Source organism: Psychrobacillus sp. OK028 (assembly GCF_900103605.1).
Classification (GTDB): Bacteria; Bacillota; Bacilli; order Bacillales_A; family Planococcaceae; genus Psychrobacillus.
In genome coordinates this window covers 1-57671 of record NZ_FNHY01000005.1, presented here as the reverse complement: position 1 = coordinate 57671, position 57671 = coordinate 1, and the positions used below count along the sequence as shown (strand labels likewise).

Annotated in this window: 59 protein-coding genes and 7 tRNA genes (1 of these 66 running past the window's edge); 55 read left to right on the top strand and 11 right to left on the bottom strand. The window is 37.9% G+C overall.

Translation table 11 applies throughout. The annotated features are described in order from the left end of the window. The 5 genes from murB to BLR36_RS09920 all read left to right on the top strand — a co-directional run. Window positions 1–340, top strand: the 3' portion of a protein-coding gene (murB, locus tag BLR36_RS09940) for a UDP-N-acetylmuramate dehydrogenase (protein WP_093061592.1). It extends 578 nt beyond the left edge of the window; 340 of the gene's 918 nt are visible here — the last part of the coding sequence; the start codon falls outside the window, past its left edge; its stop codon occupies window positions 338–340. Window positions 341–544: 204 nt separating this feature from the next. Beyond that, window positions 545–2902, top strand: a complete 2358-nt coding sequence (locus BLR36_RS09935; RefSeq protein WP_093061591.1) for a penicillin acylase family protein — start codon at window positions 545–547, stop codon at window positions 2900–2902. Between the two features lie 930 nt (window positions 2903–3832). Continuing rightward, window positions 3833–4219 carry an ArsR/SmtB family transcription factor gene (locus BLR36_RS09930; protein ID WP_371326714.1) on the top strand — a complete coding sequence of 129 codons (387 nt, stop codon included), beginning with the start codon at window positions 3833–3835 and terminating at the stop codon, window positions 4217–4219. After that, window positions 4203–6299, top strand: coding sequence for a heavy metal translocating P-type ATPase (locus BLR36_RS09925; protein WP_093061590.1), 2097 nt, complete (start codon window positions 4203–4205; stop codon window positions 6297–6299). Before BLR36_RS09930 ends, BLR36_RS09925 begins: the two co-directional genes overlap by 17 nt. A 19-nt stretch (window positions 6300–6318) precedes the next feature. Beyond that, complete coding sequence (locus tag BLR36_RS09920; protein ID WP_093061589.1) at window positions 6319–7428, top strand: GNAT family N-acetyltransferase; 1110 nt, start codon at window positions 6319–6321, stop codon at window positions 7426–7428. Window positions 7429–7487: 59 nt separating this feature from the next. On the opposite strand, the gene BLR36_RS18580 is transcribed toward BLR36_RS09920, so the two are convergent. Then, a complete protein-coding gene (locus tag BLR36_RS18580) occupies window positions 7488–7643 on the bottom strand; it encodes a lmo0937 family membrane protein (RefSeq protein WP_139185083.1) in 156 nt (51 codons plus the stop codon). A gap of 107 nt (window positions 7644–7750) precedes the next feature. Here BLR36_RS18580 and BLR36_RS09915 point away from each other — a divergent pair, with 107 nt between their 5' ends. From BLR36_RS09915 to BLR36_RS09890, 6 genes are all read left to right on the top strand, one after another. After that, a complete protein-coding gene (locus BLR36_RS09915) occupies window positions 7751–8029 on the top strand; it encodes a late competence development ComFB family protein (protein WP_371326713.1) in 279 nt (92 codons plus the stop codon). Window positions 8030–8149: 120 nt separating this feature from the next. Beyond that, window positions 8150–8569 (top strand): transcriptional regulator MntR, encoded by a 420-nt coding sequence (mntR, locus tag BLR36_RS09910; RefSeq protein WP_093061588.1) that lies wholly within the window; start codon window positions 8150–8152, stop codon window positions 8567–8569. Window positions 8570–8775: 206 nt separating this feature from the next. Beyond that, window positions 8776–9636, top strand: coding sequence for a CvfB family protein (locus tag BLR36_RS09905; protein WP_093061587.1), 861 nt, complete (start codon window positions 8776–8778; stop codon window positions 9634–9636). A gap of 91 nt (window positions 9637–9727) precedes the next feature. Further along, window positions 9728–10642 (top strand): DUF1002 domain-containing protein, encoded by a 915-nt coding sequence (locus BLR36_RS09900; RefSeq protein WP_093061586.1) that lies wholly within the window; start codon window positions 9728–9730, stop codon window positions 10640–10642. 66 nt (window positions 10643–10708) lie between these two features. Then, entirely contained in the window at window positions 10709–10990 is a 282-nt protein-coding gene (locus BLR36_RS09895; RefSeq protein ID WP_093061585.1) for a GNAT family N-acetyltransferase, read from the top strand. A gap of 340 nt (window positions 10991–11330) precedes the next feature. After that, a complete protein-coding gene (locus tag BLR36_RS09890; RefSeq protein ID WP_175454037.1) occupies window positions 11331–11804 on the top strand; it encodes a DUF4064 domain-containing protein in 474 nt (157 codons plus the stop codon). Between the two features lie 118 nt (window positions 11805–11922). Here BLR36_RS09890 and BLR36_RS09885 read toward each other — a convergent pair whose 3' ends face one another. After that, a complete protein-coding gene (locus BLR36_RS09885) occupies window positions 11923–12414 on the bottom strand; it encodes a GNAT family N-acetyltransferase (protein WP_093061583.1) in 492 nt (163 codons plus the stop codon). A 242-nt stretch (window positions 12415–12656) separates the two neighbouring features. Here BLR36_RS09885 and BLR36_RS09880 point away from each other — a divergent pair, with 242 nt between their 5' ends. Then, window positions 12657–12995: a hypothetical protein gene (locus BLR36_RS09880; protein ID WP_254771368.1), complete on the top strand. Its 339-nt coding sequence runs from the start codon at window positions 12657–12659 to the stop codon at window positions 12993–12995. Window positions 12996–13036: 41 nt separating this feature from the next. On the opposite strand, the gene BLR36_RS09875 is transcribed toward BLR36_RS09880, so the two are convergent. Beyond that, a complete protein-coding gene (locus BLR36_RS09875; RefSeq protein ID WP_093061581.1) occupies window positions 13037–14167 on the bottom strand; it encodes an MFS transporter in 1131 nt (376 codons plus the stop codon). A 126-nt stretch (window positions 14168–14293) separates the two neighbouring features. On the opposite strand from BLR36_RS09875, the gene BLR36_RS09870 reads away from it, so the two are divergent. From BLR36_RS09870 to BLR36_RS09850, 5 genes are all read left to right on the top strand, one after another. Then, window positions 14294–15187: a diacylglycerol/lipid kinase family protein gene (locus BLR36_RS09870; RefSeq protein ID WP_254771379.1), complete on the top strand. Its 894-nt coding sequence runs from the start codon at window positions 14294–14296 to the stop codon at window positions 15185–15187. Between the two features lie 97 nt (window positions 15188–15284). Next, on the top strand, window positions 15285–16076 hold the full coding sequence (locus BLR36_RS09865) for an AraC family transcriptional regulator (protein WP_093061579.1): 792 nt from the start codon (window positions 15285–15287) through the stop codon (window positions 16074–16076). Window positions 16077–16155: 79 nt separating this feature from the next. Further along, window positions 16156–16923, top strand: coding sequence for a membrane protein insertase YidC (gene yidC / locus BLR36_RS09860; protein WP_093061807.1), 768 nt, complete (start codon window positions 16156–16158; stop codon window positions 16921–16923). A 93-nt stretch (window positions 16924–17016) separates the two neighbouring features. After that, window positions 17017–17262 carry a hypothetical protein gene (locus tag BLR36_RS09855; protein WP_093061578.1) on the top strand — a complete coding sequence of 82 codons (246 nt, stop codon included), beginning with the start codon at window positions 17017–17019 and terminating at the stop codon, window positions 17260–17262. 173 nt (window positions 17263–17435) lie between these two features. Further along, window positions 17436–18278, top strand: a complete 843-nt coding sequence (locus tag BLR36_RS09850; protein WP_093061577.1) for a M15 family metallopeptidase — start codon at window positions 17436–17438, stop codon at window positions 18276–18278. Window positions 18279–18826: 548 nt separating this feature from the next. On the opposite strand, the gene cls is transcribed toward BLR36_RS09850, so the two are convergent. After that, entirely contained in the window at window positions 18827–20281 is a 1455-nt protein-coding gene (gene cls, locus BLR36_RS09845; protein WP_093061576.1) for a cardiolipin synthase, read from the bottom strand. A 165-nt stretch (window positions 20282–20446) separates the two neighbouring features. Between cls and BLR36_RS09840 the strand changes: the two genes are divergently transcribed. From BLR36_RS09840 to BLR36_RS09820, 5 genes are all read left to right on the top strand, one after another. After that, a complete protein-coding gene (locus BLR36_RS09840) occupies window positions 20447–21841 on the top strand; it encodes an L-cystine transporter (RefSeq protein ID WP_093061575.1) in 1395 nt (464 codons plus the stop codon). Between the two features lie 520 nt (window positions 21842–22361). After that, the gene (locus BLR36_RS09835) at window positions 22362–23291 is read left to right on the top strand and encodes an ABC transporter ATP-binding protein (RefSeq protein WP_093061574.1); all 930 of its coding nucleotides are present in this window, start codon (window positions 22362–22364) and stop codon (window positions 23289–23291) included. Window positions 23292–23307: 16 nt separating this feature from the next. Further along, complete coding sequence (locus BLR36_RS09830; RefSeq protein ID WP_093061573.1) at window positions 23308–24582, top strand: ABC transporter permease; 1275 nt, start codon at window positions 23308–23310, stop codon at window positions 24580–24582. Beyond that, window positions 24579–25688 (top strand): ABC transporter permease, encoded by a 1110-nt coding sequence (locus tag BLR36_RS09825; protein WP_093061572.1) that lies wholly within the window; start codon window positions 24579–24581, stop codon window positions 25686–25688. The genes BLR36_RS09830 and BLR36_RS09825 overlap by 4 nt, the downstream gene beginning before the upstream one ends. A gap of 15 nt (window positions 25689–25703) precedes the next feature. After that, window positions 25704–27263: a GNAT family N-acetyltransferase gene (locus BLR36_RS09820; protein ID WP_093061571.1), complete on the top strand. Its 1560-nt coding sequence runs from the start codon at window positions 25704–25706 to the stop codon at window positions 27261–27263. Window positions 27264–27508: 245 nt separating this feature from the next. On the opposite strand, the gene BLR36_RS09815 is transcribed toward BLR36_RS09820, so the two are convergent. Genes BLR36_RS09815 through BLR36_RS09805 form a run of 3 tightly spaced genes read right to left on the bottom strand, consistent with a single transcriptional unit; the run spans window position 27509 to window position 30203 of the window. Continuing rightward, window positions 27509–28072 (bottom strand): hypothetical protein, encoded by a 564-nt coding sequence (locus BLR36_RS09815; protein WP_093061570.1) that lies wholly within the window; start codon window positions 28070–28072, stop codon window positions 27509–27511. Then, window positions 28069–28962: a hypothetical protein gene (locus BLR36_RS09810; protein WP_093061569.1), complete on the bottom strand. Its 894-nt coding sequence runs from the start codon at window positions 28960–28962 to the stop codon at window positions 28069–28071. Before BLR36_RS09810 ends, BLR36_RS09815 begins: the two co-directional genes overlap by 4 nt. Window positions 28963–28973: 11 nt before the next feature. Beyond that, window positions 28974–30203: a helix-turn-helix domain-containing protein gene (locus tag BLR36_RS09805; RefSeq protein ID WP_093061568.1), complete on the bottom strand. Its 1230-nt coding sequence runs from the start codon at window positions 30201–30203 to the stop codon at window positions 28974–28976. A gap of 127 nt (window positions 30204–30330) precedes the next feature. Between BLR36_RS09805 and BLR36_RS09800 the strand changes: the two genes are divergently transcribed. Continuing rightward, a complete protein-coding gene (locus tag BLR36_RS09800) occupies window positions 30331–31626 on the top strand; it encodes an MFS transporter (protein WP_093061567.1) in 1296 nt (431 codons plus the stop codon). Between the two features lie 518 nt (window positions 31627–32144). Here BLR36_RS09800 and BLR36_RS09795 read toward each other — a convergent pair. Together BLR36_RS09795 and BLR36_RS09790 are read right to left on the bottom strand one after the other, a co-directional pair. Beyond that, window positions 32145–33308, bottom strand: a complete 1164-nt coding sequence (locus BLR36_RS09795) for an MFS transporter (protein ID WP_093061566.1) — start codon at window positions 33306–33308, stop codon at window positions 32145–32147. A 180-nt stretch (window positions 33309–33488) separates the two neighbouring features. Next, window positions 33489–33902 (bottom strand): CBS domain-containing protein, encoded by a 414-nt coding sequence (locus tag BLR36_RS09790; RefSeq protein WP_093061565.1) that lies wholly within the window; start codon window positions 33900–33902, stop codon window positions 33489–33491. A gap of 174 nt (window positions 33903–34076) precedes the next feature. Between BLR36_RS09790 and BLR36_RS18815 the strand changes: the two genes are divergently transcribed. Then, window positions 34077–34214 carry an Lmo0850 family protein gene (locus BLR36_RS18815; protein WP_175454036.1) on the top strand — a complete coding sequence of 46 codons (138 nt, stop codon included), beginning with the start codon at window positions 34077–34079 and terminating at the stop codon, window positions 34212–34214. Window positions 34215–34667: 453 nt separating this feature from the next. Here the strand turns inward: BLR36_RS18815 and BLR36_RS09785 are convergent, their stop codons facing one another. Next, window positions 34668–35849, bottom strand: coding sequence for an FtsW/RodA/SpoVE family cell cycle protein (locus BLR36_RS09785; protein ID WP_093061564.1), 1182 nt, complete (start codon window positions 35847–35849; stop codon window positions 34668–34670). A gap of 154 nt (window positions 35850–36003) precedes the next feature. On the opposite strand from BLR36_RS09785, the gene BLR36_RS09780 reads away from it, so the two are divergent. From BLR36_RS09780 to BLR36_RS09740, 9 genes are all read left to right on the top strand, one after another. Next, window positions 36004–36747, top strand: a complete 744-nt coding sequence (locus BLR36_RS09780) for a hypothetical protein (RefSeq protein WP_254771367.1) — start codon at window positions 36004–36006, stop codon at window positions 36745–36747. Window positions 36748–36807: 60 nt separating this feature from the next. Next, entirely contained in the window at window positions 36808–37143 is a 336-nt protein-coding gene (gene sugE, locus BLR36_RS09775) for a quaternary ammonium compound efflux SMR transporter SugE (RefSeq protein WP_093061563.1), read from the top strand. Then, a complete protein-coding gene (locus BLR36_RS09770; RefSeq protein ID WP_093061562.1) occupies window positions 37143–37457 on the top strand; it encodes a DMT family transporter in 315 nt (104 codons plus the stop codon). Before sugE ends, BLR36_RS09770 begins: the two co-directional genes overlap by 1 nt. A gap of 66 nt (window positions 37458–37523) precedes the next feature. After that, window positions 37524–38606, top strand: a complete 1083-nt coding sequence (locus BLR36_RS09765; protein ID WP_093061561.1) for a D-alanine--D-alanine ligase — start codon at window positions 37524–37526, stop codon at window positions 38604–38606. A gap of 5 nt (window positions 38607–38611) precedes the next feature. Beyond that, on the top strand, window positions 38612–39982 hold the full coding sequence (gene murF, locus BLR36_RS09760) for a UDP-N-acetylmuramoyl-tripeptide--D-alanyl-D-alanine ligase (RefSeq protein ID WP_093061560.1): 1371 nt from the start codon (window positions 38612–38614) through the stop codon (window positions 39980–39982). An 18-nt stretch (window positions 39983–40000) separates the two neighbouring features. Further along, the gene (locus BLR36_RS09755; protein WP_093061559.1) at window positions 40001–40720 is read left to right on the top strand and encodes an alpha/beta hydrolase; all 720 of its coding nucleotides are present in this window, start codon (window positions 40001–40003) and stop codon (window positions 40718–40720) included. Between the two features lie 334 nt (window positions 40721–41054). Beyond that, on the top strand, window positions 41055–42605 hold the full coding sequence (locus tag BLR36_RS09750; protein WP_093061558.1) for a degradosome RNA helicase CshA: 1551 nt from the start codon (window positions 41055–41057) through the stop codon (window positions 42603–42605). A gap of 191 nt (window positions 42606–42796) precedes the next feature. Continuing rightward, complete coding sequence (locus tag BLR36_RS09745; protein WP_093061557.1) at window positions 42797–43276, top strand: PH domain-containing protein; 480 nt, start codon at window positions 42797–42799, stop codon at window positions 43274–43276. Continuing rightward, entirely contained in the window at window positions 43269–44777 is a 1509-nt protein-coding gene (locus BLR36_RS09740; RefSeq protein ID WP_093061805.1) for a PH domain-containing protein, read from the top strand. The genes BLR36_RS09745 and BLR36_RS09740 overlap by 8 nt, the downstream gene beginning before the upstream one ends. 70 nt (window positions 44778–44847) lie before the next feature. Here the strand turns inward: BLR36_RS09740 and BLR36_RS09735 are convergent, their stop codons facing one another. Beyond that, the gene (locus BLR36_RS09735; RefSeq protein WP_093061556.1) at window positions 44848–45474 is read right to left on the bottom strand and encodes a rhomboid family intramembrane serine protease; all 627 of its coding nucleotides are present in this window, start codon (window positions 45472–45474) and stop codon (window positions 44848–44850) included. A 68-nt stretch (window positions 45475–45542) separates the two neighbouring features. On the opposite strand from BLR36_RS09735, the gene acpS reads away from it, so the two are divergent. The 22 genes from acpS to BLR36_RS09625 all read left to right on the top strand — a co-directional run bounded on the left by acpS (window position 45543) and on the right by BLR36_RS09625 (window position 57463). Further along, on the top strand, window positions 45543–45896 hold the full coding sequence (gene acpS, locus BLR36_RS09730; RefSeq protein WP_093061555.1) for a holo-ACP synthase: 354 nt from the start codon (window positions 45543–45545) through the stop codon (window positions 45894–45896). A 58-nt stretch (window positions 45897–45954) separates the two neighbouring features. After that, on the top strand, window positions 45955–46980 hold the full coding sequence (locus BLR36_RS09725; protein WP_093061554.1) for a LolA family protein: 1026 nt from the start codon (window positions 45955–45957) through the stop codon (window positions 46978–46980). A gap of 66 nt (window positions 46981–47046) precedes the next feature. Further along, window positions 47047–48153, top strand: a complete 1107-nt coding sequence (gene alr, locus BLR36_RS09720) for an alanine racemase (RefSeq protein WP_093061553.1) — start codon at window positions 47047–47049, stop codon at window positions 48151–48153. A gap of 85 nt (window positions 48154–48238) precedes the next feature. Next, on the top strand, window positions 48239–48568 hold the full coding sequence (locus BLR36_RS09715) for a transcriptional regulator (RefSeq protein WP_175454035.1): 330 nt from the start codon (window positions 48239–48241) through the stop codon (window positions 48566–48568). 4 nt (window positions 48569–48572) lie between these two features. Beyond that, entirely contained in the window at window positions 48573–48923 is a 351-nt protein-coding gene (locus BLR36_RS09710; protein ID WP_093061552.1) for a type II toxin-antitoxin system PemK/MazF family toxin, read from the top strand. A gap of 159 nt (window positions 48924–49082) precedes the next feature. Then, window positions 49083–49910 carry an STAS domain-containing protein gene (locus BLR36_RS09705; RefSeq protein WP_093061804.1) on the top strand — a complete coding sequence of 276 codons (828 nt, stop codon included), beginning with the start codon at window positions 49083–49085 and terminating at the stop codon, window positions 49908–49910. After that, on the top strand, window positions 49910–50272 hold the full coding sequence (locus BLR36_RS09700) for an STAS domain-containing protein (RefSeq protein WP_093061551.1): 363 nt from the start codon (window positions 49910–49912) through the stop codon (window positions 50270–50272). Before BLR36_RS09705 ends, BLR36_RS09700 begins: the two co-directional genes overlap by 1 nt. 6 nt (window positions 50273–50278) lie before the next feature. After that, window positions 50279–50680 (top strand): anti-sigma regulatory factor, encoded by a 402-nt coding sequence (locus BLR36_RS09695; RefSeq protein ID WP_093061550.1) that lies wholly within the window; start codon window positions 50279–50281, stop codon window positions 50678–50680. Between the two features lie 16 nt (window positions 50681–50696). Next, window positions 50697–51695: a PP2C family protein-serine/threonine phosphatase gene (locus BLR36_RS09690; protein WP_093061549.1), complete on the top strand. Its 999-nt coding sequence runs from the start codon at window positions 50697–50699 to the stop codon at window positions 51693–51695. A 75-nt stretch (window positions 51696–51770) separates the two neighbouring features. Then, window positions 51771–52118: an anti-sigma factor antagonist gene (locus BLR36_RS09685; protein WP_093061548.1), complete on the top strand. Its 348-nt coding sequence runs from the start codon at window positions 51771–51773 to the stop codon at window positions 52116–52118. After that, entirely contained in the window at window positions 52105–52575 is a 471-nt protein-coding gene (gene rsbW, locus BLR36_RS09680; protein WP_093061547.1) for an anti-sigma B factor RsbW, read from the top strand. Before BLR36_RS09685 ends, rsbW begins: the two co-directional genes overlap by 14 nt. Next, the gene (gene sigB, locus BLR36_RS09675; RefSeq protein ID WP_093061546.1) at window positions 52553–53338 is read left to right on the top strand and encodes an RNA polymerase sigma factor SigB; all 786 of its coding nucleotides are present in this window, start codon (window positions 52553–52555) and stop codon (window positions 53336–53338) included. Before rsbW ends, sigB begins: the two co-directional genes overlap by 23 nt. Beyond that, the gene (locus BLR36_RS09670) at window positions 53335–53931 is read left to right on the top strand and encodes a PP2C family serine/threonine-protein phosphatase (protein WP_254771366.1); all 597 of its coding nucleotides are present in this window, start codon (window positions 53335–53337) and stop codon (window positions 53929–53931) included. The genes sigB and BLR36_RS09670 overlap by 4 nt, the downstream gene beginning before the upstream one ends. A gap of 87 nt (window positions 53932–54018) precedes the next feature. Beyond that, window positions 54019–56184 (top strand): Tex family protein, encoded by a 2166-nt coding sequence (locus BLR36_RS09665; protein WP_093061545.1) that lies wholly within the window; start codon window positions 54019–54021, stop codon window positions 56182–56184. 65 nt (window positions 56185–56249) lie between these two features. Continuing rightward, window positions 56250–56720: a SprT family protein gene (locus tag BLR36_RS09660; RefSeq protein WP_093061544.1), complete on the top strand. Its 471-nt coding sequence runs from the start codon at window positions 56250–56252 to the stop codon at window positions 56718–56720. Between the two features lie 79 nt (window positions 56721–56799). Continuing rightward, window positions 56800–56874, top strand: a tRNA-Asn gene (locus BLR36_RS09655). 4 nt (window positions 56875–56878) lie between these two features. Then, window positions 56879–56950: transfer RNA gene (locus tag BLR36_RS09650), tRNA-Glu, on the top strand. Window positions 56951–56979: 29 nt separating this feature from the next. Further along, window positions 56980–57055: transfer RNA gene (locus BLR36_RS09645), tRNA-Asp, on the top strand. A gap of 3 nt (window positions 57056–57058) precedes the next feature. After that, window positions 57059–57133: transfer RNA gene (locus BLR36_RS09640), tRNA-Gln, on the top strand. Between the two features lie 5 nt (window positions 57134–57138). Then, window positions 57139–57211: transfer RNA gene (locus tag BLR36_RS09635), tRNA-Lys, on the top strand. Between the two features lie 64 nt (window positions 57212–57275). Continuing rightward, a tRNA-Leu gene (locus BLR36_RS09630) sits at window positions 57276–57362 on the top strand. A 27-nt stretch (window positions 57363–57389) separates the two neighbouring features. Next, window positions 57390–57463 (top strand) — tRNA-Gly (locus BLR36_RS09625). Window positions 57464–57671: the final 208 nt, after the last annotated feature.

Below are 57671 nucleotides of genomic sequence, written 5' to 3'. Positions count from 1 at the left end.
ATTGGAAAAAGGAAACCAAGAAGAGATTGATGCAAAAATTGCAGATCTTACTTACCAAAGAGAGTCGAAGCAACCATTAGAATACCCTTCTGCAGGTAGTGTATTCAAACGACCACCAGGATATTTTGCTGGAAAGCTCATCCAAGATAGTGGCTTGCAGGGGAAAGGCTTTGGTGGTGCAGAGGTTTCTACGAAGCATGCCGGCTTTATCGTCAATAAAAATAATGCAACTGCAACCGATTATATTAGTACTATTGAAATGGTGAAAGCAGCAGTAAAAGAAAACTTCGGGGTCGAGCTAGAGCTAGAAGTGAAAATTGTTGGCGAAAATATAGATTAATACAAGACCAGACTCATGAATATACTTATTCATGGGTCTTTTTTTATTGTTTAGTAAATTATAAAGTCTTTTGGCATATGGATAACTTTCTACAAGTGAACCTCCATCCAGACTACAGCGCCTAGCCCCTTTAGTCGCTTCAGACGCGGAAGGTAGAAATCTAATAATGTCGAATACCGTAAAGGAGCAAAGGAGGTAAGGGATATGAGAAGAGTGTGGAAAATAACTGCCTGGATCCTAGGAGTAATTGGGATCCTAATAGTTATTGTTGTGGTGGGATTAAACATGTATTTGTCTAGCACGAAACCCATTATTGATGGTGAACTGGCAATGGACGTATTAGACTCGGACGTAAAAGTGGTACGTGACGCTGTTGGGGTTCCACATATTACTGCACAATCTGATGCGGACCTTTACCGAGCGCAGGGTTTTGTACAAGCTCAGGATAGACTTTTTCAAATGGACTTGGCAAGAAGGCAGGCGAGCGGACGTTTGGCAGAAGTGGTCGGAGAAGCAGCAGTCGATACGGATAAGTTTTTCTTAACTTTTAGTTTACGTGCAGCTGCCGATAAATCCTATGCTGGATATAGCGATGAAGCTAAGCAAGTATTAAAGTGGTATGCAGAAGGGGTTAATGATTTTATTGATTATGCAAAAGAAGAAAATAAGCTGAGTTATGAATTTAAGTTATTAGGCTATGAGCCAGACGAGTGGACACCATCCGACTCCTTAGCAATCGGAAAGTATATGGCGTATGACTTAGGTGGAAACTGGTCATCACTTGCTATTAGACATTGGGCATTAAACGAATTAGAGGAAGAAAAGGCGAAGGAGCTTTTTATAACGTATCCTGAAAATTCCAAATCGATTATAGAGGCTAATATTAATAAGCCCGTAAATATAGCTGGTTACTTTGACGCGTCGATTTTGCCGAATGAATTTAACGGAAGTAATAACTGGGTAGTGAGTGGAGAAAAAACTGCTAGTGGACTTCCTTTGCTAGCAGATGATCCGCATTTAGGGTTAAGTACTCCATCCATCTGGTACCAAATGCACTTAGAGTCACCCGAGCAAAATGTGAGTGGAGTTATATTTGCTGGTATTCCCGGTATCATACTTGGTCATAACGAAGAGGTTGCTTGGGGTGTAACAAATGTAGGGCCAGATGTACAGGATCTATATATTGAAACGCCTAATCCGGATGACCGTACACAATTCCTTTATGAAGGGAAATGGGAGCAGGCGGAAGTTCGTCATTCATCTATTAAAGTAAAAGAACAGGATGATATACCTTTTGAAGTAGTAGTGACGAGACATGGTCCTATTATTTCAGATGTCTTGTTCAAGGACGAGGAAGCATCAGCATTGTTTTCCATGCAATGGACGGCATTGGAGCCGACTCTTGAATTACAGGCCATATTGAAGATGAATAAGTCATCTAGCTGGGATGAGTTTGAAACCGCGTTGGAGGACTTTCATGCACCTGCACAAAATTTTGTGTTTGCTGCCAAGGATGGAACAATTGCGTACAAAGCAAACGGTAGATTACCATTGAGAAAGAGAGGCGATGGTCAATTGCCTGTGCCTGGAGACTCTGCCGACTATGGCTGGGAAGGTTATGTCCCTTTTAATGAGCTTCCCATTGTCGTGAATCCAAAGGAAGGTTTTATTGCAACTGCAAACAACGAAGTAGTGGATGATTCCTATCCATATCATATTACGGATTTCTGGGCCCAATCATATCGATATGAAAGAATAGCGGAAGTACTAGAGAGTAAATCAGATTTCACAAAAGAAGATATGATGAATTTACAAATGGATCAAACTAATTTATATGCAAAAGAGTTTTTAGCTAAAATGCTTGAATCGGTCGAAAAACTAGATGCAGAGAATGACTATAAAGAAATTCTTACTATGTTAAAGCAGTGGGACCAAATCGATGATAAAGACCAAGTAGCTCCGCTCGTATTTCATAAATGGATGAAGGAGCTCCCTCAGACATTGCTACAGAAAGAAATGCCGAAGGATGTATATGCGATGCTACCTGGTAAAGGTAATATTTCCGATCAATTACTTAGGAAAGGCTACAATAGCGAACAAAGTGCTTGGCTAGAATCATATGGTGGTATAGACAAATGGGTCTATGATTCATTCGTGCAGGCAACGGATGAAATAACGAAGGAGTTTGGTTCGAATGAAAAGAAATGGAAATGGGGAGATTACCACCAGCTAACATTTGATCATCCGCTTGGCGGGGCTTCTCCCATTTTAGCTTATCTGCTAAATCCAGATCCAGTGCCAATCGGAGGATCTAATATTACGGTTCAAGCAGCTGGATTTGGTGAAAATGGAAAAGTAGATCACGGGGCATCCTGGAGATTTGTTGCAGATTTAGCTAATCTAAACGAGGCTTTTCATATCGTAGGACCCGGACAAAGCGGACACATGAAATCCAAGTGGTACCATAGTCAAGTAGATGATTGGGCAGAAGGGAACTATCATACCACTGTCATAGATGGGGACATTAAAGAAGGTCATGAATTAATATTAAAAGCAAACTAATAAGAGGCAGCCGAAGATTATGATCTTCGGCTGCTTTTTAAGAAGAAAGTATATAAAAATGTACCGTGTACACTGAGTTGATGGAATGAAAGGAAAGAATAATACTACTGATTTTCCGTTTCAGGTGGACGCTTTCCGTGGGCACGGCTTCAATCTCCTCGTCACTACGAAAACATATGCTCCTGCGGTTACTCGTCGCAAAGACATTGGTCAAACAAGGATTGACCAATGTCTTTCCTGCGGGGCTTTCAGCTCGCGCTGTTCCCACTGGAGTCGCCACCTTACACTTCAATCAATTAAGTGAGTAGTACTCAACTATAAGATATTGCATAGCCTATAGCTTAGATGATAAGAGTAGTCAAAGTTAATGTAGGGATAAAATCGTCTTTTAAATTAGGGATACTATTCTGTAAGGAAGGATTAAGAAAGTAGTATTTCTTTTACACTAGTGGAAATAAAGAGAAATAGTTAGTGTTCACTAAATAAAGAAGCGAAGTAGCGAACGAAATTGTATCTTCGAGAGCTTCCTCTATGAATAAGAAAGTATCTTTTCTCTAGTTACCCAAAAATGCATTAACCTCTTTCTAGAAGTTGTAGGAGGGCGACGGACAGGCAAACGCCATAAGATTATCGGAAAAAGGGATATTGGTTGTGAGGAACGTCACAACCAATATGCCAAAAAATTCACTCGGTAATCATATAGCAAAACGTCGGTCCAAAGCCCTTCGAAAACGATAAAAACAGGTTTTTACCACCAAGGACCGGGCGTTTTTTTTGCCTGGTTTTTCCTATTGAAAAATCATTTGTTAAGCAAATAAATAAAAAAGCATTAATAATCATTCAAACGCCTATTTGAATAAGTTGCATTTTAAATATTCCGAACATATAATGAAAATAACAATCAAACAATCATTTGAATGAGGTGAAGCTATGCAAGCGAAGGATATGTGTGAAGTAAGATGTGAAGTAACAAAGGCAAATGAGGATGTAGTACTTTCTGTAAAGAAGCAAATGCCAGAACTAGAAACGGCTGCTCAAATTTTCAAAGCTCTAGCAGATGAAACAAGACTAAAAATAGCTTATGCATTAACGATAGAGGAAGAGCTTTGCGTTTGTGATGTTGGAGAAATTATAGGTTCATCTACAGCGACGGCATCCCATCATTTACGATTTTTACGTGATTTATCTCTGGCCAAATCACGACGCAAGGGAAAACTAGTATATTATTCGTTAGCGGACCATCATGTAAATGCGTTAGTAAAACTCGCATATGAACATGCGATAGAAGAGGGTGCAAAGGATGGAGAAGGCAGTTAAGCAAGAATATCGATTAGAGAATCTTTCATGTGCCAGCTGTGCTATGAAATTCGAAAATAATATTAAAAGTCTTCCAGAGGTAGAGGACGCGATAGTTAATTTTGGTGCATCTAAAGTATCCGTCATAGGAAAAGCAACAGTAGAGGATATCGAGAAAGCTGGAGCATTCGATGGCATAAAGGTGACAACTGTTAAACAACGTCAACAAGAAACTGTTCCTTTTTTAAAACGAAAAGAAAATGTCTTAACGGTTATTTCGTTTGTTTTTTTAGTAATCGGCATTATCGCATCATTCTCATACGAGGAATCACACCCACTTGCTATAGGGTTGTTCATCATCTCTATAGTTGTGGGAGGCTTTGACTTATTTAGAGGAGGACTAGTCAATTTATCTCGTTTTTATTTCGATATGAAGACGCTTATGACTATCGCAATTATTGGTGCGGCGATTATTGGAGAATGGCGTGAAGGTGCCGTAGTGGTGTTTTTATTCGCCGTGAGTGAAGCGTTAGAAGCATACTCGATGAATAAAGCGCGGCAATCGATCAGTCAATTAATGGATATTGCCCCACCTACCGCAACAATACGTAAAAATGGAAAGTTGTTAGAAGTTGATACAGATTTTATACAAATAAATGATGTGCTGATTGTAAAACCGGGACAAAAAATTGCGATGGATGGAGTTGTATTAAAAGGAACCTCAGCAGTCAATCAGGCACCAATTACCGGTGAGTCAGTGCCAGTCATGAAGTACATTGATGATGAAGTATTTGCAGGAACGTTAAACGAAGAGGGGTCACTTGAAGTGAAAGTGACGAAGCGAGTGGAAGACACAACAATAGCGAAAATCATCCATCTTGTGGAAGAGGCACAGGCGGAAAAAGCCCCATCTCAAAAGTTTGTAGATAAGTTTGCGAAGTATTATACACCTGCCATCATTATTATTGCGATATTCGTAGCGATTTTGCCTCCATTATTCGGAGCAGATTGGCAAACTTGGATATACCAAGGACTTGCGGTTTTAGTAGTAGGCTGCCCATGTGCATTAGTAGTCTCAACTCCGGTAGCTATTGTGACAGCGATTGGAAATGCAGCGAAACAGGGGGTATTGATCAAAGGTGGCATCCACTTAGAGGAAATTGGTCGACTTCAAGCAATTGCATTTGACAAAACAGGTACTCTAACAAAGGGATATCCTGAGGTTACACATGTTGAGGCTATTGCACCGAATGAGTTTCTTCAAAAAGTAATGTCTATCGAAACTTATTCTCAGCATCCCCTAGCGCAAGCTATTGTTAAATATGGTGCAAAACAACATATTCAGCGTGAAGAAATAGAGCAATTCCAATCTGTTACTGGAAAAGGAGCAGAGGGAGTGGTGGATGGAGCGAAATGGGCAGTCGGAAGCGTTAGTTGGATTTCTTCTATAAGCACTGTTTCGTTGGAAGTGCTTACTAAAATAGAACAACTCCAAACAGAAGGAAATACAGTCATGCTTGCGTCAGCAGATGGTGTATATCAAGGATTTATAGCAGTAGCAGATCTAATACGTCCAACAAGTAAAAACGTGCTAGAAAAGCTGAAAAAAGCAGGAATTCAGCATACAGTCATGCTAACGGGAGATGACAGCCGTACAGCAAACGCCATCGCAGAGAAGCTTGGAATGACGGATGTTGAAGCGGGGTTAATGCCCGAACAAAAGCTTTCTGCTATAAAGTTCTTAAAAGATAAGTACAGAACGGTTGCAATGGTTGGAGATGGTGTCAATGATTCTCCAGCGCTTGCTGCAGCTACTGTAGGTATTGCAATGGGAGGAGCAGGAACCGATGCAGCACTGGAAACAGCAGACGTAGCTTTAATGGGAGATGACCTAGAAAAACTGCCTTATACAATCCGATTAAGTCGAAAAGCATTGCATATTATCAAAGAAAATATTATGTTTGCATTAGGATTAAAAATAATTGCACTGCTTCTTATTATTCCAGGGTGGTTAACTTTATGGATTGCCATCTTTGCAGATATGGGGGCTACATTATTAGTAGTGTTAAATTCATTGCGACTTATAAAGATAAATAAATAGCACGTACGGAGGCGAGAAAATGAAGCTTACGGAATGGACAATGGAAGAACAAGAACAGCTGATCCACTTTATGACGACAAATAGTTGGCCGTATCATGGAAACTCACACCCGGCAAGGGAGCTAATAGAAAAAACGATTGAAGAGGGTGGATATCAATCGGATGAAGTCAAAACCTTTTGGATTGAAAATGAAGCAAATGAAAAAGTTGGATTCGTTAAAATTTATGATTTACAAGATGAGATTCCCCTATTTGACTTACGAATTGCTGATCATGCAAGAGGCAACGGCTATGGACCAAATGCATTAAAGCTCGTTGCTGAGTATGTGTTTCAACTCCCAGAAGCGAAGAATCGTTTAGAAGGTCATACAAGACAGGATAATTTTGCGATGAGAAAAACGTTTGAGCGAGCTGGATTTGTAAAGGAAGCTCAGCTACGACAAGCTTGGTTTTCACCTAAAGAGGACTCCTACTATGATGCCGTAACATATGGGCTGACGAGAGAGGATTTCTTAAAAGGGACTGCCACCCCAGTGAAATGGGATGAAGATTTCCATAAACCTTTCCCAGTTAAAGAAGAGCTATCTTTTCCTGAGGAATTTTACACAGAGCGTTTGTTGATACGTGCACCAAAAGTAGAGGATGCTGAGGAAATTTGGAAAGCGGTAAACAATTCAGATGCTGCGCTGAAAGAATGGATGCCATGGGCGCAAAAAAAGCAATCATTAGAGCAGATCACCACTAACATACGCCAAGCGGTTGCAGATTTTATAACTAGGAAGGATTTACGACTTCAGCTGTATTTAAGAGACACGGGTGAATTTGTAGGTGCTTCGGGTTTACATCGAATAGACTGGGATGTTCGTAAGTTTGAAATTGGCTATTGGATTGATAGTAAGTTTGAAGGTAAAGGTTTAATGACGGAAGCCTGTGAGCGAATTACCCAATTTGCATTTGAGGAACTACATGCTAATCGAGTTGAAATACGCTGTGATAGTGAAAATGTTCGAAGCCGATCTGTTGCGGAAAGAGTCGGATATACATTGGAAGGCGTGCTACTCAAAGATTCCTTATCTGCGGACGGGAAAAAGTTGAGAGATACATGCATATACGCTAAAATTAGACAATAACAAGCGATAGTTTAATAGTGTATATAAAAAAGGTGTTGCCGATTTGGCAACACCTTTCCTTACAGTGATCGTTTTCCGCTGATTAATTGGATGACAAAAACAATTACTGCAATAACTAATAGAGTGTGAATAAGTCCTCCACCAATCTTCAGTACTAAACCAAGTAACCAAAGTACGATTAATACGACGATAATTCCCCATAAAATTCTACCCATTTAATATCAACCTCTCTTTTTTTTATTTACTAAGTCTGTTGATATTAAAAAGTTACCCTTTTGGGTATATTATTAAACATGTTCCCATTTACTTATACTTGAAAGGAGTGTTGCCATTGCTTACGAATGTGATGCAAGAAATTGTTCAAAGCCTTGTCAGAGTTATGATGCGGGGAACTGAATACCAAACCTTTTGTAAATGTGAACAATGCGAACGAGATATTATGGCGTTAAGTTTAAATACGTTACCTGCTCATTATGTTACAACCGAAAAAGGAAGAATCGCCGTTTTCGAGCGTTTAAATACTGCAGAAAACTTAGAATGGATTAACAAAAGAATTATCCACTCTATTTATGTTGTGGGTAAATACCCACATCGTAACTAAAACCTTGTCTTTATAGATAAGGTTTTTCTATGTAACAAATTATCGGAAATAATAACTAAAATTGTGATAGGATCTTCATTGTAGTAAAATATATAGAGCAGAGATGAGGGGAAGATATATATGCCAACACCAAGCATGGAAGACCATATCGAACAAATTTATTTGTTAATTGAGCAGAAAGGGTATGCTCGTGTGTCTGATATTGCAGAAGCATTGTCTGTATTACCATCTTCCGTAACAAAAATGGTTCAAAAACTAGATAAAGATGGCTTTTTAATATATGAAAAGTATCGGGGTCTTACGCTTACCGCAAAAGGGATGAAACTTGGTAAGCGATTAGTGAAAAGACATGATCTTTTGGAAGATTTCTTACGGATCATTGGTGTAAAGGAAGAGAATATTTACAATGATGTAGAAGGAATTGAACATCACTTAAGCTGGAACTCTATCGATCGTATTGCTGATTTAGTATTATTTTTAGATGAGAATCCAACATTACAAGCAAAGCTTTTAGAAATTCAAGAACAGGACAGTGAATAAACACTATAGAAGTTTTTGACCAGACTAATGCAATATACATACAACCTTAGAGAAGGTTATTAAGCTAGTTTTGAAAGCGGATATTCATCGCACACATCCATTTACACCTATTGTTTATGGCGCTGATGAATCGGTTATAGGGAAGTAGTACAATTTGTGAATAGCAATTTTCAAAACCATATTTGGTCAGAAGGAGAGCGGTAATTTTGATAGGAACAGCATCAGGAGAAATAGTAAAATTACGAGTGAAGGAACAACAGGGATCGAAGTGGATTTTAACATACGATGGGATGGAAGTTCCGTTAAACGCATCCGAAGCGCCGGAGGACTTGGAGGTTGGTGGCACAATTCAAGCCTTCTTGTTTGTGGACAGACGTGGAAATTTATCTGCTACAACCCAGCTACCTTCTATTCAAAAAGGCACATATGGATGGGCTCGCGTCATTAAAGTTGCTGATAGAGAAGGTGTTTTTGTCGATATTGGTACGTCCAAGGAAGTTCAAGTAAAAGAAGATGACCTACCGAAGCTAAAAGAATTATGGCCGGCTGTGGGGGACCATTTGTATATGACACTCCGTACCGATAAAGAAGGGGAGTTATTCGGCCGCTTAGCAACGGAGGATCGTGTTGAAGAGCTATATATAGATGCACCAACGACTTTGTTCAATCAGAATCTTCAAGCTCGTGCGTACCGTTTACTTCCGGTTGGTACGTTTTTGTTAAGTGTTCCAGAAAATTACCGGATTTTTGTGCATGAGTCAGAACGACTAAATGAACCAAGGCTGGGAGAAGATCTAACGGTTCGAGTAATCGACGTGAAAGAGGATGGATCATTGAATGGTTCCCTACTACCACGAAGACATGAACGTTTAGGAGACGATGCTGAATCTATATTCCGCTATTTAAACGATGTCGGAGGGAAGATGCCCTTTACAGACAAGTCATCTCCTGACGAAATTCAAGAAATGTTTAGCATGAGTAAAGCGGCATTCAAACGCGCTCTAGGAAAGCTAATGAAAGACAAAAAAATTGTCCAAGAAGATGGTTGGACTCAATTGAAAATGTAATTTACTTGGAGTGAAAAGAATCGATTAATCGGAACTTTTTACTCCTATTTTCGTATTATTGAGAGAATGAAATGGAAAGGGGTAAAAGAGTATGAAAAAATTATTATTACCATTCATCACAGCGATGTTGTTACTAGGTATGGTCATTGGACCGACTTACTCACTAGCCGATTCAGACGGCTCCACGGAAGAAGTCGTAAACGAAAAATTTGGTGCACCTATCGTTGTATATGGGGGAAACTTAACAGCTGAACAAAAAGCCAGCGTTAAAAAAAGCTTGAAAATAACGGATAAATCAGATGTTCAGGAAATAGAAGTAACTGGAAAAGACTTAGCGACATATTTACAGGACGGAGATGCATCTGCAAGAATGTTCTCCTCTGCTAAAATTACACGAAAAGATGCTGGTAAGGGGCTTGTGATAAGCATTGTGACGCCAGATGATATTACAGAAGTAACCTCTGAAATGTATGCAAATGCCATGCTAACAGCGGGGATTCAGGACGCAGTTGTAGAAATTGCTGCACCCAAGCCTGTAACTGGTCATTCTGCGCTTGTGGGAATATACAAAGCGTATGAGGTAACAGGAGAAACACTAGACCCAGAACGCACAGATGTAGCGAATGATGAATTATCTATTGCTACCAATTTAGCAAAAGATGCAGGCATTGATGAAGCAAAGGTAAGTGAATTGCTAACAGAAATTAAAAAGCAAATTGCCGAACAAAATCCAGTTTCACGAGAAGAAGTGGAGAAAATTGTTTCTGAGCAATTAGCCAATTTAAATATTGAGCTTTCTGAAAAAGATCGTCAGCTGCTAATCGATTTAATGGACCGTATTCGTCAATTAGATATCGACTTCAGCCAGTGGTCAGATCAACTGAATGACTTAAGTAAAACGATTGAAGACAAAATCGGTAAAATTGTCGACAATGAAGGATTTTGGGCTGGTGTCAAAAATTTCTTTAACAATTTAATCGATTCGATTCGTTCTATCTTCAACTAGTGAGGGAACCCTTCATTGTCAATCATTCGGAAGATGTGATAAAATTCAGAAAAGGAGTGGTGAAAGATGGAGTTTCAATATAAAGAATTAGGAAACGATGTATATGCCTATCAATATATTCAAGATGGGGAACGACTTGGTGAAATTACATGGACATTACTGGGAGACGTAATGGTGATGGATCACACATATGTTTCTGATAAATTGAGAGGTCAAGGAATTGCTAAGAAATTGCTTGATAATGCCGCTTCTTATGCGAGAGACAAGAACTTGAAAATGGAGCCGGTTTGCTCGTATGTCGTATCAGCGTTTTCCAAATATGATGAATATAATGATGTAAAAGCATAAAAACCTATTGCGAATAAACAAAAAGGCAATCCGCTTCTATATAGAAAAGGATTGCCTTTTTAAGTGGAACGTATTATATTTGCGTAAAAAATACTAAAATTCCTGTTAATGCTGATGCACCTGCCAACGTATAAAGGAAATCTGATTGACTAAAAATTAATTTTTTTTCCATGAAACTCATCCTCTCATATTCTAGTTGATAGTTTAATATTACCCATGTTCAAAAAGTTTTAAACAGGTTTTAAACTATTTTATGGAGGGCACTTTAAAAATATACGAAACTTTTTCTAATAATTATCGTAGAATAAAAGGAGTATATAAAAGGAGAGGACTGAATTCTATGTCGCGTACAGGAGAAATAGTTTTAGGTGTTATTAGTGCAATTATGACATTACTTAGTATTATTTTAGTGTCGATCTTAGTGGTAAGTGGGAGCAGCTTGATGCAAGACGAAGCGTTTATAAGCGAATTCGAGAATATGATGATCACTGATCCGAACGTAACGGAAGCAGATTTGCAATTTGTAAATGATAATAAGGATGTAGCTATCGATGCATTTAACGTATTTGGTTGGGTGTTTATCATTATTCTTATAATTAGCTTAATCCTAAATATTATTGGTATCGTATCTGTTTCTAAAAATAAAAACCCGAAACTAGCAGGAATTATGTTTATTTTGGCGGGATTATTTGCAGGTATTATTTCGATAACATCCATTCTATTATACGTCGCTGCAATCATGTGCTTTGTACGTAAACCACCAGTTCAACTACAAGAACAAGAGGAATACTATACGACGGAGAAGACGCTTTAATTAACAAAGAACTTGAAAAATAGAGGAAATTAATCTGTCCCTGTGACGAGCTTTGCGCAGGAGGAAGAGGAATTCTACTCTACAGAGAAATCATTATAGTTAACAAAAACACCGGTCATCAAATGACCGGTGTTTTTAATAAGTATACGTACTTAGCAGTAGATAATGGATGTCCTTCAAAATATTCATCAAATTCTTCTAAGCATTCGAAGCCAAAGTTTTCATAAAAAAGACGAGCATTATCATTTTTGCTTTCTACGTAAACAAATAACTGGCGACCTGCTGGCATTTCGTTCAATCCGGCTAGTAAGAGTTGTTTGCCGTATCCAAGTTGTTTATATTCAGGTAATACATAGATTGCCGTAAGTTCTGCGTCTCCATCCTCGTCCACATAGGTAAAGTTGGCAAAACCAATAGGTTTCCCTTCATACTCAGCGACTAAGAAAATAGTTTTTTCTATTCTTTTCACAAGCATCATTGGGGAATAAGCCTTTTCTAAAAAAAGCGTTTGTATGTCATTAGGTATAATATTTTTGTAAGTATCGTTCCAACTGACCTTTGCGATCTGTTGAATTATCGAAATGTCATCTAACGTGGTCGCCCTAATCATTTGAACTCACCTCTAAATTCTTTTTGTAATCATAACAAAAATAACTGTAACCTTCTACAAATATATACAATTAAAATCAATTAGAAATCAAAATGTAATATAAAAATGGTAAACAAATGTGATAATCGGTAATAATAGTGATAAACTGTCCAAAGCACTTGAAAGAGGATTTTTCTTGTAAAGGTGTGAACCTATTAATTATGGGGTATGTATACTATATATAAAATTTGGAGGTAATGATAATGGCAAAAAACAAATCACTTTTATTAGCTGGATTAGCAGCAGGGGCATATGCGTATTTTAGTAAAAAAGAGAATCGTGATAAAGCAATCGTAGCTTTCAATAATACAAAATCTAAGGTGAATGCTTATATAGACTCACAAAAGCATCAAAAATCTGAATTTACCGCAGCGGGACATCCAGATCCCCACGATATTCAAGATAATAAAATGGTGGATGAAGGGGCTATGACAAGCGTCCAGTACTACAACGAGGAAGTCCAGGACAATTCTAAGAAATCTTCTAATGACACGAAAGAGACAGATAAAAAACCGAATGTTAACGAACAAATAACTTTATAATGATTTAAAAACAGGAATGGGTCAATAGACACATTCCTGTCTTATTGTTTCCTCCAAACAAGTGCCAAGATAGAGACAATCAACAAAATAACTCCTGTCAACGTAAAGCCGCCTGTTGCAGTTAGTTCAAGAAATCCCGTGATACTAGAACCTACCACAACACCAATAGAGAAGAACGCATAAAAATAGCCATAAGCCTTTCCGCGGAAGGACTGTTCGCTTGAATCGATTAAGAGTGTGTTAATAGAAGGGAATAGAAAAGCAAATCCTATTCCATATAACCCCATCCAGACGTAAAGTAAGCTCAGTGAATAGGTTTGGCCAAGCAATAACATACTAATTCCCATAAGACACATCCCAAAAGTAAATGTGTAAACGGGTTTCACGCGGTCAAATATTCGATTAATCGGCAGTATAAACACCAAAATAGCTACAAAACCAAACATACTTAGCAGCAATCCACTTGTTTTAGAATCAAAACCAAGGTGTAATACCTTTAATGGCAGCATATAAGCTAATACCCCTTGTGAAAACATTAAGAAAAACGCACCTGCAAATGACTTAATAATTCCGCTGCGTTGGAATATAGAGCGAACGGAGTGAGGAGAGGAAACTACCTTATCCTTTCTGTCAATTGCAATTTTTCTTAACAAAACAAGTGCTAGAATACTTAATACAAGCATAATGGAGCCAGTTAGACCTAACACAAACACCTCACTTTTTTTACTAGCGAGAATTCCACTTGTTGCTGGACCTGCGATTGCCGCAAGTCCAACAAATGCACCAGATAGTGCAACACCTTTCCCTCGTTTATCCTTTGAAGTTTTATTGGCTGAATAGGTAAATGCTGCAGGCACAATTAGTCCCGCAACTAAGCCGTGTAAAAACCGAATAACTAATAATTCTATGGGATCGTTGACAAATTGATATAGGAATAATGAAAAGCTCGTTGTAAACAAGCCGATGATTAAAATATAAAAGGGTCCTTTTCTATCCGTTAAGAATCCAGAGATAACATTACCGAAAGTGTTGGAAAGTGAATACATCCCAACGGCTAATCCAGTTATAAAAGGAGTAGCCCCCAATGATTCCGCAAAGGGGCTCATTATAGGTAGTTGGGAGAATAAATCAAAGAACGAGAAAAAAATAATAATATATATGAAAAAGTGCAACTCTGCTCCTCATTTCTATCGTAATCATTACTCATAGTTTACCATTTATTCTAAACCTAGGTTTTAAAAAGATTGATAAAGGGAATTTGAAACAAAAAAATGCTAGGAGGAAGTCCTGTGAAAGCAATGTTCATCTACAATCCGTCTTCTGGTAAAGCAGACGCAGATCAGTATAAAGAAATAACTATTAATGTATTAGAAGGATTGGGATATAAAGTCATTATTAAAGAGACGGAAAAACAAAATGATGCCACCGTATTTGCTAAACAGGCCTGTGAAGAGAAAGTAGACTTTTTACTTGCAATGGGTGGTGATGGGACGATTAATGAAGTTGTAAATGGTCTTGCAGAGCAGCCATATCAACCATTATTCTCTTTTATTCCACTAGGTACTGTAAATGACTTTGCACGTGCATTAGGAATTCCATTGGAGCCTGAGCTTGCCATTGAAGCGTTGAAAATGAACCATACAAAAATGGTGGATATTGGACAAATAGGCGATAAGTATTTCATGAATATAGTAGCTATAGGTGAAATAGCAAGTCGTGTAGCCGAGACAACGGTTGAACAAAAAACAAAAATGGGCTCCCTTGCATACCTGTTAGAAGGGGCTAAGGCTATTATTTCTAGTGAAGAAATAGAGATGACCATTACGCATGATCAGGGCGTTTGGAAGGGTACGCCTATTCTTATACTCGTAGCATTAACTAACTCAGTGGGTGGCTTTGAGAAAATGGTAAATTCCGCTGAAGTCAACGATGGGAAGTTGCATATCTATATTATTAAACAGGCTGGGCTGGCTGCCATAGCTCGAATGGGTGCAAAAATATTATTTGGAAACTTAGAAAAGGATGATGGAGTTGAATTGATTGAATCAACTAAAGTATTAATCGAATCACAAGCTCCATTATATTGTAATGTAGATGGGGACGAAGGAGATTGTACCCCATTAGAAATAAAAGTGCTTCCTCAACATGTAAAAATGCTTATTCCTAAAAAAGTTGATACAAAACAGTTGTAAAAAACGAAAATTTCCAGGATAATGGATTAAGTTAATACAACATACCTAATTAGGTTAATGGATATTTGGACCTATTAGGAGGGAAAAAGAGGGACATATGAAGACTGTAGAAAAGCGATTTTTAGAGAATTTTTCCAAAGTGTATAATAGAGAAATAGCTGTGACAACAAAAGTAGAAGGCCTAGACTCCTTTATAGAATTGGAAGAACAGCTATTTCAAAAAATGTTTTCTTTTGAAATAGACGAAGCCAAAGAAATTTTAAGAAGCATGATTGATTTAATAATTGCAAGAACACGTAAGAATATGATTTTAAACGTTAAGTATTACTATATACAACTATCAGCTGTCATGGGAAGAAAGTTAAATGAAAGTCAAGTGCCTATTGATAAAATTAGAGCTTTTAATATTGCATGTTTAGAAACAATTGAGACAAAAATGAGTGATGCACAATTTTTACTATGCGCAGATGAGCTAGTAGAGTTTTTTGTGATGGTCATTACCGAAAGGAAGAAACCATCATTCGGACATCAAACGGTTAACAAAGTAATTCTTTATATTAATGATGAAATAGAGACAAATCTAACAGTAGAGGATATTGCTAAACACTTTAATATTAGTACTAGTCATCTTTCTCGTATCTTTAGAGAACATACAGGAGTAACTCTTGTAGAATACTTAAATGTTCGTAAAGTAGAAGAATGCCAATATTTTTTAAGAAATACAAACAAGCCGATATCCGATATTTCGAGTAGCTTCCATTTTTGCAATCAAAGCTATTTCACTCGCATATTCAAAAAGTATACAGGACTTACACCGAAGCAATATCGAGATAACCAAGAACATCCAAGTTTTAAATATAACTTTCCTAATGAACAACAATCTGTTTAATTATTTTAGGTTAAATTTGATAAATAGCTTCATAGTAAGGTATACTTCTTTATAGTTTGAAGAGTGAAGGTGAATGGTTATGAAAAAGAAGATTAGTTTATTTTCTATTCTTGTATTTGCAGCATTATTGCTTAGTGGATGTTCTGGAGTAGAAAACAAAGAAGGTACTTTTTATAATATTTTTGTTCGACCTTTTGAATTTCTTATACATTTCTTTGGAGAAATGTTCAATGGTAGTTACGGATTAGCGATTATCGCGATTACCGTACTTATTCGACTTCTTCTTATGCCCTTGATGCTTAAAAATTATAAAAATCAACAAGGCATGAAAGAAAAAATGGATAAGCTTAAACCAGAAATGGATGATATCCAAAAGAGATTAAAAGAAACAAAAGATAAAGAACAGCAAATGGCTCTACAACAAGAGATGATGGGATTGTATCGTAAGCATGGAGTGAATCCACTAAACATGGGTTGCCTTCCGATGATTATTCAGATGCCTATTGTTATGGGATTGTATTTTGCCATTCTTTATTCGGCTGAAATCAAAGCACATCCATTTTTATGGTTTAACTTAGGTACTCCAGATATTGCTATGACACTGATTGCTGGAGCAGTTTATTTCATACAAGCAAAGGTTTCGTTATGGACAGTACCTGAGCAGCAGAAGCAACAAATGAAAATGATGATTTATATTTCGCCTATTATGATTATGTTCATTTCCTTTAGTTCTATGGCTGCACTGCCAGTCTATTGGGCCGTTGGTGGACTATTACTGATATTCCAAACATACTTAGGGCGTAAATTCTACTCTAATCATCCAGAAAAAGCAGAGAAATCTGTATAAAACAAAAACGAAGCGCTTGTTGCTTCGTTTTTTTCTTGAGTGTCCAGACCTCCAAAGCATAGGGGTCGTGTTTTTCGTAGGAGGTGTAAATACATGAATAAAAATTGGATTTTTGGTTTGTTAATTGCTGTAGTGAGTGTTTCAGCTTTGGTATTTATTATAAAAGGTAATATGAATATGGCTGTTTTGTTAATGACAGCAATTTTTGCACTAAGTAACGGCTTTCGAGCGATAAGCTTCAAGGAAAAAGGGTTCGTCAGAGAAGCGAAGTGGATGAAGGGCATGTCCATATTGTTTGCAGTGTTATTTTTTGTCGTATTATTATTAATGTTTCTCTAAAGAGAGCGCATTTACCTATAACAGGTAGATGCGTTTTACTTATTTAGGAGGATTCTATTATCCGTATCACTGGTTATAATTATTTTGGTAAAGTTCAAATTGAATAAGAGAATAGTTATGGAAAAAATGGTAAACTAGAAATATCGTAACAAGAAAGAAGGAAGTCCAAAAACATGCAATCAAGATATAAACTTTTACAGGAAAAAAAGAAAAAATGGCCATATATTGTTTCGGGAACTATTGCAGGACTATTAATAGGAGCAATGGTAGTGTGGGTAGGGATGAATGGTTGGAATATAGATAAAAGTATAGAGAAACTTCGTAATTTGACGGAGGTTGAGCAATCCGCAGAAGTGGATCAAACAGAAGAACCTATTATCGAGGAACCAATCGTAGAAGAACCGATCCAGGAAATTCCTGTCGAGGAAGAGCCTGTTGTGGAAGACGTAGATATGTCTGGAGCAAATGGCTATATTGGAAACGAATTATTGCCCCAGGAACCAACCGTAGTGGAAGGGCAAGTAATTGCTAGCAAAAAGTATCCTCTTCCTGCGGATTATGCACCTGGTGAAAGCAAAGAAGCAAGAGCCGCTTTTCAAGAAATGGCAGCAGAGGCTACTTTGTCTGGATATGAGCTTATTGCTTTCAGCACATATCGATCATTTGACTATCAAACAAAGCTTTATGATCGCTATGTATCGAATGATGGTCAGGCCGCTGCGGATCGTTATAGTGCGCGTCCTGGGTATTCCGAGCATCAAACGGGATTAGCTTTTGATATTGGAGAGCAGCATTTTGAACAACACTTCGCGAGGGAAAGCTTTGGTGAAACAGAAGCCGGTAAATGGGTGGCTGCCAATGCCCATAAGTATGGTTTTATCATGCGTTACCCTAAAGGGTCAGAGAAAATTACGGGCTATATGTATGAGCCATGGCACTTCCGGTACGTTGGGAAAGAACTAAGTGGGCAAGTATACGAAGCTAATGAAACATTAGAAGAATTTTTAGATTTATAAGAGAACATAAATAGATGTTTAAGAGGCTGGGACAGAACCTATTTCAAAATCAAAAGCAGTCCAAATTTTACGATAAGTAAAATTTGGACTGCTTCCTTTTTTATTTCAGCTTCGCCGCCGTTGTTCTCCGTTACGGCGGACGCTTTCCTAGGGGCACGGCTCGAGCCTGTAGTCTCTCCCTCGTGCTGTTCCCTTAGGAGTCGTCGCCTTCACTACGAACAACTATTTTCCCCTCTATATCAAGTAAATCTCCATAAATTCAAGTATAAAAAAGACAACCTCTGTTAAAATTTAAGTATTCTACTTCCAAATTCTAAACGAAAGAAGTGTCCCTATGTTTAGATATTTTTACCTCAAGATTTAGAGTTAAATAACAAAAAAATGATATCGCACACGCAATTTTCCTTTTTTCATTGATTGAGACTACTTCTGTCCCAGCCTCCCTAAAAATTAAACGGTAATTATATAGCGACAACGCTGTCCAAAGCCTACCTTAAACGATAGAAACGTGTTTTACCTCTAAAGGAATTTTCAGTGTCAAAGTTTCATTAAAGTATCGGTGAGATTAGGCGTGCTAAAGATTCCTTGAATTTAATCATTCTTGATCTTTTTTCATAAATATCTGCTGTCAGCTCTGTAGATAACTTCATATCCTCTTCAAACGTTTCCGCTAATTGATGAGAGGTTTCGCGATCATATATAAAGGCATTTACTTCAAAATTCAATTTAAAACTTCTCACATCAATATTAGCCGTTCCTACTGTTGAAGCCTCGTCATCAATGACAATCATTTTTGTATGCAAAAATCCATTTTCATAAATATATATCTTTGCTCCTGCTCGTATTAAATCACCTACATAGGAGTACGTTGCCCAGTAAACAAAAATATGATCAGGCTTGTTTGGAATCATGATTCTTACATCAATACCAGAAAGACATGCAATTCGTAGCGTGTCCATAAAGCTGGCATCTGGTATGAAGTATGGTGATTGAATATAAATATACTTTTTGGCCATCATAATTAACTTCAGATATCCATTTTTTATCTGCTCCCATTCGGAATCTGGTCCACTAGAAACAATTTGTAAACCAACAGATCCCTTCATCGGAATAGCGGGGAAAAATATATCAGAGTACTCGATATCATGCTCGGTGGATGCTTGGTTCCAATCGAGGATGAACCTAGTTTGAAGTGGATGCACGGAGCTACCTTCAATGCGTAAATGTGTATCACGCCAATAACCAAACTTCTTCTTTAACCCAAGGTACTCATCGCCAACGTTAAAACCACCGATATAGCCTACTCGTCCATCTATCACGACAATTTTTCGGTGGTTCCGGTAATTCATACGTGGGTTGATCAGTGGAAGAATAGAAGGGAAAAATGCTTCTACCCGGCCACCTAGTTCAATCAGTTCTTTAAAATGTCTCTTTCTTAACGAGCGTGATCCAGTATCATCATATAAAATTCTTACTTTTACCCCTTGTTTTGCTTTGGCTAACACTGCTTGATAAATTTGCTGACCTAAGGAATCTAAACGGAAGATATAGTATTGAATGTGGATATGATTCTTTGCATTCTCGATATCTTCCAGGAGTGCATCAAATTTTTCTCGTCCATCGGTGAAAATTTCGACTTTGTTATCCTGAGTTAAAACTGCTTGGTTATTATGAAGATGCATGACTATTAACTCTTTGTAGTGCATTGCATCATCTAAACGAAAATCGAAAGAGTCATCCTCAATAGCTTCCATTTGAAATTCAATGAGCTTATCAATACCAATTTTGTTTTTCCCTTCCCAACGGAATAAGGTTTTCTTTCGTAGCTTTCTACCAAATAATAAGTAAATACCGAATCCTAAAATAGGGATGAAGAAAAGGACTAAAATCCATGCCCACGTAGCAGATGCATCTCGACGCTCTAAAAATATAAGTGCAATCGCTAAAGAAATATTTAGTATTAAAATTCCAGAAACGATAATACCATAAAAACTTGCTATCAAATTTTTCACCCCCGTAGCCAATCTAATTATTCATTTATTTCTAGTATAGCTGATTTGACTTAAAGAAAGTAGGGAAGACCTATATTAGTTAGAAAGTAATTCCTACTTGACCAATAGGGATGAAAGTATTATTATATGATGAGCAAGAAAGACGGAGGTATTTATATGAATATATTATTTATTGTTCTTAACATTGTAGCTTTACTCCTTTTAGTTGGAGTTTTAATCTTTATGCAGAAGAAACATATTTCTTTTTCAAAACGTGTATTTACTGCACTAGGATTAGGGATTGTTTTAGGGTTAGTTTTGAATCTTGCCTACGGGGTAGATTCGGAAGTATTGGCGGAAACGGTACCTTGGTATAATCTAATTGGTACTGGTTACGTAAAATTATTACAAATGATTGTTATGCCATTAGTATTCATCTCTATTTTAGGGGCGTTTACAAAAATCACAATTGGTAAAAACTTTGGTAAAATGGCTGCAATTATTTTAAGTTTCTTAATCGGAACAACTGCTATTGCGGCAGTTATTGGTATTAGCTCTGCAGCAATATTCGATTTAAATGCAGATCAAATCATTCAAGGGGATGCAGAAACAGCACGTGCAGAATATTATGAAGGTCGCTCAGCGGAAGTTGCAGATAAAACACTTCCAGATCAAATAATTGACTTAATACCTGCAAATCCATTTTTAGATTTCACAGGTGCACGCCCGACTTCAACAATTGGGGTTGTAATCTTCGCAGCATTTTTAGGATTTGCTTATTTAGGAATAGCTCGTAAAGAAAAAGAAACAGCAGCAACGATAAAAACAGGTATTGATGCAATCTATGCATTAGTTATGCGAGTAGTGAAACTAGTACTTCGTTTAACTCCATACGGAATTTTAGCAATTATTGCAAGAACTGTAGCAACATCTGATTTTGGTGCCATTTACAATTTAGGTAAGTTTGTTCTTGCATCATATGTAGCTTTGGTAGTAATGTTCGCAATTCATTTATTGATCATTTCACTATCTGGATTGAACCCAATAACGTATGTTAAAAAAGCGGCAGAACCATTGATCTTTGCGTTCACTTCACGTTCAAGTGCTGGTGCGCTACCGATTAATATCAATGCGCAAACAACTAAATTGGGTGTATCCGAAGGGGTAGCAAACTTCTCCGGATCATTCGGGTTATCTATCGGTCAGAATGGATGTGCGGGAATTTACCCAGCAATGCTGGCATTTATGATAGCTCCATCAGTAGGTATCAATCCGTTAGATCCAATGTTTATCTTAACCGTAATCGCAGTAGTAGCGATTAGTTCGTTCGGTGTAGCGGGAGTTGGGGGCGGCGCAACATTTGCTGCGATCTTAGTTCTATCTGCATTAAATTTACCAGTTGCTTTAGCGGGACTTCTAGTATCAGTTGAACCACTAATCGATATGGGACGTACTGCAGTAAATGTAAGTGGATCCATGACTGCCGGTGTCGCAACTGCGAAAATCACTGGTGAACTAGATAAAGAACTTTACAATACACCATTAGACAAAATCGCAATTGACGAAGCCTAATATAATGAGAAAAGCTATCCTTTCAAAGGATGGCTTTTTTTATGTGGAGAATTAGAAAAATTTAAAAAAAGTCCTGTGCCCACGGAAAGCGTCCGAGGCCACTGAAAAATAAAAGATTTTTTGATTAAGAAGTTTTATTGAATAAAAAATGCCTATCTTTTGCATTTATATTTACCTATTGGACATTAGTTTTGGAAGAGGTCGTAGTGGATTGGAGTGAAAGGCAGCGACTCCTGCGGGAACAGCACGAGCTGAAAGCCCCGCAGGAAAGATTTTGGTCGAACTTTGTTTGGCTAAAGTCTTTGCGACGAGTAACCGCAGGAGCATATGTTTTCGAAGTGACGAGGAGATTGAAGCCGTGCCCGCGGAAAGCGTCCGACCTTCGCTACAATCAACAGCATATCTTCTTGGAAAACAACAGTTAATTTCTAATGAAGGCTAAATATTAAAAATATTTTAACATAAACTAATGTAGTAGTTTGCTATAATCGATTTAACTAGGTTGTAAGGAGATGTGAGAATGCTTCAAGCGATTAATCTTTCCAAAAGATTTAAAACAAAGGAAGTTGTTAGAGAAATCAATATGGAACTATTGGCGGGGGAATCGGTTGGATTATTAGGTCCAAATGGTGCAGGAAAATCGACGACTATTTCTATGTTGTCTTCTTTGGTCCAACCGACAAGCGGAGATGTCTTGTGGAATGAAAAGTCCATAGCAAAAAATCCAGAGCCATTACGTAAAACATTGGGGGTTGTTCCACAAGAGATTGCTCTATATCCAGAGCTTTCTGCAAGAGAGAATCTAGCGTTTTTCGGTAGAGTATATGGATTAAAAGGTGAACTTTTGGAAACACGGATAACGGAAGTACTCATGAAAATTGGATTGACTGATAGACAAAAGGATATAGTTAAAACCTTTTCAGGTGGGATGAAACGCCGTCTAAATATTGGGGCTGCGCTTTTACATAGACCTTCTATATTAATCATGGATGAGCCAACTGTTGGAATTGATCCTCAATCGAGGGCTTATATTTTAGAAACCGTTAAGCAGTTTGTGGAAGAGGGGATGACGCTTTTGTATACCAGTCACTACATGGAAGAAGTAGAAATGCTGTGTGACAAAATATACATTATGGATCAAGGGAAAATAATTGCACATGGTACAAAAGAAGAGCTTAAAGGACTTGTTTCGGAAAACCAAACAATTGAATTGAAAGCTAATTTACTTACGGAAAATTTTGAGAAAACCTTGATAGAACGGTTCCCAACAGCAACTCTTCATATAGAGGAAGAGGTATTGACGATTTCGATGTCCAAAAGTGAAGAGCCACTAGCTACTATTTTTGCGGTTGCTGCGGCAAATAATGTAGTGATTACCTCTGCGATTGTCAAAGTGCCATCTCTGGAAGATGTGTTCTTGCATTTGACTGGAAAAGCACTAAGAGATTAAGAGGGGAGATTGGGTGATGCTGTTTACTTTAATTGCGAAGCAAATGAAAATGCTAATTCGAAATAAACAACCGTTAATAATATTGTTAGTCATGCCGCTTGTTTTAATAACTATTCTTTCAAATGCTTTAGGGAGCATAATGGATAGTGGAGAAGAAGCAGCAATTCAAGCGAATTTGCTCATTGTAGATAATTCATCATGGGCTCAAGAGGAAAAAGCAATTAAGCTATTTTTAGAACAAGAAGGAGTAAATGGTCCTCCCTTGGAAGCTATGCTTATTCAATTTAAAAGTAGTGATCCGGTTGAATTATTGAATGGCACCATTTTAGCTTCCGATGAAATGAAGAAGTATATTGCAGTAGACTATAAAAAGTATGTTGATTTAAAGGTTGCACGGCAGGATGAAAACATAGATGGCATACTAAATATTCCTACTAATTTTCGATTGGATTATGTAAAATCGGCCTACTTTAATAACACTAACCTTCCAGACCTATCCTTATACTTAAACCAAGATAATGAAATTCGTGCTTCTATAATCGAATCTGTACTAACAGATTGGCAAACGGGCTATACACAATCGGCGGCACTTTTATCGGCAGATTTATCACCTCAGGAAATCATGAGTAACGTCACTAGTGTAGAAAAGTTAGAGCAGACTTTAGAGGCAAATGAGCGAAAGATTCCTGCATCTATTTACTACACAGTCGGGATGTTAGTGATGTTTGCATTATATATCCCTGCTTTTCTAGCAGGCTTTGCACTGCAGGAAGTTCAGTGGAAAGTATATGACCGTATTTTACTGGCCGGGGTTTCACCTATTTTATATACACTTTCCATTTTCTTTACGGGAACATTTGTGGCATTTATCCAACAAGTGATGATGCTCTTATTTGGTATGTTTGTATTAGGAATAGAATGGATTAGTTTAGAAGCAATGGTCGTTATTATTGTTAGCTATAGTGTATTTGTTGGTGCATTATCAGCCTTAATGACAACTCTCCAGTTTCGAACAAAAACAGAGGGTATTGCGAATGTATTTAACGGGTTATTTATTACGGTATTTTCTTTCCTTGGTGGATCTTTCTTTAATATTCGAGACATTTCCGAAACGCTCGGGAAAATTGGTGATTTTACTCCCAATGGTGCAACAATGTCTGCCATACTGTCTATACAAAAAGGTCAGGATTTATCAGTTATTTGGCCCTTTATGTTGGCTATATATGTTTTAGTGGTTGTTTGTGTATTACTATCCATTGTTTTCTTTCCGAGAAGAGGTGTAGCCGAATGAAAGGAATATGGATTGCTAGATTTCTGAATTTAAAACGTAAGCCTATCGTTTTAATCATGATGACGATAATGACTTTAGTGATGGCATCCGTGGTAGGCGGCTCTAGTAATGGGAAGATGAGTGTGGCAGTGGCTGTGGACGATTCTGAAACAACTCAAGCAGTACTAGAAAGATTAAAGAAAGAAAAAGGCTACTCACTTCTAGAAATTACAGAAGAAGAGCTACAACAAAAGGCAAAAGAAGATATTCGCATGGTCGGTATTGGATTGAAAGAAACATCTTATACTATTTATTCTGCATCAGATTCTGATGGGGTGAGAAATCTATCTTTAATAGTTGAATCGGCTTATAGGGATAACAGTTTTAAACAGCAAGTTATTCAGGCAGGGGGAGACGATGCTTGGGCAGAGTTAGAAGTAAGTTTAAACGATGATCAAGCATTCCTCATACAAACAGAGGCGATGGATGAGTCAGAAGTCTTTCGTTACGACAATGCTCTGCAAAGCTTGTTCGGTTTTATGCTATTTTTTGTTTTTTACACGGTAGCTATTAATGTTCAATTTATTTTAGATGATAAGCGCTCGGGTGTATGGAATCGTTTGAAGCTAGCGTCAGTTAGTAGATTCCAATTATACTTTGGACATCTGTCTTTCAGTTATATTATTGGACTTGTTCAAGTACTGCTTGTCCTGTTCGTTTTCCGATATGTGTTAGGGACTAATATGTACGATGGCTTTTGGAAAGTAGTAATCATAGCTGCTATCTATGTATTGCTTGTAATGGCATTCTCTGTTTTTGTTATTTCATTAGTGAAAACAGTAAGTCAGAGCAGTATTATCATTTCACTTGTAGCGGTAGCCTTTGCAATGATTGGTGGGGCGTACTGGCCTCTAGAAATAGTGCAGTCGGAAGGATTGCTTGCGATGAAATGGATTTCTCCTATCTATTATGCGATGGAATCTATGAAACGAGTGACGGTTTACGAGGGAACTTTAAGTAGTGTTGGGGCGTATGTAAGTATGATGATCGTTATTGCAATAGTACTGATAGTGGTAGGCATTAGTTTATTGGAAAAAAGAACGGAACGCTATCATTCCAGCGAATAGATAGGGGAGATAGGGATGTATTGGTGTAAAATTGCACGAACAGAAAAAGAATTTGAAGCTATCGCGCGATTAAATTATGAAACGTTTGTGGAGGAGATTCCACAACACGAGCCGGATCCAAGTGGGATGCGGGTCGATGCGTTTCATCATGAGAATGTATATGTCATTGTCCTGAAGGACCAAGAACTTGCGGGAATGGTAGCATTTCGAGCTGCCCGTCCTTTTTCTTTAGATTTAAAGCTTGGTCCGGTGGAGGGATTTCTGCCAAAGGATGCATTAAACGGAATGTTATGCGAAGTACGATTAATGGCTGTTGATAAGGCGCATCGAAACGGTCGAGTGTTTTATTACTTAGCTCGCGCTCTATCCGATTACGCTTACGAAAATGGATATGGAGCGGCAGTAATATCGGGAACAGTACGGGAACAGAAACTCTACAATCAGCTTGGTTTTGAACCGTTCGCTGATCCAGTAGGTACAGAGGAAGCAAAATTTATCCCAATGGTACTTACTAGAGATCGTTTCGATCAGTCCGTTGCATCTCGATTTAAACAAAAGAGATATTCTTTTTATCCTGGGCCCGTACAACAATCTGTTGCCATACAACAAGCATTCTTAGTTCCGCCATTGTCCCATCGAACACATGAGTTTGAGGTCATGTTAGAGCGAGTGAAGGATAACCTATTATCGATGAGTGGTGCGGCATACGTTCACTTGCTATTAGGTAGTGGAACGCTCGCCAATGAAGCGATGATAGCGCAGATATACGTTTTGGGTGAGAGAGGCTTAATCGTTAAGAATGGTGCTTTTGGTGAACGGTTGGAAAAACAAGCAGAACGTTGGCAGTTATCTTTTGATGTTGCTTCTTTCGAATGGGGAAGCCCCTATAATCTAACGCTAATCGAAGAAAAGCTTGCTACAGGTGCTTATAGTTGGCTCTTAATGGTACATGGTGAAACGTCTACTGGGATGTTAAATAGCCTGGAGGAAATGAAATTATTATGTAACCGTTACAATGTATTGCTGTGTTTGGATTGTGTAAGTTCATTTGGGGCACTACCCTTTAACTTAGAAGGAGTATATCTTGCCACTGGTGTAAGTGGGAAAGCTATTGGGACTATGAGCGGGTTAGCTTTTGTATTTGCTAACACCGAAATTACATCTAGTAGTAATATTCCTTCCTATTTAGATATAGGATTGAGCGTTAATAATGCTATTCCATTTACAATGCCCTCTCAGTTTTTACATAGTTTAGAGGTTGCTTTAAAGGCCTATGAAAATGGAGAAAGGTACAATTTGTTGCATAGTCGCATGCGATTTATTGAAGAGGAAGTGTCCAAGCATGGGATAGAATTGCTAGCAGAAAATCATTATCCGATGATCTTCACATGGCAAGAGGAAAAATTTCCTTACTTAGCGGAGGATGCAAGAATGTCTGGTTACGACCTTCACTATAAAAGCGATTATCTAATCGTAAAAGGCTTGCTACAAGTATCCTGTATTCAACCAGATTTCGAAGACGCATGGATGAAGTTCATGAATTGGTTGGACAACTATCGTAGGTATCATGACTAGTGTTATTGTGCCGTTAATCTTTGGAAAGAATAAATTTGATGAACTAATAGTAATGGTGCTACTATCTACCAACACAACTAATAGTTAGTTGGAGCTTCTAAGGGGTGTAGGATGGCGACGGATAGACAAACGCTGTAAGATTACTGAAAAAAGGGATGCTGGTTGGTTGTGACGTCCATCACAACCCATCAGCATCCCTAAAAAATAACTTTTTAATCATATAGCAAAACGTCTGTTCGATCTTCTTATACAAATTTCTCTATCATATTATCTTTGGGGAACTGTTTTTGTATATTACGTAAGTACACAAGAAATGAAATCTCGATGATGAAAGAAGCACCAATAACGATAATCATTAATGTCATACTTATATCCATTGGAATGTTCATCAAAAAAGATTGGGTCAATGATGTACCTAGCGTTACGATCATATACCAGGTGAACATGCGATTCGTTCTATTTAGGGCTTCATCCGTAGGAAGTAATTTAACAACAACACGTAATAACACAAAAAGGTAATAAACAAGCACTATCTTGAATAGACTTAGCAAGCTTGGATAGTATACGAGCCATTCGAATTGTGGAATCATTTGTTCGTTCAAGAAGAAATTAGGCACGGATATAATGGCTAAAACAATACATAGTATTTTTAACTTTTCATATGATTGAGAGGATAAGGTTGCAATTTGCTTAATACCGTTGTATATGAAGATGTAGCCAATAAAATCTGGAAGAATATCTACAACAATTTGTATTTTTAGAAAGACAAAAAGAAAACCAATAATGAGTTGCTTGAATCCTTGTCTCATCTAAGCTCACCCCTTGCTTTTTGAACGATATCAACCACATCCTGATTTGAAAGATTCGGTTCAATTAGTACAGGGAAAGTATGGGTAAAGGCTTTTCCGGATTCTGTACTACCAGACCAATCAATTTCAATGTTCACATAAGAATCACTATCTTTTACTTGAAATATTAGGCCGACCGAATCGCCCTTCTGAATTTCTAAAGGCCATTTTATGTCATCGTATAGTGGAGCGGCAATATCGTCCCAGTTCTTGCTCATTATTTTTTCAACATTTGCACTGTCGGAGGAGGTGTCGGATAGTAACTGCACCTTGAGCTCTAACTGATTCAATAGTGAATCTGGTAGGTCAATTGCACTCATCCTAACAGTTTCGGCTGCCTCAAGAATATTTCCTTGGATCCCTTGGTTGCTTCCAAATGATGCTTTGCTCGAAATGACATTTGTTACATTATGGGGAGGTTCGAAATTCAGTTCTTCCATTTGGACAGGTACAACCTGACCATTTGTAAATCGAGCGTATAGTTCATTGGCTTGGATCCCTTTTACTAATTGTTTCAAGGATTCCTCATCAAATGTAAAAATTGCTTGTTTTAAATATTGGTGAGTAAATTCCTGTCTGTACGATTGAGCAGTCGTATTCCCAAACCATGGAAAAAAATTTTGTTCATTGCTATAGGTATATCCTGCGGCAATTAGGGTTTCTAACTCCACAACTTCGCTTCTATTAGTCAAATAAAATAAAGAAAAGTTGGTATACTCATTAGATTGAATATCAATATAAGAATCTAACACGACAGGTTCTTTTAGTTGATGGAGTTCAAAATATATTAGATTAGCAATCCAGCTTATAGAGATGATGATTAATATTGCGAAAAACCAATTCTTCTTCAATAATCCGCCCCCTATGAATGTCTCCTTATTTGTTCGTACGTATTTTGGATAAATATTTTATATGGTGTTCCTGGCATTTCCTCGACGTTCCTCATCGCTACCTTGCTCATCCTTTTTGCTGTTTGTATTTGACCTAACTCTAGGTAGCATAAGGCAATATATGCATCCTTTTCATAGAAAATAGATAGATCGATCGGATGGTGAGTGACTTCGGGAATTTTTACCTCCTCGAATATCTCCAATGCTTCTTTAACTTTTCCTAACCCGTATAAAGTTTTGGCTCTTTCCAATTGGAAATAGGGAGTAAATATTTTTAGGTTAATTTGATCTAAAGAGTATTGTTTGTATAAAGCATCTGCTTCTATATACATTTTTTTATACGTATTTAAGTAGTGAAGATTAGCAAAATGGATGAAAGCGGAAGAATCGTCATCTTCGGCAAATTCGCTGTAGGCTTTCAATTTATTTAAATAATAATCTTTTCTCTTTTCATCCTCGTCCATTATTGCTTGAGCAGCTGCCAATCTATATAGGTTGTCTATCTGTTTAAATATTTTTTGCTCATTGCAATATTGAATCGCTTCGTTCATTACACGAATTGCATCTTCTTTTTTACCAACAGCAAAATAAAGTACGGACTCTAAATAGTCGTAATCGATTCGCGATAATGGATCTATCCATAACGGGTTAGCTTCTAGTTTTTTTCGCTCCTCTAACAAAATTCTTAAAGCATTCTCATAATCGTGACTCATAAATGGAATAATGGCAAGGTTTCTTCCTATGTCAGCGCTTTTTGTTATCAAGTGCAAATCTTCATACATTATTGCCGCCTTTTTCAAAAGAGCGGCCGACTGATCAGGTGATGTATAAGCTAAGCATCTTCCGTATATTTCGAGTAATCGCGTTGCCTCATACCCTTGAGTCAGGTTTGGTATATAGGGTTCAATTAAATTCATCAGACGTTCCCGTTCATCCGTAAGATCTTCATACTTTGTATTTAGAAGTAATTCTGCTTGATCTAATACCTCTCGTATCTCTTGTCCGCTTATTTCTTCCAGTAACTCAGTTACTTCCACACCTAACTGTGATGCGATATAGTTTAAGCTTTCCATAGAGGGGTTTGCTTTGTTGTTCTCTATTAAACTGAGCATTCCCTTTGTTAACTCTGTGCCTGCCAACGTTTCAAGTGTCATTTTTTGTAGTTTACGCAATGTTCGAATGCGTTCGCCTAATGTGGACAATTTTTTCACCTCTTTAATATAGTTTAATTATATTAAACTTTTTGTTGAATTGAAAGGGTGGATATGATATTATTTGTTTAATGAAATTAAACTTTTAGATTATTCTTAAAACAAAGGAGCAGGAAAGATGGATGAATTATTAAAGCTTAAAAAAGCAACCTATCACTTGTGGACGTTCACAATCAGTAAGTTAGTTTCCACTTTTGGTGCACAGGTGTATGCCTTTGCAATTAGCTTTTACATTTTACAATTAACAGGATCGGCATCCAGTTTTGCGCTAAATTTGATTTGCAGTATTTTACCAAGGACATTGGTTGCACCATTTGCAGGATACGCTGCAGACAAATATTCTCGTAAAATGATTGTCATCGTATCACAGATTGCTACAACTGTTGCAGTTGGGGGATTACTAATTGTTAGTTTGACAGCGGGTCTGTCATTAGTTGCGATTTATAGTACGACCGTCATTTTATCGTTAACTTCGTTATTTTCAGGAGTAACATTTAGTTCCTCCATTACTGGGTTAGTAGACGAGGGACGAATTCAAAAAGCAATGTCTCTAAACCAAATGTCTATTTCGTTTGCGGCGATTGGAAGTCCTGCGGTAGGAGGACTTCTTTACGGAGCGGTGTCTATGCCGGTATTCCTAATTATGTATATGGTGGCTTCTATTATAGCTGTTCTCTTGGAATCTACGATGGACTTCAAATTATTTGCGAAGCGAAAAGAAGTAGTAGAAGGAGAACCGAAGGAACCGATGCTAGAGAGCATGAAGGCGGGTCTTCGTTATTTAATGCAGCAGCCTATTTTGAAAACGATGATAGTGATTTCTCTATTTATCAACTTTTTGTTTGGGGCTTATATGGTAGGTTACTCATTTATCCTCATTGAAAAGTTAAAGGTTAGTCCAGAGCATTTTGGCTTTACGGAAGGGGCATTTGCGGTTGGGATGCTGCTGCTATCCATCTATTTTTCGACCCGTAAGGAATTGAAATATCCGTTTTTAGTATCTAAATGGGGTATCGTTGTTATGGGAGTTCTTATGGGAGCTGTTGCTTTGCCGTTACTAATAAATATGTCTTATACAGTAATCGTTGTATTTTATTTCGCATTAATGTTTTTCTTTGGAGTATCTATGATTGTAACGAACACTCCGATACAGGTAATGATGCAGAAAATGATAGAGGACGATTATAAAGGACGCGTATTTTCAATAATAGAAACGTGCGCCATGGCTCTAATGCCGCTTGGAATGGTGTTGTTTGGATTCTTATACGATGTTTTTCCAGCACAAAGTATTTTAATTGTCTCTAGTATTTTACTAATATTAGTAACACTATTTTTGGCAAGACCTTCTGTAGTTAGAGCCGCACATCCAGAGCTCGGACAGAAAAGAGTAGAGTATTTGAAAACAGACAGCTAGTTAGGTTTGGTTATAAGAGAAACATCCACCTTATACAGGCAGGATTGATCCATAAAAAAACGAGGCAGGGACAGAAGTAGTCTCAATCAATGAAAAAAGTGAAGTCGCGTGTGCGATATCATTTTTTGCTAATTTAACTGCTAAATCTAGAGGTAAAATGATTTGATTCATGTAATAATCTTTAAACAGAGGGACACTTCTTTCGTTTAGAATTTGGTAGTAGGATACTTAAATTTTAACAGAAGTTGTCCTTTTTTATACTTGAATTTATGTAGAGATTTGCTTGATATAGAGAGGGAAATAGTTGTTCGCAGTGAAGGCGGCGACTCCTAAGGGAACAGCACGTGGGAGAGACTACAGGCTCGAGCCGTGCCCCTAGGAAAGCGTCCGCCGTAACGGAGAACAACGGCGGCGGAGCTGAAATACAAAAGAAGCAGTCCAAATTTTACTTATCTTAAAATTTGGACTGCTTTTGATTTTGAGATAGGTTCTGTCCCTCACTCGTTTTTGCAATAAGTCTATGCAACTGCCCTCAAAGATTTAGTAGACTTGCGGTATGCGAAGATTAATCCTATAGAAAGAACTGCAAGCACCCCGGAAAGCATATAAATATTGTCAGGTTGTTTTGTAAATAACCAAGCAAATAATAATGGACCGATAATGCGACCTAAGTTATCCATCGAGTAGGACATCCCCGCAGCTGTGCCATAGCGTCCCCCAGACTCTTTCGTAGTTAGTGAGACAATTGTTGTTCGTGCTAGTGCATTTCCTGCAGTGAACACACAGAGAGACAGTCCAGCCCAGAAAATACTTTGCGTGAAAACAGTCATGAATAATCCGACCGCTGTAGCAATTTGCGCATATAATAGCCATTTTGTTTCTGTGCCATTTTTAATGCGGCGCACGACTCCACCTTGAATAGCTGCATCGACAAATCCACTGAACATAAACAAATATCCTATTTGTAATGGAGTAATTTCGATTCTTTCAATTTGGAACAACTGAAACGTAGCCTCAAGACCAGCAAGTAAAAACGTCACCATGAACGAAAATAAGAATAGATATTTAATACGATAGCTCCATAAACTAGCTGCTCCTTTCGGTAGAAGTGCTCGTTTATTGGCTTCACCAGTGCGATCCGGTTCCTTTAAAATGATTAAAGCATACACGAAAATTGCAAGTAATAAAATCGCGGAAGCTGTAAAAGGAAGTGCCAAATCAATATGTCCCAATACACCACCGATTGCTGGACCGAATATAAACCCTAAACCAATCGACATGCCAAGAAACCCCATATATTTATTGCGGTTCTCTTCATTAGATAAATCCGCTGCAAATCCGGTTACTGCAGCGTATAGTGCTCCAGAAAATAATCCACCAACTACACGAGACAGATAAAGCATAAATAACGAATCAAAAAATAATGAAAACAACCAAAAGCTCAAAGAGAATCCTACTAATCCAACTAAAATAAGTGTTTTACGCCCAATCCGATCAGATAGCATTCCCCATAATGGAGCAGTGAAGAAAGAAGCTAAAGAGTATACTGTCAATAGACCGCCAACGTGAATTTCATTATAATTTTGTTCTAATATTACCTCTGGCAATACTGGGATAATTATTCCAAAGCCAAGATAAACTAAAAATTGGATAGACATTAATATTAATAAAACCTTTTTCATACTTCGAACCTGCTTTCTGCAAATCTTATGAACTCTATATTACACGTTTTTAAATAGTTTGGCACGATGTAATAGGATATCATATAAGATAGCAGAAACAGAGTGAAACATCACCTAAACACTTGCAACCTATGGTAAATAAATGTAAAAAGCCATCCTAATTTAGGATAGCTCGAATGTTTAGAATTGCCGCGGTTCGGATATACTTTCCATAGCACTAGAAATTTCTTGGACATGTGGAAAAGGAAAAGCTAGATCCGCTAAAGAGACAAAGCCAACGAGTTTACCATCATCCATTACGGGAAGTCGACGAACTTGATGGCGCGCCATAATGATAGAAGCATCGGATGTGGAATCTTCAGGGGAGACGGAAATTACGGACTTTGTCATGACATCCTCCACTTTGCTCTTTATATCCTTGGCAACCGACCTTGTCACGATATCCCGATCCGTAATCATTCCAACTAATTTTTTGTTACTGACAACTGGCAAACAGCCGATGTCTAGTGTTCGCATTTGATCTGCCACTTCACTTACATAATCCTGTGGATTACAAGTTACTACTTCTTTACTCATTACATCTTTTACATTCAAATCATTCACTCCTTTAGGAAATAGCATGGTTTACAAGTAGATAATATATGTAACAAAATTGAAAGATTCAACTTAGGTAAAAAGTGGTATAATAAAACCGAGAATTTAGTTTAAATAAAGGAACTTTTTTAAAAGAAAATCGTAAATATTAAATAGAAGGACGAGGTGCATTCAATGGCAAAAGAAGTTGATTTGAAGAAAATTGTAAGTAATCTTTCAAAGCTGGGTGTTACTGTTACAATGACAAAATCTAGACTTGACCTACTGAAAGCTTTAGCACCACCAGCACAAAGTCCTCATGTGCAAAACTAAAAAGAAGGTGACTCTTAAATTTCGTTAAGAAACGAATAGAGTCACCTTCTTTTTAATATGAAAGTATTTATACCGTGATCACCGGGACCAAAACGGAACAATGCTCCTGTCGTTACTCGACGGCTATCGCTTATCCCGCTGGAGTCGCTGCGTTCCATTCCAATCAAATATTGTGTAGTACTACACTAAAAAATTTTCGGGGATTAAATTAGTAGTGATCTTATTGAATAAGAAAAACTTATCACCTAATACACGAATAGATATGTGATCTTGTATTAAACTATCCATATTGAAAGTGGAGATTGTTGATTGAAGCGCAGGGCGGCGACTCCAGTGGGAAAGCACGAGTGAGAGACTACAGGCTCGAGCCGTGCCCACGGAAAGCGTCCGCCCCGGAGTGAAAATCAACATTGTGAGGATTTTATTGCTTTTTACTCATTTGTCCACCTTGCCTCAGTCGTCTTCATTTTTTGCGAACATATACGTTCGATGATGGAACTTCATACTAAACACTAAACCAATAGCTAGCATATTCCCCATGAGCGAACTACCGCCGTAGCTTATAAACGGCAAAGGTATACCAGTAATAGGTAATAACTGAATTGTCATCCCGATATTTTCAAATACATGGAATGTGATCATTGCGATAATACCTGCACATACATATGTGCTATACGCATCCTTTAACTGCAGCGTAATTTTCGTCAAATGATAAATAAGTAAGAAGTAAAGGCTAACTACAACACTAGCTCCTACGAAACCATACTCTTCACCAATAACAGCAAATATAAAGTCGGTATGATTTTCTGGAACATAGACTATACGTTCTCCATAGCCTTTACCGAATATTTCCCCTGAGCCAATGGCATTTAATGAAGAGATTAAGTGCATTCCTTCATCTGAAGCATAAGAATAAGGGTCCAACCAAGAATATATACGCGCAAATTGGTAAGGGTTAAAGCCGAAGTTGTCAGCTAAAAAGTCTTGCATATAGACGGCCATCCATAAAAGTAGTGCGCCAATTCCTATACCCCCTAAAAAGATCGGAAGTATTATTTTCCATGTAATCCCGGCAACTATAATAAGGGCTACAGTAATTGCAAGGAATACTAACGAAGTCCCGAGGTCGGGCTGTGTCATGATAAAAGCGAGTGGAACAATTAATGTTCCCCCCATTTTAGCTAGCAATATTAAATCGGTCTTAACTGTTTTAATAAGGTTTCTCTCATGATGCATGGTGATTAATCGGGCAAGTCCCAGTATATAAAAAGTTTTCATAAATTCGGCAGGCTGAATATCACCTATAGGTAAGTGAAACCAACTCTTTGCCCCATTCATTGGTTTTACTAAAGCTAAACTATCAGGAAGTAAGAAAAGCACAATCAGTAAAAATACTCCAATACCGTAAATATACCAAGATAACTTTTTATATTGTTCTGGTTCAAAAAACATGACAAACCCAATAATAATAGAGCCAATAATATACCAAACAAGCTGTTTAGGTATAAAATTTATCCCATATTGTCCAGTTGTTTGTGCAGAAGAAATAGCAAATAAGCTAATAATTAGAAATAATAATAAAATAAAAGCAAGTGTCCAATCGAAACGATCAGCAAAGCCTTTTTTGTTCTCCATGTAAGTCACCTAAATTTCCTTCGAATTTCATTCACTTATTATAGCGTATATTGAATTTTTTTGCTTGTTGGTTTAATAGAGACGTGAGAGGGAATAAAGATGTTTCCTTGTAAAAATCGTGCTATTATTAGGAACAGATAAAGGAGTGATCTTAGTGGCAAAAAAAGAAGTTAGGGATACAGATGAGTATTTAACTCATATATATGTTCACGTTAATGAAGTAGAGCACTTTGCTCTATTCAGCGGGATTACGGTTCAACAGTTTATAAGAAATTTCTCTGACTTGTCAGCTCTTTTATTACTCAAACATTGTTATGATGATGCATCGTTTAATATGCATACGCAGCTAGAATTTATCGTTCCGGAGCAATATAACCATTTTATAAAAGGCTATGTGGAAAAACCCTTTGAACTATGCTTCATGGATTTTGAAGATGAACGTAAATTGAATATGCTTACTCCACAAGAACAAGCAGAGCTACTATACATAGCACATAAAAAAGAAGCGATTCGCTCACCGTTTTATCATCACCTACAAAATAGATTTGTCTATTTAACAGACGAGGGTGAGAAAATAACAAAAATCTATTTCCGAGATGCGGATGACTTCGATCATTTAGTTGCGAATGTCTTTACTCAGTTGATTGGTGAAAAATCTAAATCTACAGCTTTTTGGCGTAAAAAGAATAATATTGTATTACCAAGATTGTCTGCAGAAAAGGTTACAGCACATAACGAACTATTTGAAGATGGTGTGTTAATGTCTTTGTACAAAACAGATAAATCTAATTATGGGATTGAAATTCGTATTCTCCCGGAGAATATTTTCCCAGATGAAGTGTTAGAGGATTTAAAGTTATATATGTCTAAGCCAGCAGATGTCTTGATAGAAGTATAAATAGAACGCTTTTGCTACGTGGAAATAGCAGAGGCGTTTATTAGGTAATGGGGTGTAATAATGGCCTGGATATTATTAATAATAGCGGGATTGACGGAAATAGTATGGGCAATTGGCCTAAAGGAGGCTCACGGCTTCACAGAGCTCGTCCCATCTATCATAACGATTGTATTTTTAATCGTGAGCTTTTTCCTCTTTGCCCAAGCGATGAAGACGATTCCGATTGGTACTGCATATGCTATATTCACAGGGATTGGTGCTGCAGGCACGGCTATCGTAGGGATATTTTGGTTTGAGGAATCAGTTAGCGTTGGAAAAGTATTCTTTTTATTAGTCTTACTTTTTGGGATTATCGGTCTCAAATTAGTCGACGATGAAGAGGAGGCGAATAGCTAATGGAGTGGTTTTTATTAGTAATTGCTGGTGTATTTGAAGTAGCATTTGTTATTAGTATGAAGCTCTCAAACGGCTTCAAAAATATAAAATTTACAATTCTCACCGTCATTTCAGCTTCATTAAGCTTTTTCTTGTTATCTCTTGCCTTAAAAGAAATAGCAGTCGGTACTGGTTATGCGGTATGGACAGGAATTGGAGCTGCAGGAAGTGTTCTGATGGGTATGTATATATTTCAAGAGAAAAAAAGTAGAAAAAAATTGTTCTTTTTAAGTTGTATTATTATGGGAGTAGTAGGTCTTAAGTTGTTCGGATAAATGCTCAACTATTGAGGCTGTCCGTGATAAACTAATAGTATCCAAAACATGGAGGTAATTGAACCAATGAAAATTAAAGTAGGCTTATTATACGGTGGGAAATCTGCAGAGCATGAAGTGTCGCTATTAACGGCAAGGGCAGTTTCTCAAGCGATCGATTTTGATAAATATGAAGTATATCCAATTTTCATCACTAAAACAGGTGAATGGAGAAAAGAAGGTCAGTTAACGGCACCAGTAGAGTCCCTCGAATCTCTACAGTTCGGCAACGAAATATCAAATCCAAATACGATTACTAGTTTTTTGGCGAAACAAGGGGACGATACAACTCAACTGGATGTGATTTTCCCTCTTCTGCACGGACCTAACGGGGAAGATGGAACGGTACAAGGATTGCTTGAAGTATTGAATTTACCGTATGTAGGTAATGGTGTATTGGCGTCTGCTGCAGGAATGGATAAAGTGGTGATGAAGCAATTATTTGCACAAGCCGGCTTATCTCAAGTTCCTTATGTTTATTTCATTAGTAAAGAGTGGCAAAAGAATCAGGATGCTTTGCTTCAAAAAATAGAAGAAAACTTACAATGGCCATTATTTGTAAAGCCTGCGAATCTAGGTTCTAGCGTAGGGATTAGTAGAGTTACAAATCGAGAAGAACTTATTAAAGCGATAGCATATGCCTTCAAATATGATCGGAAAATTATTGTGGAGCAAGGAATTGTGGCACGTGAAATTGAAATGAGCGTTCTTGGAAATGATGAACCAAGATGCTCTGTTGCAGGAGAGGTACTACCGACAAAGGATTTCTATGACTACGAAGCAAAATATGAGGATGGTACGACAAATTATGCAATTCCTGCGGAAGTTTCTACAGAGCTTCAAGCGAAATTAGAGGATGCAGCTATTCGTGCGTTTAAAATATTGGATTGTTCAGGACTTGTTCGGGCAGACTTTTTTGTAACGGATCAAGAAGAAGTTATTATCAATGAAGTAAATACAATGCCAGGCTTTACACCAATCAGTATGTATCCAAAGCTATGGATGGAATCTGGACTATCATATCCAGGTTTAATAGAAGAACTTATTCGTCTGGCAATCGAACGCCACGAAGAAAAGCAAATGCTTGAACACTCGAAAGACGGGAAGTGACCAGATTGAAAAAAACATTAGGACAAATTGCTGAGTGGTTACAAATTGAAAAGAAAATAGAAGATAATCCTGTAGTAACAGGAGTTTCTATTAATACTCGCACAATTCAGCCTGGAGATTTATTTATCCCTTTTCGTGGAGAACAAGTAAATGGGCATAAATTTGTGCAGGATGCTTTTGCCAAAGGAGCTGCCGCATCTCTGTGGTTGAAGGACGAACCGAATCCACCTGAAGACGTTCCGCTTTTATTTGTTGATAGTGGGGAAAAGGCACTTCAACAAATGGCAGAGGCATATCGCGCTGAATTGCAGTCTGTGTTTATCGGAATTACTGGATCGAACGGGAAAACATCTACAAAAGATTTAGTAGCAGGTATGCTATCTCCTTATTTTCGAGTAAAAAAAACAGAAGGTAATTTTAATAATGAACTTGGTCTACCTTTAACAATTCTTTCATTAGACGAAGATACAGAGTTTGCAGTGCTCGAAATGGGTATGAGTTCATTCGGAGAAATCGAGTTTTTATCCAATTTAGCGAAACCGAAATATGTTGTCATTACAAATATTGGAGAAGCTCATATGCAGGACCTTGGCTCTCGTGAAGGCATTGCAAAAGCGAAGTTTGAAATCATTGCAGGGTTGGATGCTGCGGGTCAATTATTCTATGACGGCGATGAGCCATTACTTCGTCCATTCATTGAGAAAAACCCAACATTACAAACTAAATCATTTGGTACTCAAGAGCAAAACGATTTGCGTATTGAAGAGATAAACTTCACAGAGCAGGGAAGTGCGTTTCGTGTAACAGGCGAACTTAACGGTGAAATGTCTATTCCCGTGTTAGGGGAGCATCAAGTAAAAAATACACTCGCTGCTCTGTTAATAGGAAAAGAAGTTGGATTGACTGCAGAGCAGATGCGAGAAGCGTTAAAACAAATAGTTTTAACGGATATGCGCATGCAGGTGATTGAAGGGAATAATGGAGCAATTTTCATTAATGATGCATATAATGCCGCCCCAACATCAATGCGCGCAGCGATTTCCTTCCTAGAAAAGTCATCTATTAAATCCGATAAGTGGCTTGTATTAGGTGATATGCTGGAGCTTGGAGACAATGAGAAGCAGTATCATGAGGACATGAGCAAGTCGATTTCAAGTGCCGTCTTTAGTGGTGTTTGCTTGTATGGACCTCGTATGGAGTGGCTATATAACAAGCTTGAAGGAGACTTCACAGCTGAACGACTAATCTGGACTAACGACGATTCAGAAAAACTAGTTACTTTTTTAAGAAATAAAATAAATGATCGTTCTATTGTTTTAGTAAAGGGCTCAAGGGGAATGAAGTTAGAAAGAGTAATTGAGCCTTTTCAAAACTAAACGATGGGTGTGGGGACGATGAAAACAGGAGTGTTAGGTATACATGGTTTTACAGGTGGACCATATGAGATTCAACCTTTTATGGACTATTTGCAGGCACATACAGACTGGCATATTGTTGTCCCTACGTTACCTGGACATGGAGAAACGTTGGAGCTAAAAAATGTATCAGCAGAATCGTGGATGATGGCTGCGGAACAAGCGCTCCGACAACTACAAAAAGAAGTGGATCGGATTATAATAGTAGGTTTTTCGATGGGTGGAATCATTGCGATGTATTTAGCCAATCGCTATCCCGTACACAAGCTTGTTTTATTGAGTGCCGCAGCAAAATACATTTATCCAGCACAGCTTTTACAAGATATAAAAGACATGGTAAAAGATACAGTAACAGGGAAGCTCGAGGAAAATACTTTATACAAACGCTATAGCGAGAAATTGAAAGATACACCATTTCCTGCAACGCTAGAATTTATGCGTTTAGTACGAATAGTTCAACCTTATTACGGCCAAATTAAAGTACCAGTCTATATCGTCCAAGGTAAAAAAGATGGAATTGTCCCTTATGCCACTGCCCAATTTATCTACGATAAAATTGGTTCTTTGAAAAAAGAAATAGTGTATTCGGAATCAGGAAAACACCATATTTGCTATTGCGAGGACTGCGAAGATTGGTTTAACACCGTACTCTTATTTTTAACAGGAGAAGAGGAGGAGAGACCGCGAGTAATTAACTAATAATTATAACAGTTGCTTATTAATTGCAACTGACAATCTTGCATGGTATACTACGTTCAGAGCAATGGATACATTTTGTGTGAAGACTCTTCAGCGTTTATTGAAGAGTACTTTTTTTTGAACATAACGGTTTGTTGAAGTAGTATTGCACGATCACTCATTAACAGACCGCTCGGCAAAAGACCGGGCTTTCCCTTTATATAAGACCCCTCTGATCTAAAACCACAGAGAATTTTAAGTAACGGAAACGTTCCTCGTATAGGCTCGAATTTGCCGCAATTTCATCTGAAAATGTAACCATTTGTCAAAACTGAACAAAAAGGAGATTAAAATTTTGACAAATTTTTCAGAACTAAATATTAGCGCTTCTACATTAAAATCCGTACAACGTATGGGCTTTGAAGAAGCAACACCAATCCAAGAAGGTACTATTACACATGCAATGGGTGGACGCGATGTTATCGGTCAAGCACAAACTGGTACAGGTAAAACTGCAGCGTTTGGTATCCCAATGATCGAAAAAATCGATACTAAAAACCCGAATATTCAAGCATTAATCATCGCTCCAACACGTGAACTTGCAATCCAAGTTTCGGAAGAGCTATACAAATTAGGATATGACAAAAAAGTTCGTCTATTATCAGTATACGGTGGACAAGAAATTAGCCGTCAAATCCGTGCGCTTAAAAACAAACCACAAGTTATCGTAGGGACACCTGGTCGTATTCTTGACCATATCAACCGTCGTACGTTGAAACTTGATCAAGTTCAAACACTTATCTTAGACGAAGCAGATGAAATGCTTAACATGGGATTCATTGAAGACATCAACACAATTTTAGAAAGCGTTCCTCCTGAGCGTCAAACATTATTGTTCTCAGCTACAATGCCAGGACCGATTCGTAAAATTGCTGAACGCTTCATGAAAGATCCAGTTGAAGTAAAGATTAAGTCTAAAGAAATGACTGTTGAAAATATTGAACAGTTCTATGTAAAAGCTACTGAGCGTGAAAAATTTGATGTTCTTTCTAGAATATTAAATGTTCATCAACCAGAACTTGCGATTATCTTTGGTCGTACAAAACGTAGAGTGGACGAATTAGCACAAGCTCTAAGCATTCGTGGTTACCTTGCAGAAGGAATTCATGGTGATTTAAGCCAAGCAAAACGTATGTCAGTATTAAAACAATTCAAATCAGGTAAAATTGATATCCTTGTCGCAACTGATGTAGCGGCACGTGGATTAGATATCTCTGGCGTAACGCATGTATATAACTTTGATGTTCCACAAGATCCTGAAAGCTATGTTCACCGTATCGGTCGTACAGGTCGTGCAGGTAAAAGTGGTATCGCTACTACATTCGTAACACCTAGAGAGATGGGTTACTTACGTATCGTTGAGAATACAACGAAAAAACGTATGGAAGCTTTAATCCCTCCAAGTTCAGATGAAGCACTAGTTGGACTTAAACGTGTAGCAGTAGAATCTTTATCTGAAATTGTAAACAAAAATGATTTAGGCGATTATCGTCCATTAGCAAAAGAAATGCTTGAGAAGTATGAAGCAGTGGATGTTATAGCTGCAGCTTTAAAATCATTGACAAAAGAACCGAATGATACTCCGATTTCTCTTTCTGAAGAACGTCCACTTCCTGCTCGTGGAGAGCGTAGCGGTGGAGGCGGTTCTCGTTCCGGCGGTGGTTACAAAGGTAACCGTAGCGGCGGCGGACGTAGTTCATCTGGTGGTCGTGGCGGAAGCAGCGATCGCGGATCTCGTTCAGGTGGCGGTTCACGCCCAAGTTCAAGCGGACGTCGTAGCAGTGGTCCACGTGACGGCTCAACACAACGCAGCACAAGAACTCGCTCATCACGCAGCGAAAACTAAAAAGAAATCGGCAGTACCTATGTAAGCTCCAACTCGAAGAGCTAAGTGCTGAAGTTAGACAATAAAAAAAGCGTTATTATAAAGGGTGAGCTTACATTTCGGTGTAGGCTCATCCTTTTTCTTTTGGAAAATAGTGAAACATTTTACTGTCTGTTTCGTATACAATGAGGAAAGAGGGGGGTTAATATTATATGAGACAGGAACCGATTAACCGATTATCCGAAAAAGGATTGCGTGTATGGAGGATTTATGGCATATTCCAATCTTTGATCGCCTTATTAGTTGGCGTGGGAGTAGGGGTTATTAATTATTTCACCGGACAGCATTTATGGATATACATAGTAGATGGAATAGTGTTATTTCTCATTGGATATTTATTAATTTATCTATTTCCAAAAATTAGATGGACTCGTTGGAGATACGAGGTACGAGAACAAGAAATCGAACTTCAGCATGGTTTATTTATCGTCAAAAGAACGCTCGTGCCCATGGTTCGTGTACAGCATGTCGACACGGAGCAAGGTCCTATTTTGAGAAAGTATGACTTATCGTCGATTACGATCTCTACCGCTGCAACTGATCACACTATTCCTGCCCTCGTAACAGCAGAGGCAGACGAACTTCGTGGTAGGATTTCTATACTTGCAAGGGTGGCGGAAGATGATGTCTAAAGAAAAATTTACTTTACATCCTATTTCTGCAGTTATAAATTTTATAAAAGTATTAAAAGAAATGATTGTACCGTTAATCGTAGTTATTGCGGTGAATGGATTTGGAGGAGGGGGCAACGAAGGCTGGACCTCCTATATAGTCTATATTATTTATGCAGTCCTGTTAATCGCGATGCTGGTTAGCGGAATCATTAGATGGAAACGGTTCAGGTACTGGTTCGAAGAAGAAGAGCTTCGGATTGAATATGGTCTTTTCGTAAAGAAAAAAAGGTATATTCCATTTGAGCGTATCCAAAGCTTAAATTACACTGAGGGTATTCTTCATCGACCATTCGGATTAGTAAAGGTGAAAGTAGAAACAGCTGGTGGTGGCGCAACAAAGGAAGCGGATGCAGAGCTGACCGCAATTTCTAAAGAAGCAGCCGAACAAATAAAAAAAGAGATGAACCTTGCCAAAAATAGAGTTTCAGAATCTGAAGATCAAGACCTGCCGCTTCAACTAGAGGAACAGGTAGTACAACAACGGAAGCCGTTATTCCGAATGTCACAAAAAGATTTACTTATTCTTGCTAGTACATCCGGGGGAGTAGGCGTATTTTTCTCTGGGTTAGCTGTGTTTGTTTCCCAGTTTTCTGAATTAATCCCGTATGAAACGATTTATAATGAAATAATTATGTTTATTCGTTTTGGCGCTTTACTAATTGCTTTAGCTGTTTTTTTTGTGCTGCTAGTGGCTTGGATTGTATCCGTAGCGATTACTTTTATTAATTATTACGAGTTTACTATTCGAGTGGAAGATGACGAAATTATAATTACAAGAGGATTATTGGAAAAGAAGAAAATAACGATTCCCTTATCGCGTATTCAAGGCGTGCGAATTATGGAGAACCCTCTTCGTCAACTTACAGGGTATGCAACGGTCATTGTCGACAGTGCAGGAGGGTCAATGGCGGAGAAAGATGAAAAAATTCGATTACTCCCTCTTATTAAAAAGGATCAAATTACTCCTATTCTCGTTCAAATTTTTCCTAATTATGAATTTGAAGCTAGCTTTACACGCGTTCCAAAACGCTCTAGGAAGTTTTTCTATCGGTTAGATTTTTTGTGGATTATCCCAGTTGCAGGAGCAGTTAGTTATTTCTTCTATCCGTTTGGATTGTTGTCTCTATTATTATTACCGCTAAGCTTTCTGTTAGGGGCATGGCAGCATAAGACGGCTGGATATTGGATGGATGAAAAACAACTTGTTATACAGTACCGTTTATTTAGTAGAGTATCCCTGTGGGTGGAAAAGAAGCGTATTCAAGCAATGACGGAGCGTACGACGTATTTTCAAAAAAAGGCAGCAGTTTCTTCTATTATGACTACTATTAAGTCTGGAGTGGCTGGCTCGACTACGATTGTTCCACATATCGAAAAGAAAGATGCAGAGAGCTTGATGGAGTGGTATGAGCCGACAAGAAAAGAATCTATAAACATACAAAAAGAACAGCCCTTTTAGTGGCTGTTCTTTTTGACTATTTACATATATAAAATCTCGTGTATTAAGAAAGCACTACTTATTACATCTACTACACCGATTTCAGTTTGCGCTTTCTTTTCTTCCAAGCAGCAATACGTTTCGGATGGAAGTACACCATTCCTAATACAAACCCAGTTACCAACCCTGCTATATGAGCAGTTACATTAATCTGTGGCTGTAAGAACGTCATAATAACGCCAATTACGATGATTGGAATAATGATTTGCTTTAGCTGTGGCATAAATTTTCTCGTATAATAAACTAAAGCCGCGAAAGCGCCAAATATTCCGTAGATTGCACCACTTGCACCAACACTCCTGTAATTCCAGTCATGCATTAAGTATGTTGCAACATTCCCAACTATTCCCGCTAGAATATAAATAGTTAGGAAACGAGCTTTCCCTGCTAATTGCTCCAGCTCTGGACCAAATATGTATAAGGAAAACATATTAAACAATAAGTGAGCCAAAGAAGCATGTAAGAATATCGGAGTCACCAGACGCCAATACTCGCCCTCACTTATTAATAAGTTAAAATGAACACCGAAGTTAAAAAGTTGCGTTCCAACAATTGGAACTAACGTTAAAAGATGAATAGCAATATTGACTGCGAGCAAAGTAGAGACAATAGGATATAGTTTTATGTATTGTTTAAAATTTTCTGTTCTATTAAACATTATTTCACCTCGAGTTTTCTACTAATAGTATATCCTGTAAGAAGGAACTTTGGAAAGGAGAAACATTCATGATTACTGGAATTGGATTAGATATTACTGAAATAGAAAGAATTAAATCAATTTCTTCTAAAACATCTAAATTTGAAGAGCGTATACTTACTGACAAAGAAAGATTTCAACTAAATAAGTTATCAGAGGCAAGAAAAATAGAATATTTAGCTGGAAGATTTGCAGCTAAAGAGGCATTCTCCAAAGCTCTAGGCACTGGAATAGGAAAGGATTGCAGTTTTCAAGATATAGAAATTCTAAAAGAACCTTCAGGTAAGCCAACTTTATATTTTAAAGGAATAAAGATGAATGGTTTAGTTTCAATAACTCATACAAAAGTTTATGCAGCTGCTCAAGTAATTCTACAATCATAACCGGTCGTCCATCTACATACAATGAATGAACGCAGTGATAATAGAAAGGATGGACTGATTGAAGAGCCGCGTGGCTAAACTATTATTTTTATTTGCAACAATTTTAGTACTGACCGCATGTGGAGCCGAATCGAAGGAAGACGTTGTGAAAAAACTTAGTAACAAGTGGGTGGAAACAAAGGGGTATGAGCTCGCAGCTGAGATGAGTATCTTGACTGGTGATGAACCGAGAGTATACGGAGTGGAAGTTTGGCACACAAAACCAGATTTTTATCGCGTACAGGTAACAGATACAAATGCAGAGAATACTCAAATGATTGTTCGTAACACGGAAGGCGTATTTGTCGTAACACCAGCACTGAACAAAACGTATAAGTTCCAAAGCAAATGGCCAACTGAAAATAGCCAAGCGTATTTGATCGGTTCGCTAGCCAACGATATTAAAAAAGATAAGACAGCAACCTTTAAAGAAGAAGGAGACAATTATGTCTTCGAAACAAAAACGAGTAATAATCATAAAAACATGCTTCCAACTCAAAAGATTTACATCAATAAGAAAACATTACTACCAACGGATGTTTCTATCCTGAATGAAAACAAAGAGGAACAAATTCATATTAAATTCAATAAAGTATCGTTAGGAAAAACACATGCAGCAGCAGAATATAAAATTGAACAAAAACCTACCGATAAAGCCGAGGGTGCAGAAGGAAAGGTAGAGACTTCTGCTGAAATCGATGATTCTGAATTTGAAACATATTATCCTTTGTTGCAATGGGATCAAGTGCATAACATTGACGAAAAAGTAATGGAAGTCGATGGAGAAAAAAGAGTTATTTTAACATATAGCGGTGACAAGGAATTCACAATAATTCAACATCGCAGCGAACCAGGTGACTCTTCTATTATTCCTGTATTCGCACCTGGAGATCCGGTTGACCTAGGAGTTGCAATTGGTGCTATCACAGATCAATCTCTTGCTTGGGAGCAGGATGGTATGTCATTCTTTATTGCCTCTTCTACTTTGACAAAAGAGGAAATGATTGAAGTTGCTGCATCTATGACTACTGGCGGCTTAAAGTGATTACAGTTGACTACTTCAATACACTAGTAGGATAATCGGTTTAAACGATTAAAAAGAGGGTAAAATATGTCACATCAGCAATATAGACCTACGTTTATTCAAGTGAATTTACAAGCCATACAAAATAATATAAAACGACTCAAGCAAACACTATCAGAACACACAGATGTAATAGCTGTAGTGAAGGCGAATGGATACGGCCATGGAGATATTGCTGTTGCGCAAGCTGCATTACAAGCAGGAGCCAATCTCTTGGCAGTTGCCACGCCGGAGGAAGCATTGCATTTAAGGGAAGCTGGAATACAAGCTGATATACTTTTACTAGGTACATCCCCGTCCTCCTTTTTAGAGGAGGCTTCCAAACAGAATATTACACTTACAGCATATTCATATGAGTGGTTAAATGCTACTCGGGATTGCCAACTTCCCTTAAAGATGCATATAAAGATTGATAGTGGGATGGGTAGAATCGGTTTTACGGATGAAACAGAGCTTAAAAAGGCTCTTGCTTTCATTAACGAAAGAGATTGGTTGCAGATTACGGGTGTTTTCACCCATTTTGCTACGGCAGATGAGGAAGATCAAAATTTCTTCCTGAAACAAGTATCAACATTTGAAAAGTTTTTACAAGTATTTGAGAAAAGACCTGCTATAGTGCACACCTCCAATAGTGCAGTTGCTTTAATGCACCCTGATCAGCATTGGAATGCTGTGCGTTTCGGCATATCTATGTATGGGATAGCGCCATCTTCGTGGGTACATGGTGAGTTATCATTTCCACTAGAAAAGGCGCTTTCGTTGCACACGGAGGTTATGCATGTTAAAAAGGTTCCAAAGGGTTCTACTATCGGCTACGGTGCTACATATGTAGCACAGGAGGAAGAATGGATTGCAACCATTCCGATTGGTTATGCAGATGGATTATTAAGAAAATTACACAATCAGTCTGTATTAATAAAAGGAAAGAAAGTGCCAATCGTCGGGAAAATTTGTATGGATCAATGTATGATTCGTCTCGATGAAAAAGTAAAGATTGGTGAACACGTTGTATTACTCGGAAAACAAGGCAAAGAGGAGATTCTAATAGAGGAATGGGCCGAAGCTCTGCAAACCATCCCTTATGAAGTTTGCTGTACTTTCTCTAATAGAATTCCTCGAATATATAGCAAGTAGACTTTCGACAAAATTTAAGAATATATGCATAATTTGTCTAACCATTTCTCGTAATGTCTTTTAATTCACCTAGAGAAATGTTAAGATGAAGTATATTGTCATATTGGGAAATGTTTTGTCGGAGGTGTTTGCTGTGGTAAGTGATAAAAAGAAAAAGGAAGCGATTATCCAGCTTCCAAATCAATTGGTTAATGAAGGAGTAAAAACCGTCAAACAATCATTAACTGGAGTAGAAAGTTTCGTTCGTGTCCAAGCAAATGAATATGTAAAAAATGGTCAGGCAAATCTTATAAGAGAAGCGATGATGAAAGGCTATGTTGAGATGTCTCATATAAATCTATCCATTTGTACGGAGTGTTTACATGCAGAGTATGAAGCTCAACATACGACAGAGCGACTCGTAAGTGGAGGATGAAAATTTGATCGTAAAACGTGGAGACGTTTTTTTTGCAGATTTATCACCAGTAATCGGGTCTGAGCAAGGTGGAACCAGACCCGTTTTGGTGATTCAAAATGATATCGGTAATAGGTTTAGTCCAACTGTCATTGTGGCAGCTATAACAGCGCAAATTCAAAAGGCAAAATTACCAACGCATGTAGAGATAAACGCAAAAGAATATGATTTTGAACGTGATTCGGTTATTTTATTAGAGCAGTTAAGGACAATTGATAAATCTCGACTTACTGATAAAATCACCCACCTAGACGAAGAGGTCATGGAAGACGTAGATCATGCTTTAGGGATTAGCTTAGGTATTGTTAAATTTTAATACATAGTAAGAACACAATGTGGAACCGACAAAAACACATTGTGTTTTTTAGTAGAAAAAAAACCTTCTCATAACAAAAAAATGTATAAAAGGTGTAATCTAAGAGGAAGTTCTGTACAATATAATTACGAATATTCAACGAGGGGAAGTATGGAAACGATGAATAAAAGAATTGCTACATATATAAATGATAACATCGACGAAATTTTAAAAAATTGGCGAATCAAAATGGAAGAAGAGGAGGACGATCGCTTTTTCCAAATCATGTCGAATAATATTATTGACAATACGGTCCGTGAATTCGGCGAGTTAATGGTTTCTAGCCTGACGGAAGAAAGTTCAACATACACAGCGAAGTTAAATGAATTCTCCGTTCAAGTTGTCCGTTATGGATGGTCCATTTCTTTTGTATTAAAAGCACTAACGAACTTTACAGAAGTAGTATATGAAAAAATGGACGAAATAGAGTACTTAAATGAAGGAGATTTTCAAACACATAAAGAAATATTAACTAATTGGATTACTCCTTTAAACCATAGTATTGTGGATGCCTATTCTGTTGTGTGGGAAAAAACAGTGAGCTTACAAAAAATTGCCTTACAAGAGCTTTCTGCTTCGTTAATCCCTGTCTTTGAGAAAATCTCAGTAATGCCTTTAGTTGGTACAATTGATACAGAACGAGCAAAACTAATAATGGAAAACCTACTCCAAGGAGTGGTCAAGCACCGGGCAGAAGTAGTATTACTAGATATTACAGGAGTTCCAGTAGTAGATACGATGGTTGCTCATCATATTATTCAAGCAGCAGATGCTGTTCGTCTAGTTGGAGCCAAATGTATGCTCGTGGGAATCCGTCCGGAAATTGCCCAAACAATCGTGACGCTCGGTATTAATCTAAATGATTTCACAACAACAAGTACTTTACAAAAAGGGGTAGAACAAGCCCTAGCAATGACCAATCGAGCAATAGTAGAGGTGAATGCATAATGATGACGAGAATACCTATTTTAAAATTAAGAGACTGTTTAATCGTTTCAATTCAATGGGAGTTAGATGATCAAACTGCGCTATCTTTTCAAGAAGATTTGTTGGACAAGCTTCATACAACTGCTGCAAGAGGAGTAGTACTGGATCTTACGCCGATTGACTTTATCGATTCATTCATCGCGAAGGTATTAGGCGATGTTATTAGTATGTCTGGTCTAATGGGTGCGAAAGTAGTAATAACAGGCATTCAACCTGCTGTTGCAATTACACTGATCGAGCTAGGAATTAGACTGGAGAATGTAGTCACGGCTCTAGACTTAGAAAATGGATTGGAAAAATTAGAACGAGAATTGGAGGACTAGTCCATTATGAACTTAAGGTCTTCTGTTGATATAATAACTGAATGGGATATCGTTGCTGCAAGGCAACTTGGAAGAAATGAAGCAAAAGATGTAGGCTTCGGTACAGTTGACCAAGCTCGAATTACAACAGCGATAAGTGAGCTTGCTCGTAACATATACTTATATGCAGGCAAAGGTAAAATAGAAATTAGACAAATTACAGAAGGAAATCTAAGAGGTCTATTAGTCATTGCATCTGATAAGGGGCCAGGAATCCCAGATGTTCGTAAAGTGATGGAAGATGGATATACAACATCAGGCGGTCTTGGCGCCGGTTTACCAGGTGTAAAGAGACTAATGGATGACTTTAAGATTGAAACTGTTCTAGGAGAAGGTACAACGATTAGTGCAACTAAGTTGCTGAGATAGGAGGTAAGTTAAAAGTATGCCTCAAGAGTTTAAGAGACAATACAAAGAAATTTTGAAGCAATATACAGAAAGACAAACGGAACACAATTTGTATGAGGGTCAGAATTTCAGTAGACAACTCATACAAAAAAATATTTCTCCTGAGGAAGTTATAAGTATACATAAGGCTTCTCTAGAAGAGCTTATGCCTGATTTACCAAATGATGTTAGTCATTCTTTTGATTTATTAATAGAAGTGATGATTAGATATGGACTAGCATTGAAAGAACATCAAACATTAATAAAAAAACAGGAAAACTTTAAGATGGAGATGGAGCTAGCATCTAATGTTCAACAAACGTTGTTGAAAACAAAGGTGCCGGAGATGAATGATTTGGATATCGGGATGATCTCTGTTCCTGCAAAAGAAATGAATGGTGATTATACGCATTTTCTAAATGATGATACAACGGTAGGTATCGCTGTTGCTGACGTAATCGGGAAAGGAATTCCTGCCGCCCTATGCATGTCCATGATTAAATACGGGATGGATAGTTTGAATGGAGCGAAAACGGAACCCGTCGTTGTATTAGACGTCATTAATAGAATCGTTGAAAAAAGTGTAAGTGATTCAATGTTTATCTCTATGTTTTATGGAACTTATGATACGTCGCAAAGTGTGTTTACATATGCATCAGCTGGACACGAACCACCTTTATTTTATTGTGCAAAGTCTAATAGTTTTACAGAATTACAAGCAAAAGGGTTATTATTAGGCGTCATTTCTAATGTAAAGTATGAACAGCATACTATTACTTTAGAAAAAGATGATTTTATAGTTATGATGACCGATGGTGTAACCGAGTGTCGTTCAAAAGATGGGTTCATTGACCAAAATACCGTGATGGATATCATCGAAAGTGTTAGAGATCAGTCCGCTCAAGATATGGTTGAATATGTGTTTCATAAGCTGGAGGAATTACAGGAGTTTGAGCAACGGGATGATTTTACACTCGTTATTTTCAAAAAGAAGTAATAGAAGGTTTATTAAAGACTGTTTGGTGGTATACAGACTATATATTGTTAATAGGAAAAACGGGGGATAACTAAAATGAATATATCAGTTGAACTACAAAAAGTAGATGAGTTACACATTAAAGGATTAATCGGTGGAGAGATTGACGCTTTCACAGCGCCAATGCTAAGAGAGAAACTTGCGGAACTAAACTTACAGAAAGACTTACATGTTGAATTGAATCTAACGGATGTTTCATATATGGATAGTACAGGACTAGGAGTTTTTGTTGGTTTTTATAAAACCGTAAATGCTGCGAACGGTCATATGGAGTTAACAGGACTTTCATCTAGATTAAAACGCTTATTCGATATTACTGGTCTAGTTGAAATTATGGATATTCAGGCTACAGATAAAGAGGTGAAAATAGATGAAACCGTTTGATTATGTTGAAATCCGAGTTCCTGCGAAGCCTCAATATGTTAGCGTTGCGCGACTTACAATTTCTGGTTTAGCCAATCGCATCGGATTTACGTATGACGATATAGAAGATTTGAAAATTGCTGCAAGTGAAGCAATTACAAATGCTGTTCAACATGCATATGCGGATAATGAAGAGGGCGAAGTTGTTATTGGCTGCGCATTATATGAGGAAAAAATAGAAATCATGGTAGCAGATCATGGTAAAAGTTTTGACTTTGAAGAAACAAAAGCAAAAGTTGGTCCATATCATGATTTAGAAGAAGGTTCCTTCTTAAGAGAAGGCGGTCTTGGTTTATATTTAATCGAGACATTAATGGATGAAGTGAAAGTCCATCACCAAGAAGGTGTTACTGTATTTATGACGAAACATGTCGGAGTAGAGCAGGTGGATGAAAATGTCGAACACATCCCTTCCTAATAAAGAATCGAAAGAGAAAATATTGGAATGGATCAAAGAATATCAAGAGACGGAAAGTGAAGAGGCTCAAACAAATTTAGTGTTAAATTACACTAGGTTGGTTGAATCTATTGCTCGAAAATATTCTAATGGTAAGTCACATCATGAGGATATTGCTCAAGTAGGAATGCTTGGTCTACTTGGAGCTATCCGAAGATATGATCCATCTTTCGGTAAAAACTTTGAAGCTTTTGCAATTCCGACAATTATAGGTGAGATAAAACGCTTTTTAAGAGATAAAACTTGGGCAGTGCATGTTCCAAGACGTATAAAAGAACTAGGACCACGTATCCGAGTGGCAGTTGAAACACTAACGGTGGAATTTCAACGCTCCCCTATCATCCCAGAAATAGCAGATTTTTTAGGGGTAGATGTAGAAGATGTATTAGAAGCGATGGAAATGGGTAAAAGCTATCAAGCTCTTTCTATGGATCATTCTCTTGAATCGGATTCCGATGGTAGTACCATTACGCTATTTGATGTAATTGGTAAAACAGATGGCGAGTACGAGAAAACTGATCAACGTTTACTTGTAGCCAATGCACTCAATGTTTTGTCTGATCGAGAGAAAGAAATTATTCAACTTACATATATGGAGCAGCTAAGTCAAAAGGAAACTGGGGATCGCCTTGGGATCTCTCAGATGCACGTTTCTCGAATCCAACGGAAAGCTATAAAAAAATTACAAGAAGCAATTTTATCGTCAGGTGGAGTAGTAAATTGATTGATTTCTCAGATGACAAAGTAGATTTATTTGTATATCAGGAAGCCAAAAGTGGAAATTTAGAATCTGGAGATACGTATTATATTACAAAGACTGATGATTTTATGCTTTGTGCTATTGCCGATGGATTAGGGAATGGCCCAGTAGCTAAAGAGTCCGCTGATATAATCCCAGAAATTTTAGAGCAATATAAAGAAGAAACTTTAGACGAACTATTGTTACGTTGCAATGATTTGATGCTTCAAAAACGAGGAGCTGCAGTAGCACTAGTTAAAATAGATTATAAAAACCAAACTATATCCTACAGTTGTGTAGGGAATGTGAAGTTTTATATGTATAAACGAGCTACTGATAAAATGATTTATCCTTTACCAGTTATGGGTTATTTGTCAGGAAGAAAACAAAAGACAAATACTCAAACGTATGCTTGTGACAAAAATGACTTGTTCATGCTGCATTCAGATGGTGTAGTGATGAAAAGTCCAAAATCTACTATTAAAAATGCAGCGAATGCCGCATGTCTCTATCAAACCGTTTATCAAGAGATTGAACATGGCGACGACTCCACATTTATAGTAGGAAGCTTACTCTAATTTAGGGTAAGCTTTTTTTGTTCTGTCTTTTTCTAGAAGACGACAGATATGGTAAAATGAGTACTATAAAGAAAGGACGTGTTCGTTTTGGAAATAAAAAAGATGCTCCAACTTGTTTCAAAAGATACAGGTGTCAAAACATCGCAAGCAGAACAGGTTATAAAATTGCTAGAAGAGGGGAATACGGTTCCCTTCATCGCTCGATATAGAAAAGAACAGACAGGATCTTTAGACGAAGTCCAAATTAAAGCCGTCGAGGACCGCTATAACTACATACAACAGCTGGAGCAAAGAAAAGAAGAAATCCTTCGCTTGATTGAGGAACAAGGAAAATTAACCGAAGAGTTGACTACTTCTATTAATAATGCGACAGTACTGCAGCGATTAGAAGATTTATATCGTCCATATAAACAAAAACGTAGAACGAAAGCTACTATTGCAAAAGAAAAAGGATTAGAACCACTAGCTGCTTTAATAATGACTTTCCCTAAGGAGCCCGTAGCTGTATTAGCAGAAGAATTTCTGAATGAAGACTTAGAAGTTTTATCTGTAGATGAAGCTTTACTTGGTGCAAGGGACATCCTCGCAGAGCAATTCGCCGACGATGCTAAAATACGCGAACAGATTCGCAATATTACCCGAGCAGACGGTAAAATTATTGCGTCTGTTAAAAAAGCCGAGCTAGACGAAAAGAATGTATTTGAAATGTATTACGAGTACGAAGAACCGGTGAAAAAGATTGTCCCTCATCGTATACTAGCTTTAAATCGAGGAGAAAAAGAGGATATTCTGAAAGTTGGTCTTCATGTTCCGATTGAAAAAGTGACTAATGTAATGAAAGCGCAGTGGGTTAAATCCTCTTCTAGTAGTGCAGTGGAGCAGATCGAATTGGCGATTGAAGATTCGTATAAACGATTAATTCAGCCCTCTGTAGAGCGAGAAATTCGTGCAGAACTTACAGAAAAAGCAGAAGCGCAGGCAATCCATATTTTCTCGGAAAACCTACGTAATTTACTATTACAGCAACCTTTGAAAGGAAAAGTAATTCTAGGAGTCGATCCAGCCTATCGTACAGGGTGTAAGCTCGCGGTTGTTGATGATACAGGAAAGCTTTTAGAGGTTTCAGCTATTTATCCACATGCACCTAAAATGGATGTGGACGGATCAAAGAAAAAAGTGCTTGCGTATTTAAAAAAATACCCGATATCCTTAATCGCTATTGGAAATGGAACTGCTTCCCGCGAAACAGAACAATTCATAGTGGACTGCGTAAAAGAAGCAGAGTCAGAAGTAGCATATGTAATAGTAAATGAAGCAGGTGCCAGTGTGTATTCAGCATCTGAAACTGCACGTAACGAGTTTCCAGATCTACAAGTGGAGCAGCGTAGTGCCGTCTCCATTGCGAGAAGATTACAGGATCCTCTTGCAGAACTAGTAAAAATAGATCCAAAAGCAGTAGGAGTTGGGCAATACCAGCATGATGTTTCACAGAAAAAATTATCGGAATCGCTCTCCTTTATAGTAGAAACAGCAGTTAACCAAGTCGGAGTAAATGTAAATACAGCATCGGCATCCCTATTACAATACGTTTCTGGTCTCTCTAAAACAGTCGCAGAAAACGTTGTGAATATGAGAAACGAACAGGGGAGATTCACCTCTCGCGCCCAACTCAAGAAAATTCCACGTCTTGGTGCCAAAACATATGAACAAGCAATTGGATTTTTACGAGTGCCCGATGCAAAGAATCCATTTGATGCAACTGGTATCCATCCGGAAAGCTATAAGGCAGCGGAGCAGGTACTGGAAATTGCGGGACTAAAGAAAACACAAATAGGTACAAAGGAAGCTGAAGAGGCTTTAAAGAATATTTCAATAGAAGAGGTAAGTAAAGAATTAGAAATAGGTGAAATCACACTAAAAGATATTGTAGATACATTGATCAAGCCTGCACGTGACCCTCGTGAAGCTTTCCCACAGCCTATCCTGAAAAAGGATGTTCTCAAATTAGAGGACTTAAAGACAGGGATGGAGTTGCAAGGAACCGTAAGAAATGTTGTAGATTTCGGTGCATTTGTTGATATCGGGGTAAAACAAGATGGCTTAGTTCATATTTCCAAACTAAAAAAAGGGTTTGTAAAACACCCTTTAGATGTTGTTTCACTTGGAGATATAGTCACTGTATGGGTAGAACAGTTCGATGCTAACAAAGGGAGAATTGCATTAACGATGCTTCCTCCAGAACAACAAGTGTAATTCTTAGAGTTGTCCTTTGGAGATATTCCACTGGACAACCTCTTTTTAAATAGGGGTGAGTTAATATGTCAGATGAAAAACTATACGAGCTAGTGTGTCGTGTATCGAAAGAGATATTTGGGAAAGACTTTCAACATAAAGCGTATTTTAACCAACGGCTTAGAACAACCGGTGGAAGATATATGTTGAGATCACATCATATAGAGATAAATCCGTTAGTATTCGAAAAATACGGAATGGATGAATTGGTAGGCGTTATAAAACATGAGCTTTGTCATTACCATTTACATATTGAAGGAAAAGGCTATCAACATCGGGATGCTGATTTTCGTGAGCTACTTAAAACAACTAACTCACCGAGATTTTGTTCGACATTAATAGAGAGAAAGACAAGGAAGATTACAAAAAGGTATACATACATGTGTGCAAAATGCTCGCTCTCATATAATCGGAAAATTCGTTTAAATACACAGAAATACCGTTGTGGCAGGTGTTATGGAGAATTGAAATTAGTTTCTTCGGTAAATCTAAAATAAATTTCAAAAAACAGTTGACGTTTTGCAAAACCCTCTCTATAATAGAAAAAGTCGAGTAAAACAAAACGACTTAAATTATTCCGAAGTAGCTCAGTGGTAGAGCAATCGACTGTTAATCGATTGGTCGTAGGTTCGAGTCCTACCTTCGGAGCCATTATGGCCCCTTGGTCAAGCGGTTAAGACACCGCCCTTTCACGGCGGTAACACGGGTTCGAATCCCGTAGGGGTCATTACCTTTTATTACTTTATATTTTTGAACGGTCCCGTGGTGTAGCGGTTAACATGCCTGCCTGTCACGCAGGAGATCGCCGGTTCGATCCCGGTCGGGACCGCCATGTTGGGGTATAGCCAAGCGGTAAGGCAATGGATTTTGATTCCATCATGCCCTGGTTCGAATCCAGGTACCCCAGCCATATTTGAGCCATTAGCTCAGTTGGTAGAGCATCTGACTTTTAATCAGAGGGTCGTAGGTTCGAATCCTACATGGCTCATCAAATTGTTATTGACATTATAGGTGTTCGAGTGTATAATAAACCTTGTCCTATTAATTACTAAGCGGTCGTGGCGGAACGGCAGACGCGCTAGGTTGAGGGCCTAGTGGGGGATAACCCCGTGGAGGTTCAAGTCCTCTCGGCCGCACCAGTCACATAACAATTTAACATATAACATGCGGGTGTAGTTTAGTGGTAAAACCTCAGCCTTCCAAGCTGATGATGAGAGTTCGATTCTCTTCACCCGCTCCATTATTTAATACCATAGAATATTGAACATTGAAAACTGAACATGCAAAACGTTAAGACATACAGCTATCTGCTAACTTAGTTAGTCTGATAGCAAAACAATTTGGACATCATTTAATGATGATGCCAGCAAAACAAAATGAGCTTTTTAAGTTCTCTATTATGGAGAGTTTGATCCTGGCTCAGGACGAACGCTGGCGGCATGCCTAAT

What these genes read in the sequence shown, in the direction of transcription:
- BLR36_RS09935 (WP_093061591.1), top strand. Translation starts at nt 545, where the DNA reads ATGAGAAGAGTGTGGAAAATAACTGCCTGGATCCTAGGAGTAATTGGG.
- BLR36_RS09930 (WP_371326714.1), top strand. Translation starts at nt 3,833, where the DNA reads ATGCAAGCGAAGGATATGTGTGAAGTAAGATGTGAAGTAACAAAGGCA.
- BLR36_RS09925 (WP_093061590.1), top strand. Translation starts at nt 4,203, where the DNA reads ATGGAGAAGGCAGTTAAGCAAGAATATCGATTAGAGAATCTTTCATGT.
- BLR36_RS09920 (WP_093061589.1), top strand. Translation starts at nt 6,319, where the DNA reads ATGAAGCTTACGGAATGGACAATGGAAGAACAAGAACAGCTGATCCAC.
- BLR36_RS18580 (WP_139185083.1), bottom strand. Translation starts at nt 7,643, where the DNA reads ATGGGTAGAATTTTATGGGGAATTATCGTCGTATTAATCGTACTTTGG.
- mntR (WP_093061588.1), top strand. Translation starts at nt 8,150, where the DNA reads ATGCCAACACCAAGCATGGAAGACCATATCGAACAAATTTATTTGTTA.
- BLR36_RS09900 (WP_093061586.1), top strand. Translation starts at nt 9,728, where the DNA reads ATGAAAAAATTATTATTACCATTCATCACAGCGATGTTGTTACTAGGT.
- BLR36_RS09895 (WP_093061585.1), top strand. Translation starts at nt 10,709, where the DNA reads ATGGAGTTTCAATATAAAGAATTAGGAAACGATGTATATGCCTATCAA.
- BLR36_RS09890 (WP_175454037.1), top strand. Translation starts at nt 11,331, where the DNA reads ATGTCGCGTACAGGAGAAATAGTTTTAGGTGTTATTAGTGCAATTATG.
- BLR36_RS09885 (WP_093061583.1), bottom strand. Translation starts at nt 12,414, where the DNA reads ATGATTAGGGCGACCACGTTAGATGACATTTCGATAATTCAACAGATC.
- BLR36_RS09880 (WP_254771368.1), top strand. Translation starts at nt 12,657, where the DNA reads ATGGCAAAAAACAAATCACTTTTATTAGCTGGATTAGCAGCAGGGGCA.
- BLR36_RS09870 (WP_254771379.1), top strand. Translation starts at nt 14,294, where the DNA reads ATGTTCATCTACAATCCGTCTTCTGGTAAAGCAGACGCAGATCAGTAT.
- BLR36_RS09865 (WP_093061579.1), top strand. Translation starts at nt 15,285, where the DNA reads ATGAAGACTGTAGAAAAGCGATTTTTAGAGAATTTTTCCAAAGTGTAT.
- yidC (WP_093061807.1), top strand. Translation starts at nt 16,156, where the DNA reads ATGAAAAAGAAGATTAGTTTATTTTCTATTCTTGTATTTGCAGCATTA.
- BLR36_RS09855 (WP_093061578.1), top strand. Translation starts at nt 17,017, where the DNA reads ATGAATAAAAATTGGATTTTTGGTTTGTTAATTGCTGTAGTGAGTGTT.
- BLR36_RS09850 (WP_093061577.1), top strand. Translation starts at nt 17,436, where the DNA reads ATGCAATCAAGATATAAACTTTTACAGGAAAAAAAGAAAAAATGGCCA.
- BLR36_RS09840 (WP_093061575.1), top strand. Translation starts at nt 20,447, where the DNA reads ATGAATATATTATTTATTGTTCTTAACATTGTAGCTTTACTCCTTTTA.
- BLR36_RS09835 (WP_093061574.1), top strand. Translation starts at nt 22,362, where the DNA reads ATGCTTCAAGCGATTAATCTTTCCAAAAGATTTAAAACAAAGGAAGTT.
- BLR36_RS09830 (WP_093061573.1), top strand. Translation starts at nt 23,308, where the DNA reads ATGCTGTTTACTTTAATTGCGAAGCAAATGAAAATGCTAATTCGAAAT.
- BLR36_RS09825 (WP_093061572.1), top strand. Translation starts at nt 24,579, where the DNA reads ATGAAAGGAATATGGATTGCTAGATTTCTGAATTTAAAACGTAAGCCT.
- BLR36_RS09820 (WP_093061571.1), top strand. Translation starts at nt 25,704, where the DNA reads ATGTATTGGTGTAAAATTGCACGAACAGAAAAAGAATTTGAAGCTATC.
- BLR36_RS09815 (WP_093061570.1), bottom strand. Translation starts at nt 28,072, where the DNA reads ATGAGACAAGGATTCAAGCAACTCATTATTGGTTTTCTTTTTGTCTTT.
- BLR36_RS09800 (WP_093061567.1), top strand. Translation starts at nt 30,331, where the DNA reads ATGGATGAATTATTAAAGCTTAAAAAAGCAACCTATCACTTGTGGACG.
- BLR36_RS09795 (WP_093061566.1), bottom strand. Translation starts at nt 33,308, where the DNA reads ATGAAAAAGGTTTTATTAATATTAATGTCTATCCAATTTTTAGTTTAT.
- BLR36_RS18815 (WP_175454036.1), top strand. Translation starts at nt 34,077, where the DNA reads ATGGCAAAAGAAGTTGATTTGAAGAAAATTGTAAGTAATCTTTCAAAG.
- BLR36_RS09785 (WP_093061564.1), bottom strand. Translation starts at nt 35,849, where the DNA reads ATGGAGAACAAAAAAGGCTTTGCTGATCGTTTCGATTGGACACTTGCT.
- sugE (WP_093061563.1), top strand. Translation starts at nt 36,808, where the DNA reads ATGGCCTGGATATTATTAATAATAGCGGGATTGACGGAAATAGTATGG.
- BLR36_RS09770 (WP_093061562.1), top strand. Translation starts at nt 37,143, where the DNA reads ATGGAGTGGTTTTTATTAGTAATTGCTGGTGTATTTGAAGTAGCATTT.
- BLR36_RS09765 (WP_093061561.1), top strand. Translation starts at nt 37,524, where the DNA reads ATGAAAATTAAAGTAGGCTTATTATACGGTGGGAAATCTGCAGAGCAT.
- BLR36_RS09755 (WP_093061559.1), top strand. Translation starts at nt 40,001, where the DNA reads ATGAAAACAGGAGTGTTAGGTATACATGGTTTTACAGGTGGACCATAT.
- BLR36_RS09745 (WP_093061557.1), top strand. Translation starts at nt 42,797, where the DNA reads ATGAGACAGGAACCGATTAACCGATTATCCGAAAAAGGATTGCGTGTA.
- BLR36_RS09740 (WP_093061805.1), top strand. Translation starts at nt 43,269, where the DNA reads ATGTCTAAAGAAAAATTTACTTTACATCCTATTTCTGCAGTTATAAAT.
- BLR36_RS09735 (WP_093061556.1), bottom strand. Translation starts at nt 45,474, where the DNA reads ATGTTTAATAGAACAGAAAATTTTAAACAATACATAAAACTATATCCT.
- acpS (WP_093061555.1), top strand. Translation starts at nt 45,543, where the DNA reads ATGATTACTGGAATTGGATTAGATATTACTGAAATAGAAAGAATTAAA.
- alr (WP_093061553.1), top strand. Translation starts at nt 47,047, where the DNA reads ATGTCACATCAGCAATATAGACCTACGTTTATTCAAGTGAATTTACAA.
- BLR36_RS09715 (WP_175454035.1), top strand. Translation starts at nt 48,239, where the DNA reads ATGAAGTATATTGTCATATTGGGAAATGTTTTGTCGGAGGTGTTTGCT.
- BLR36_RS09705 (WP_093061804.1), top strand. Translation starts at nt 49,083, where the DNA reads ATGAATAAAAGAATTGCTACATATATAAATGATAACATCGACGAAATT.
- BLR36_RS09700 (WP_093061551.1), top strand. Translation starts at nt 49,910, where the DNA reads ATGATGACGAGAATACCTATTTTAAAATTAAGAGACTGTTTAATCGTT.
- BLR36_RS09695 (WP_093061550.1), top strand. Translation starts at nt 50,279, where the DNA reads ATGAACTTAAGGTCTTCTGTTGATATAATAACTGAATGGGATATCGTT.
- BLR36_RS09690 (WP_093061549.1), top strand. Translation starts at nt 50,697, where the DNA reads ATGCCTCAAGAGTTTAAGAGACAATACAAAGAAATTTTGAAGCAATAT.
- BLR36_RS09685 (WP_093061548.1), top strand. Translation starts at nt 51,771, where the DNA reads ATGAATATATCAGTTGAACTACAAAAAGTAGATGAGTTACACATTAAA.
- rsbW (WP_093061547.1), top strand. Translation starts at nt 52,105, where the DNA reads ATGAAACCGTTTGATTATGTTGAAATCCGAGTTCCTGCGAAGCCTCAA.
- sigB (WP_093061546.1), top strand. Translation starts at nt 52,553, where the DNA reads ATGTCGAACACATCCCTTCCTAATAAAGAATCGAAAGAGAAAATATTG.
- BLR36_RS09660 (WP_093061544.1), top strand. Translation starts at nt 56,250, where the DNA reads ATGTCAGATGAAAAACTATACGAGCTAGTGTGTCGTGTATCGAAAGAG.